The sequence below is a fragment of the Pseudomonas sp. NFACC43 genome (assembly GCF_900119645.1).
Classification (GTDB): Bacteria; Pseudomonadota; Gammaproteobacteria; order Pseudomonadales; family Pseudomonadaceae; genus Aquipseudomonas.
The window spans coordinates 167999-223848 of the sequence record NZ_FPKK01000003.1 but is presented as its reverse complement, the minus strand read 5'-3'; the positions used below and the strand labels follow the sequence as shown (position 1 = coordinate 223848).

Genomic DNA, 55850 nt, shown 5'->3' with positions numbered 1-55850 from the left:
CGCTGCTGACTTCGAGCAGTCCGCGCTCGATCATCAGGCCCCTGACCAGGGCCGGCCCCAGCGCCGCGCCAATAGTATTCGAACCCTGGATGCGCAGCGCCGGCCCGTGCTCGGGGATTGGCAATGCGCTGGCGCAGGCCGCAAGGGGCAGCCAGAGGCCCACGAGAAAACCAATCCACAGCCGCATGCCGGTACCTTCGGAACCTGGGAAGTGCTGGAAGATTAAGTCAATCAGGTTGCTGAAATATGACGAGCGTGCGACGCGGCGCGAGTGACAGAGGCGATCCAGTGGGAGCGAGCAGATTCGCTCCCACCCGGACGGGGTGCGGCCGGTGTCAGCTCAATTCCAGCCAGATCGGCGCGTGGTCCGAAGGTTTCTCCATGCCCCGCAGCTCATAATCCACACCGGCATCCTTGACTCGCGGCAACAGGCCGTGGGAGGCGAGGATCAGGTCGATGCGCAGGCCGCGCTTGGGCTCGTCCTCGAAGCCGCGGCTGCGGTAGTCGAACCAGCTGAAGCGGTCGGCGACGTCCGGGTTCAAATGGCGAAAACTATCCACCAGGCCCCAGTTCTTCAAGCGGGCCATCCATTCGCGTTCTTCCGGCAGGAAGCTGCATTTGCCGGTCTTCAACCAGCGTTTCATGTTGTCCGGGCCAATGCCGATGTCGCAGTCTTCCGGGGAAATGTTCACGTCGCCCATGACCACCAGCGGCTGTTCGTTGCTGAAGCGGCTTTCCAGCAATTGCTGCAGGTCGCTGTAGAAACGCTCCTTGGCCGGGAATTTGGTCGGGTGATCGCGGCTTTCACCTTGTGGGAAGTAACCGTTCATGATGGTCACCGGCACGCCGTTGGCATCGGCGAAGGTGCCCCAGATAAAGCGCCGCTGGGCGTCTTCATCGTCGCCTTCGAAGCCTTTGTACAGGCTCAATGGCGCCTGGCGGGAGAGCAGGGCGACACCGTAGTGGCCTTTTTGCCCGTGGTAGTGAACGTGGTAGCCCAGCGCTTGCACTTCGGCCACTGGAAACTGCTCGTCGTGGACCTTGGTTTCCTGCAGGCCGATCACGTCCGGCTGGTGCTTCTCGATCAGCGCCGCCAGCTGATGGGGGCGGGCGCGTAGCCCATTGATGTTGAAGGAGACGATCTTCATGGTCGGCTGTCCTGGCAAAACTGCGATGCTAGCTGACATGTCGGAACGGGGATAGTGGCCTGTGAGGCGAGCCACCGCGTGGCAGTGGGACAAATGCGCTGCTAATGTCCTTGGCGTGTAGGAACGATCGTAACCTTATCGGGTTCGTACTCAATAAGAGCAGGGCCTCACCGAGCCCCGCCCAGGAGATCCAACGCCATGCCTGAGACCGCCACCGCTGATGTCCATATGCTCGACAGCGGCTATTCCCGCGAAGCACGTTCCCTGCTGTACCAGGCCTACCGCCATGAGCCGACCTTCAGCTACCTGTTCGAATCCGAGCGCCCCGGTTATGAGCAGCGGGTACGGGCGACGGTGCGCGAACTGGTCAAGCAGCATTTTCTCCAGGAACTGCCGGCCATCGGCCTGCTGGTCAACGACAGGCTGGTGGGCATCGCCCTGATCGCCCCGCCGCAGCGGCGCCTGGGCATTACCGAAAGCTGGGCCTGGCGCTTGCGCATGGTCCTGAGCACCGGGTTCCGCTGCACCCGGCGCTATCTGGACTACCATGCGGCGGTGCTGGCGTGCCTGCCCTCGGATGCCGTCCATGTACTGCCGTTGCTGGGCGTTCACCCACAGTTCCAGGGCAAGCATCTGGGCGAGCAGTTGCTGGAGGCCGTGCACAATTGGTGCGCGGTGGACCCGAATTCCCAGGGAGTGGTGCTCGATACAGGCAACCCGCGTTACCTGGAATTCTATAAACGTCAGGGCTACGAGGAAATTGGCGAAATTGCTGTAGGACCGATCCGCGAGCATGTGTTTTTCCACGCCAGTCCTCAGGTCGTGCAAAGCGCCACGGGTTGAGTCGGCGAACTTTTGAGACATGTCCGGCTCTATCAGGCTCCCAACCCCGTGATAGCATCCGCGCCATGAAACTCCCAGGAAGAATGACCAGCGGCGCGCTCCTGCTGTCCCTCAGCTGCGCGGCGCTGGCACAAAGTGAATTGGATGTACGGATCAAACCCTCCAATGACGCGCTCAAGGCCAACGTAGAAGGTTATATCGGTGGGTTGGGCGATCGTGACGAGGAGGCATTGCTGCGCTTCAGTCGCGGTGCCGAAGAACAGGCCCGCAAGGCCGCCCAGGCGCTGGGTTACTACCAGCCGCAGATCGACAGCGAGGTCAAGGGCGGCGAGCGCCCGCGCCTGATCCTGACCATCGACCCCGGCGAGCCGGTGCACCTGCGCAATGTCACGGTGCGCATCGATGGGCCAGCGGCTTCCCTCAAGGCTTTCCGTGTACCGGACAACGATGCCCTCAAGCCCGGCGCGGTGCTCGATCATGGGCGCTATGAAGACGCCAAGCGCATGATTCAGAACCAGGCGTCGCGCTATGGTTTCTTCAGCGGGCATTTCGCCAGCCAGCGATTGCTGGTGGACCCCCAGGCCGGCGTCGCCGATATCGAGTTGATCTACGACAGCGGTCCGCGCTATGCCCTGGGGCCGGTGAGTTTCGAAGGCGACACACCGTTCGACGAAGACCTGTTGCGACGCATGGTACCGTTCAAGGCGGGCACGCCCTACGACTCCGAGTTGATCGCCGAGTTGAACCAGGCGTTGCAATCGAGCGGCTATTTCGAGGGGGTTCGTGTGGACGCGGCTCCCGCCGCGGCCACCGACAACGTGATCCCGGTGGCGGTCCGCCTCGACACCCGCAAGCCACGCACCATGGGCCTCGGCCTGGGGTTCTCCACCGATGTCGGGCCACGGGCCAAGGCTAACTGGACGCGCCATTGGGTCAACCCCCAGGGCCACAGTTACGGCTGGGAGGCGGAAGTGTCGGCGCCCCGGCAGAACGTCGGCCTGTGGTATGACGTGCCGCTGGATCCGCCGTTGACCGACAAGCTGCGCTACGCCGGGGGGTACCAGTACGAAGAGCTGGCCGGCACCGACAGCCTCAGCAAGCTGCTGACCGTGGGACCTGAGTGGCACAGCAAGTTGCCCAGCGGCTGGCAGCGGGTGGTGTCGCTCAAATGGCAGCGCGAGGAATATCGCCTCGGCGACGATGCGGGCCTGAGTACCTTGCTGATGCCCGGCGTCAGTTATTCCTACCTGCGCAGCGACAACCGCATCGACCCGCGCAACGGCTACCGCTTGCAGTTCGACACCAAGGTCGCCAAGGAAGGGTTGGGATCGGACAACAACCTGTTATACGGCACCGCGATGGTCAAGGGCCTGACCACCGTGTTCGACAAGCATCGCCTGCTGGCCCGGGCCCAGATCGGCGGCAGCGCCACCAATGGCTACAAATCCATACCGCCGTCCTTGCGCTTTTTTGCCGGCGGCGACCAGAGCGTGCGTGGCTACGACTACCAGAGCCTGTCGCCGGAAAACTCCGAGGGCGATCGCATCGGTGGCCGCTACATGGTGGCCGGCAGCCTCGAGTATCAATATTCCATCGCCGAAAAATGGCGGGTGGCGACGTTCGTCGACCAAGGCAATTCCTTCAACAGCCTTGAGCTGCCGAGCCTCAAGACCGGGGTCGGGGTCGGCGTGCGCTGGGTATCGCCGGTAGGCCCGATCCGCCTCGACCTGGCCCATGCCATGGACGACGATGGTGGCATTCGATTGCATTTTTCCATGGGGCCCGAGCTGTGAATCGTGGTTTGAAAATAACGCTGCTGGCGCTCGCTGCGTTGCTGGCGGTGTTGACGCTGGCGCTGGGTGTCATCCTCGGTACGCAATCGGGTAGCCGCTGGGCGCTGGCGCGGGTGCCGGGGCTGGCGACGGAAAATTTCCAGGGGCGCCTGGGCGGCCAATGGAGCGCCGATCATGTGTCGTGGCAACAGGACGGCAGCCGGCTCGAAGTCGATGGAGTGCTGTTGGCCTGGTCGCCCCTGTGCCTGATGCGCATGACCCTGTGTATCGAACGACTCAAGGCCGACAGGATCAGCCTGCAATTGCCGGCCTCCACCGATGCGCCAGAAAGCGGCCCGATCACCTTGCCCGACCTGGGCCTGCCGGTGGCCATCGAGCTGGGCGATGTGCAGGTCGGCAGCCTGCTGTTCAACGGCAGCGAACAGCTCAAGGGGTTGCAACTGACCGCCCATTGGACCGCCCAGGGTATGCGGATCGAGTCGCTGCGGTTGCAGCGCGACGAACTGAGCCTGCAACTGTCCGGCCTGCTGCAACCGGGGGGCGACTGGCCCCTTCAGGCCCAGGGCCGATTGATCCTGCCGGCGCCGGGCACTACGCCCTGGGCGCTGGATTTGCACGTCGACGGCGACCTGCTCAAGACCCTGCGACTCAACGCCGACAGCAGTGGCTACCTGCAAGGCCGACTGACTGGCGAGCTACAACCGCTGGCGGACAATCTGCCGGCCAAGGTGCGCATGACCGCCGACGGTTTCAGGGCCAGCGCCGATCTGCCGGACACGCTGTTGCTCAACCAGGTGGAGCTGACCGGCGAGGGAGATCTGGAGCATGGTTATCAATTGCTGGGCAGCGCCAAGTTGCCTGCCGAGCAGGGGCCCGTGGCGCTGCGGCTGCAAGGCAAGGTGGACGCCGACGGCGCGCAGATCGCCGGCCTGGACCTGAACGCCAGCGACCAGCAGCACCTGAAGCTGACCGGGCAGGTGGATTGGCGCGAAGGCCTGAGCGCCGAAGCGAAGATCGCCTGGCTGGATTTCCCCTGGCATCGCCTCTACCCGTTGGTCGAAGAGCCGCAGGTGGCATTGCGCAGCTTCAATGGCGAAATCTCCTATACAGATGGCCAATACCTGGGCAACTTCCAGGCTGCGCTGGACGGACCCGCCGGGGCTTTCAGCCTGGACAGCCCGTTCAGCGGCAACCTGACACAAATCCACTTGCCGCAGCTCAAGCTCGTCGCGGGGCAGGGCAAGGCCGAAGGGCACCTGAACCTGCAATTCGCCGACGGCATCGCCTGGGATACCGCACTGCAATTGTCGGCCATCGACCCGGCTTACTGGCTTGCCGAGCTGCCCGGCACCCTGGCCGGATCCTTGCACAGTCAAGGGGCGATGAAAAACGACAGCCTCGACCTCGACGCGAAGCTCGACCTCAAGGGCAGATTGCGTGGCCAGCCTGCGTTGCTCCAGGCCACGGCCCGCGGTGCCGGCGAGCATTGGGATCTCGGTGCACTGGACATGCGACTGGGGGATAACCGCATCAACGGCAGCGCCAGTCTGCAACAGCAGCTCACCGGGCGGATCGACGTCAAGCTTTCCCGCCTGGCCCAGCTCTGGCCGCAGCTGCGCGGCCAGGTCACGGGCCGAGTCGATGTCAACGGGACGCTCAAGGCGCCCCAAGGCAAGCTTGGCCTGCAGGGCACACAGCTGGCGTTTGAGGGCAATCACCTGCAAAGCCTGAACCTGGATGCGACCCTCGACAACGCGCAACGGGGCAAGATCGACCTCAAGGCCAGCGGCATCCGGGCAGGAGAGACTTCGCTGGGCGTCCTGACGGTGAGTGGGCAGGGGGATGTCAGACAGCAGAAACTGAACCTGGATTTGCAAGGCCCTCAGCTGGACACGACCCTGGCATTCGATGGCGCGCTCGACCAGGGCAACTGGCGCGGGCGCCTGGCCAGCGGCGTTGTCCAGGCCGGCGGCCAGGGCTGGCGCCTGCAGGCGCCGGCGAAGCTGGAACGCCTGGCCAACGGCACGCTCAATGTCGGCGCCCATTGCTGGCGTTCCGGGCAGGCCAGCCTGTGCGGCGAAGACCAGCGCCTGATGCCGGAGCCCAAGCTGCGTTATCACCTCAAGCAGTTCCCCATCGAAAGCCTGGCCCAGTGGATGCCCAAGGATTTCGCCTGGCAGGGCCGGCTCAATGCCGACCTGCAACTGGACCTGCCGGCCAGCGGCCCGAACGGTCGCATCCAGGTGGATGCCAGCGCAGGCACCCTGCGTATTCGCGACAAGGCCCGCGATACGGCGCCATGGCTGGACTTCCCCTATCAGACCTTGACCCTCGACAGTCGCCTGACGCCCAAGCGCATCGACACCCAGCTGAATTTCGTCGGTACAAGGCTGGGTGAGCTGATGCTCCAGGCCCAGATCAATCCCTTGCCCGCCAGCAAGCCCCTCAGCGGCTCGTTCCGCCTGACCGGCCTGGACCTGTCGGTAGCCCGGCCGTTCGTGCCGATGGTGGAAACCCTCACCGGGCACCTGAACGGCAGCGGCACGTTGGCAGGTAGCCTGTTGGCGCCCCAGGTCAACGGCAGCCTTGTGCTCAGCGACGGCCAGGTATCGGGCCCGGAGTTGCCGGTCAGCCTCGAAGCCTTGCAGATGCGGGCCATGATCGCAGGCGATACGGTGCGCCTGGACGGCGACTGGAAGAGCGGCAAGAACGGTCGGGGCAGCCTGGTGGGAAGCCTCGGCTGGGGCGAGGCCCTGAGCATGAACCTGGCCCTCAAGGGCTCGCAGTTGCCGGTGACCGTCGAGCCTTATGCACAACTGGACGTGGCTCCGGACCTGGACATCACCCTGCAGGGGGAGCGCCTGTCCATCGCCGGCAAGGTCCTGGTGCCCAAGGGCGACATCACCATCCGCGAATTGCCACCTTCCACCGTCAAGGTGTCGGATGACACGGTGATCGTCGGCCACCAGACCGAAGAGGGCAAGGTGCCCATCGCCATGGCGATGGACATCGATGTCATCGTCGGTCAGGAAAAACTGGCGTTCTCCGGGTTTGGGTTGACCGCCAACGTGCAGGGCCAGGTCCACATCGGCGACAACATGGATACCCGTGGCGAGCTCTGGCTCAACGATGGCCGCTACCGGGCCTATGGGCAGCGGCTGACGGTGCGTCGGGCGCGGTTGCTGTTCGCCGGGCCCATCGACCAGCCTTACCTGGACATCGAAGCAATCCGCCAGACCGATGACGTGATCGCCGGTATCCGCCTGAGCGGCAGCGCCGAGCAGCCGACCACGCAAATCTTTTCCGAGCCGGCCATGAGCCAGGAGCAGGCACTGTCCTACCTGGTGCTGGGGCGACCGCTCAGCACCACCGGCGAGGACAACAACATGCTCGCCCAGGCGGCATTGGGCCTGGGCCTGATGGGCAGTTCGGGGGTGACCACCAGCCTGGCCAATAACCTGGGCATCGACGACTTCCAGCTCGACACCCAGGGCAGCGGCAATACCACCAGCGTGGTGGCCAGCGGCAACCTGTCGGAAAAACTCAGCCTGCGCTACGGCGTCGGTGTGTTCGAGCCGGCCAACACCATCGCCCTGCGCTACAAGCTCAGCAAGAAGGTCTACCTCGAAGCCGCCAGCGGCGTCGCCAGCTCCCTGGACATCTTCTACAAGCGCGATTTCTAGCCTTTCTCCCAAACCCGTGTGGAGCCAATCCCTGTGGGAGCGAGCAAGCTCGCTCCCACAGGGATGTCTGCGTTTCGTCTGCTAGTTATTAGCTAGCTATCTATTTGTTTGACATTTGCTGCCTAAGCAGTAATATCTCGACATACATTCACTGCCTAGGCAGCAAACGGTGCCCAGATGAAGCATTTCACTCCAGATGAATTCCACAATTGCCACCTCGGCATGCTGCTCGGACGTGCCGCGCTGCTCAAGGATCGGATCATCGACACCCACATGGAACCCGTCGGCATCACCGCCGCACAGTTCAAGGTGCTGATCATCATGGCCCAGCATGGCATCGACACGCCGGCCGAGCTGTGCCGATACCTGTCCCTGGACAGCGGCTCGATGACACGCATGCTCGATCGCCTGGAACAGAAGGGCTTCCTGGTTCGCCATCGTTCGGCGCAGGACCGCCGCCAGGTGCAGCTGGTCCTGACCGACGCGGGCCAGGCCCTCGCCGATCGCTTGCCGTACATCGGCGCCGACGCCATGAACCAGCTGGCCGGTGCCATCAGCCGCGAGGAGCTGCAAACCCTCGAACAGATCCTCAAGAAAATTCTGCTCGCCGCCGGTGATCCCATCACGGTGCTGCGATTGGGGGACAAATGAAGCGTAGAACCTTGCGTACCCGTTTGAGCCTGGTGCTGCTGGCCATGAGCCTGGCCGGTTGCGCCAGTTACAGCGGCCTTGAAACCCAAGGCGTCAGCCTTGAAGCCCAGAGCCTGAAGGCAGGGCAATCCTTGAATGGCGTCACGCTGTCGCCGGCCTCATGGCCCAAGCGCGACTGGTGGAGCAGCCTCGGCGATCCGCAGCTCGATGGCCTGATCCGTGAAGCCTTGCGCGACAGTCCGGACATGCAGGTCGCCAGTGCCCGCGTCCATCAGGCCAGCGCCGCGGCGTATGCCGCCAATGCGGCGCGCATGCCCACCCTGGATGCCAGTGGCAGCGTCAGCCGTTCTCGGCTGGCCCGGGACCAGGACCCGGCGGGGCAGGGCAGGGCGTACAGCACGCTGCGTTCGCTGAGCGTCGACTTCAATTACAACTTCGACCTCTGGGGCGGCCAGCGTGCCGCCTGGGAAGCTGCTCTGGGCCAGGCCCGCGCGGCCGAGATCGACCGCCAGGCCGCACAGTTGACCCTGGCCGCCGACGTGGCCCGGGCCTATAGCGACCTGGGTCAGGCCCACATCATTTATGACCTGGCTGACGAAGACCTCAAGCGCACCCGACAGATGCTTGACCTGAGCAAGCGCCGCCTCAGCGCCGGGATTGACAGTGAGTACCAGTTCCAGCAGACCGAAAGCCTGGAAGCCAGTGCCGATGCCTCTCGCATCGACGCGGAAAAACGCCTGCAAAGTGCCCGGATCGCCCTGGCGGTGCTGTTGGGCAAGGGCCCGGACCGTGGCAATGAAATCGCTCGGCCCAACGTGCTGAAAGCCAGCGCGGTCGCCTTGCCATCGAACCTGCCGGCTGAGCTGCTGGGCCGTCGTCCGGACCTGGTGGCGGCGCGCTGGCGGGTCGAGGCGGCGGGCAAGAACATCGAGGCCGGCAAGACCAACTTCTATCCCAACCTCAACCTGAGCGCGGCGGCGGGAGTGCAGTCGCTGTTGGGTGATGCGATGTTCGGCTCGCCCAGCCGCTTCTTCAACGTTGCGCCCACCGTATCGCTGCCGATTTTCGACGGCGGGCGGCTGCGGGCGGACCTGGATGCCCGCGACGCCGATTACGACCTGGCGGTGGCGCAATACAACCAGAGCCTGGTCAGGGCCCTTGGGGATGTCAGCGACACCATCAACCAACTGCGCGACATCGCACGGCAGATCGGTGCCCAACAGCATGCGACCGATATCGCGCAGAGCTCCTACGACACCGTGGTCCAGCGTTACGGCTCCGGTATCGGGAATTACCTGGACGTGCTGAGCGTCGAGCAGCAACTGCTCCAGGCCCAGCGCCAACTGGCGACCCTCAATGCCGAGCAGATCGATCTGTCGATCCAACTGATGCAGGCCCTGGGCGGTGGTTTCGAGACCGACACACTGGCCTCGGCCACGCCGGTCTCCACCACGCCGAATAACTGATTCGAGGTATATGTCATGGCGACTGCCGAAACGACCCCATCCGAAAATGTCCAGGACAACAATCCTCGCAAGCGCAAGGTGATGTTGCTGGCCCTGGCGCTGGTGGTGATCCTGGGCGGCCTGGGTGTCTGGGCCTGGCACGAATTGTACGGGCGCTGGAACGAAAGCACCGACGATGCCTATGTGAACGGCAACGTGGTGGAAATCACACCGCAGGTCAGCGGCACCGTAGTGAGCATTGGCGCCGATGATGGCGACCTGGTTCGCGAGGGCCAGGTGCTGGTGCAATTCGACCCGAACGACGCCGAAGTGGGGCTGCAAAGTGCCCAGGCCAACCTGGCGCGTACCGTGCGCCAGGTGCGGGGGCTGTACAGCAACGTCGACGGCATGCGAGCGCAGGTCAATGCGCAGGAAGCCGAAGTGCAGAAGGCCCAGGAAAACTACAACCGCCGCAAGAACCTGGCGGCGGGCGGCGCGATCTCCCAGGAAGAGCTGTCCCATGCCCGGGACGACCTGACCTCGGCCCAGAACGCCCTCGCCAATGCCCGGCAACAACTCAAGACCACCAGCGCCCTGGTGGACGATACGGTGGTGTCGTCCCATCCCGACGTGCAGTCCGCCGCTGCGCAACTGCGCCAGGCTTACCTGGCCAATGCCCGCAGCACCCTGATCGCGCCGGTCACAGGTTACGTCGCCAAGCGCACCGTGCAACTGGGGCAGCGGGTGCAGCCGGGCACCGCACTGATGGCGGTGATTCCCCTGGACCAGTTGTGGATCGACGCCAACTTCAAGGAAACCCAGTTGCGTGACATGCGCATCGGCCAGCCGGTGGAGATCGAAACCGACCTCTATGGCAGCGATGTGAAGTACAGCGGCACGGTCGACAGCCTCGGTGCGGGAACCGGCAGCGCGTTCGCCCTGCTGCCGGCGCAGAACGCCACCGGCAACTGGATCAAGATCGTCCAGCGGGTGCCGGTGCGGATCCATGTCAACGCCGAGGAACTGGCCAGGCATCCGTTGCGGGTCGGCCTGTCCACCGAAGTCAACGTCAACCTGAGGGACCAGAGCGGCCCTGTGCTGGCCCAGCAGCCCCCGCAGAAGGCCACGTTCAGCACCCAGGTCTACGAACGGCAACTGGCTGACGCCGACGCGATGATCACCCGCCTGATCCATGACAACAGTGCGGCTGCCAGCAAGACGGTGCAACGCTGACGAATCTGTGGCGAGGGATTTATCCCCTATGGGCTGCGAAGCAGTCCCATCTGATTGAAGCGTTGACCCTGACACTCCGAGCCGCAGGTTCAGGGGCGGCTTCGCAGCCCAGCGGGGATAAATCCCCTCGCCACAGAGGTTGACCATGTTCCTGGTCCAAACAGGGCTGAGTCCGGTCCACTTTGCCCGCGATTTCGCCACCTTCGCTTCATAGGATTTCGTAATGAGCAATAACGCGTCCTTCACGCCGCCCAGCCTGTTGCTCAGCACCATCGGGCTGTCGCTGGCGACGTTCATGCAGGTGCTCGATACCACCATCGCCAACGTCGCCCTGCCGACGATATCCGGCAACCTGGGGGTAAGCTCCGAGCAGGGCACCTGGGTCATCACTTCGTTCGCCGTGAGCAATGCCATCGCCTTGCCGTTGACCGGCTGGCTCAGTCGTCGGTTTGGCGAGGTCAAGCTGTTCTTGTGGGCGACGATGCTGTTCGTGCTCGCTTCATTCTTGTGTGGCGTTTCCACTTCGATGCCGGAGCTGATCGGCTTCCGTGTGCTTCAAGGGCTGGTGGCAGGGCCGTTGTACCCGATGACCCAGACCTTGCTGATCGCGGTGTATCCGCCCGCCAGGCGGGGGATGGCCCTGGCATTGCTGGCGATGGTCACCGTGGTGGCGCCGATTGCCGGGCCGATCCTGGGGGGCTGGATCACCGACAGCTACAGCTGGCCGTGGATCTTCTTCATCAACGTGCCCATCGGGATTTTCGCGGTGATGGTGGTGCGCCAGCAGCTCAAGGCGCGACCGGTGGTCACCAGTCGCCAACCGATGGATTACGTCGGGTTGATCACGTTGGTCATCGGTGTCGGCGCGCTCCAGGTGATTCTCGACAAGGGCAACGACCTGGACTGGTTCGAATCGAATTTCATCATCATCGGCGCCCTGGTCTCGGTGATCGCCCTGGCGGTGTTCGTGATCTGGGAAATGACTGACCGGCATCCGGTGGTCAATCTGCGGTTGTTCGCCTATCGCAACTTTCGCATCGGCACCATCGTGCTGGTGGGCGGTTATGCCGGTTTCTTCGGCATCAACCTGATCCTGCCGCAATGGCTGCAGACGCAGATGGGCTATACCGCCACCTGGGCCGGGCTGGCCGTGGCGCCCATTGGTATCCTGCCGGTGCTGATGTCGCCCTTCGTCGGCAAGTACGCCCACAAGTTCGACCTGCGCCTGTTGGCCGGGCTGGCGTTCCTGGCCATCGGCCTGAGCTGCTTCATGCGCGCCGGGTTCACCAATGAGGTGGATTTCCAGCACATCGCCCTGGTGCAGTTGTTCATGGGCATCGGCGTGGCGCTGTTCTTCATGCCGACGCTGAGCATCCTGATGTCCGACCTGCCGCCCCAACAGATCGCCGACGGCGCGGGCCTGGCGACATTCCTGCGGACCCTGGGCGGCAGCTTCGCCGCGTCCCTGACCACCTGGATCTGGATCCGTCGGGCCGACCAGCACCATGCCTACCTGAGCGAAAGTATCAGCACGTTCGACCCCGCCACCCGCGAGGCGCTCAACCAGCTCGGCGGCGCCAGCACACCGGCCTATGCCCAGCTCGACCAGATTCTCAACAGCCAGGCGTACATGCTCTCCACCGTGGATTACTTCACGCTGCTGGGCTGGGCATTCATGGGGTTGATCATGCTGGTATGGCTGGCCAGGCCGCCGTTCGCGGCTAAGGCGGGGCCGGCGTCGGCGGGGCATTGATCCAACGATTCAATAATCCAGTGTGGGAGCGAGCTTGCTCGCGATGGCGGCATGACAGTCAACTTTTATGCTGACTGAAAACACCGCTATCGCGAGCAATCCCGCCCCCCACAGGGGAATTCAGGTTTGGCTGGGAGGTGTCTCGGGTGCCGATAGCAGCGGCGGTGGGGCGAACCCAAACGAGGCCAGCGCGAAACCCTGTTCATCCACCTGCAATGCCCAGCCTTGCTTGTCCCAGTCCCCTAGCACGATGCGCCGGGCGGCCTGTTCGCCCAGTTGCAGCTTGTGGATGGCGGGGCGGTGGGTATGGCCGTGGACCAGGGTTTTCACGCCGTATTGCTGCATGACCCGCGGGACTTCCTCGGGCGTGACGTCGATGATGTCGTTGGCTTTCATCCGGGTCTGCGTGCGACTTTCGCTGCGCAGCTTGCGCGCCAGTTTCCGGCGGCTGCCCAGGGGCAGGTGGCGCAGGATGAACAGCGTGAGCGGATTGCGCAGCCAGCGTCGCAACTTCATATAGCCTTCGTCGCGGGTGCAGAGACTGTCGCCGTGCATCAGCAGCACCGGCTCGCCGTTGAGCTGCACGACAGTCGGGTCCTTGATCAGGGTGCAGCCGGCCGCTTTGCAGAAGGCCTGTCCCAGCATGAAGTCGCGATTGCCGTGCATCAGGAAAATGGCCGTGCCGCTGTCGCTCAAGGTGCGCAGGGCCTGGCAGATGGAGCGCTGGAAGGGTGTCATGGCATCGTCGCCGATCCAGGCTTCGAAGAAGTCCCCCAGAATGTAAAGCGCTTGCGCCGAACGGGCGCGTGTGGCGAGTAAATCCAGAAACGCCCGGGTAATGTCCGGGCGCTCCTCTTCCAGATGCAGATCTGAAATCAGCAGTATCACTCAATGATCTCGGCTTTCTCGATGATCACGTCGTCTGCCGGGACGTCCTGGTGGCCGGCCTTGGACGTGGTGGAGACGCCTTTGATGCTGTCGACCACATCGGTGCCCTCGATCACTTCACCGAACACGGCGTAGCCCCAGCCCTGGACGGTCTTGGCGCTGTGGTTCAGGAAGCTGTTGTCGGCCACGTTGATGAAGAACTGCGCGGAGGCCGAATGCGGCTCCATGGTACGGGCCATGGCGACGCTGTACTTCTTGTTCGGCAGGCCGTTGTCGGCTTCGTTCTGGATGCTTGGGCGCTTGTCTTTCTTTTCTTTCATGCCCGGTTCGAAACCGCCGCCCTGGATCATGAAGTTGCCGATGACGCGGTGGAAAATGGTGTTGGTGTAGTGACCGGCCTTCACATACTCGAGGAAGTTGGCGACGGTCACGGGGGCTTTTTCGGCGTTCAGTTGCAGAACGATGTCGCCGTGGTTGGTGGTCAGTTTGACTTTGCTCATGATGACTACTCTTTCATGGAATTCGTGGGTTCTTGGGCGCGAACGCCGGCAACCGATCTGGCTTCAATCGGCCAGGCTGGGCAGTTTAGCGTGCCAGGCACGAATTTCGAGGCTGTTTTTCGTCTGGCAGCCGAATAAATTCAATCGTTTGCCGGGCCTGGCGCTGTCAGCGGCTTGACAGCATCGGCTATGATACGGGTTTTGATTTATCAGGCCGCACCCGGCCGCGCACTTGTCTGTTCAAGGATCCTATGAGCAAGCCCACTGTCGACCCTACCTCGAATTCCAAGACCGGCCCGGCCGTTCCGGTCAATTTCCTGCGCCCGATCATCCAGGCGGACCTGGATTCGGGTAAGCACACGCAGATCGTCACCCGTTTTCCGCCTGAGCCCAACGGCTACCTGCACATCGGCCACGCCAAGTCGATCTGCGTGAACTTCGGCCTAGCCCAGGAGTTCGGTGGCGTCACGCACCTGCGTTTCGACGACACCAACCCGGCCAAGGAAGACCAGGAATACATCGACGCGATCGAAAGCGACGTCAAGTGGCTGGGTTTCGAATGGTCCGGTGAGGTGCGCTATGCCTCGCAATATTTCGACCAATTGCACGACTGGGCGGTGGAACTGATCAAGGCCGGCAAGGCCTATGTGTGCGACCTGACCCCGGAGCAGGCCCGGGAATATCGCGGCAGCCTGACCGAGCCCGGCCGCAACAGCCCGTTCCGCGAGCGCAGCGTCGAGGAGAACCTGGACCTGTTCGCCCGCATGCGCGCCGGTGAGTTCCCGGATGGTGCGCGGGTGCTGCGGGCCAAGATCGACATGGCCTCGCCGAACATGAACCTGCGTGACCCGATCATGTACCGCATCCGTCACGCCCATCACCACCAGACCGGCGACAAATGGTGCATCTACCCCAACTATGACTTCACCCACGGTCAGTCGGACGCCATCGAAGGCATCACCCATTCGATCTGCACCCTGGAGTTCGAAAGCCACCGTCCGTTGTACGAGTGGTTCCTCGAGCACCTGCCCGTGCCGGCCAAGCCGCGCCAGTACGAGTTCAGCCGCCTGAACCTGAACTACACCATCACCAGCAAGCGCAAGCTCAAGCAGTTGGTGGACGAGCAACACGTCAACGGCTGGGACGACCCGCGCATGTCGACGCTGTCGGGCTTTCGTCGGCGTGGCTATACGCCGAAATCGATCCGCAACTTCTGCGAGATGGTCGGCACCAACCGTTCCGACGGCGTGGTGGACTTCGGCATGCTGGAATTCAGCATCCGCGAGGACCTGGACCAGAGCGCCCCGCGTGCCATGTGCGTGCTGCGCCCGCTGAAAGTCGTGATCACCAACTACCCGGAAGGCCAGGTCGAGAACCTCGAGCTGCCTTGCCATCCGAAGGAAGACATGGGCGTGCGCGTCCTGCCGTTCGCCCGGGAAATCTACATCGACCGTGAAGACTTCATGGAAGAGCCGCCCAAGGGCTACAAGCGCCTGGAGCCGGCCGGTGAAGTACGGCTGCGCGGCAGTTATGTGATCCGCGCCGACGAAGCCATCAAGGATGCCGACGGCAACATCATCGAGTTGCGTTGCTCCTACGACCCCGACACCCTCGGCAAGAACCCTGAAGGGCGCAAGGTCAAGGGCGTGATCCACTGGGTGCCGGCGGCCGCCAGCGTCGAGTGCGAAGTGCGCCTGTACGATCGCCTGTTCCGTTCGCCGAACCCGGAGAAGGCCGAAGACAGCGCCAGCTTCCTGGACAACATCAACCCTGACTCCCTGCATGTACTCACTGGTTGTCGTGCCGAACCTTCGCTGGGCAACGCACAGCCGGAGGACCGCTTTCAGTTCGAGCGCGAAGGTTACTTCTGCGCGGATATCAAGGACTCGAAACCCGGTGCCCCGGTGTTCAACCGTACCGTGACCTTGCGCGATTCCTGGGGTCAGTGATCAAGTCTTAAGGGAAACCCTGTGCTTACGATCTACAACACGCTCACCAAGAGCAAAGAAGTCTTCAAGCCGCTGGATGGCAACAAGGTCCGCATGTATGTCTGCGGCATGACCGTGTACGACTACTGCCACCTGGGCCACGGTCGCAGCATGGTTGCCTTCGACCTGGTGACCCGCTGGTTGCGTTTCAGCGGCTATGACCTGACTTACGTGCGCAACATCACCGACATCGACGACAAGATCATCAACCGCGCCAACGAGAACGGCGAGTCGTTCGAGGCGCTGACCGAACGCATGATCGCGGCGATGCACGAGGACGAGGCACGTCTCAACATCCTCAAGCCGGACATGGAGCCGCGGGCCACCGACCATATTCCCGGCATGCACGCGATGATCCAGACGCTGATCGACAAGGGCTACGCCTACGCACCGGGCAATGGCGACGTGTACTACCGCGTCGGCAAGTTCATGGGCTATGGCAAGCTGTCGCGCAAGAAGATCGAAGACCTGCGCATCGGCGCGCGTATCGAAGTGGGCGAGTCGAAGCAGGACCCGCTGGACTTCGTGCTGTGGAAAGCCGCCAAGCCGGGCGAGCCGAGCTGGGATTCGCCGTGGGGCAAGGGGCGTCCAGGCTGGCACATCGAGTGCTCGGTGATGTCCACCTGCTGCCTGGGCGAGACCTTCGACATCCATGGCGGCGGCAGCGACCTGGAGTTCCCGCACCACGAGAACGAAATCGCCCAGAGCGAAGCGGCCACCGGCAAGACCTACGCCAATGCGTGGATGCATTGCGGCATGATCCGGATCAACGGCGAGAAGATGTCCAAGTCCTTGAACAACTTCTTCACCATCCGCGACGTGCTCGACAAATACCATCCCGAGGTGGTGCGTTATCTGCTGGTGTCGAGCCACTACCGCAGCGCCATCAACTATTCGGAAGACAACCTCAAGGACGCCAAGGGCGCCCTGGAGCGGTTCTACCATGCGTTGAAGGGCTTGCCCGCCGTGCCGGCCGCCGGTGGCGAAGCGTTCGTGGCGCGATTCACCGAGGTCATGAACGATGACTTCGGCACGCCGGAAGCCTGCGCGGTGCTGTTCGAGATGGTGCGTGAGATCAACCGCCTGCGTGAGAGCGACATCAACGCCGCGGCAGGTTTGGCCGCGCGCCTGAAGGAGCTGGCCAGCGTACTGGGTGTGTTGCAGCTCGAGGCTGACGACTTCCTCCAGGCCGGTGCCGAAGGTCGCGTGGACGCCGCCGAAGTCGACGCGCTGATCCAGGCGCGGCTGACGGCGCGGGCCAACAAGGACTGGGCCGAATCCGACCGTATCCGTGACCAGCTCACCGCCATGGGCGTGGTACTGGAGGACGGCAAGGGCGGCACGACCTGGCGCCTGGCGGACTAAGATCTTCTAAAGCTCGCCGTACCCCTGTGGGAGCGAGCTTGCTCGCGATAGCGGAATGTCAGGCAACATTGTTGTCGATTGATACACCGCCATCGCGAGCAAGCTCGCTCCCACTTTTTTTGTGTCCGGCCTGGCAATCATTTTCTTATGAGCTAGTACTGTCAGGTCGATTCGACGTTCCCTGACAGGATTTTTCCATGTGGGCTCATTGGTCTCTGGCGGCAATTCATCTCCTGGCCTTCGCCCTCGGGCTCTGGGCAGTGCTCACGCGCGGTACGGCCCTGCGGCGCCTGGCCGGTGGCGTGGATGCGGTACGCAATGTGCTGGTGGCCGATAGCGTGTGGGGAATGTCGGCACTGGTCCTGCTGGTGACCGGTGGGATGCGTGCTTTCGGCGGATTCGAAAAAGGCTCGGACTATTACCTGCACCAGCCTCTGTTCCATCTGAAGATGACCCTGCTTCTGCTGATCCTGCTGCTTGAACTCGTTCCTATGATCACATTGATCAAATGGCGGATGGCCCTGGGCAAGGGGTTGGCCATCGATGCATCCAGGGCAGGCCGACTGGCCCGGATCAGTCACGTCGAAGCGTTGCTGATGATGCTGATGGTGGTCGCTGCCACAGGCATGGCCCGTGGCGTGAGCTTGAGCTGACCGGCACTGATACCCGCTTCGTCGCCATTAAAACGAAATGTCCGACAGCCACGCCAGGGTCATGGCACTAATATCGGTTTCGAGGGTGTGGCGGAAAATCAGAAGCCGGATGGAGCAGGGATGGCGTGGGTGCGCCTGAATCTTTAGCCAGCCATTGCGGCGATGCAAACGGGCTGGCTGCGGACTGCTGCAGGGCTCAGGGAGTTTGCGGCTTGTCGGGGGCGGTAAGGCCGGCCTGAATGCGCTGATAAATCTCTTCGCGATGCACCGCAACGTTTTTCGGGGCATTGATGCCGATCCGGACCTGCTGGCCGCTAACGCCCAGAATGGTGATCGTGATGTCGTCACCAATGTTTATGCTTTCACCGACTTTGCGGGTGAGTATCAGCATGGTGTTCTCCTTGATTGCTTTATAGGGCACCTGATTCAGACAGTGCAGATGTCGGTACTGCTTATAGATTAGTGCTAAGTGTCACAATGTGGGTGCCTCTTTGTGACGCGCAGACGTAGCATTAATTCCCAGGGTGCGACTATACAGAGACGTCGTGCAGGATTCTCGTGTTTTGAGCATTGTTTGCGGGGTTCTTGGTGGGCGCGGGTGCTAAAATCGCCTCCTCATGTCTTCCAGAGGAAATGTTGTGCGCACATTGGCTTGGGTAATCGCGGTATTGATGCTGGCAGGATGTGGCGAGGGACGTGAGGTGGAAGCACCGAAACCGAAGCCATCCGTGGCTTCCTCTCCGGCAGCCGCTGCCGCGCCGCAGTGGGGTGTCGAGGTTCGGGGCGAAACACCTCAAGCGGTCAGTGACCTGACCGGATGGCTCATCGAACACAGCTTCATGTCGACCGTGGTCAAGGAGAACGGCAAGGACCGGGTCCTGGTAGGACCGTTCAACTCCCGGCCCGAAGCCGAAGCCGGGCAGGAGAAAATCAACGCCGCCCTGGTTCGGGCGAAAAAGCGCAACATCGAGACATTGGTGGTGGATTTTCCGGTCACCCGATAACCGGACGCATACCAAAAGGCCCCGGACGCTGGACGTCCGGGGCCTTTTCATTCTCATCAGCCGCAGGCTTTCAGATCCACCGGGCCGACAAACTCGTTCCCGCGACCCATGACACACGCCACGCTCTGGTTTCGTTGGCGCTCCCAGCTTTCCACCGGGTAGGTCTTGTCCCAGGCTTCGTACAGGCGTCGGTCCTGTTTCGAAAGACGCAAGCCGTACTGTTTGCTCATGTAGAAATAGGTCCGGGCGATCATGCCGCGAATGGACGGACGAGGCATGACCTTCTTGGCCTTGAAGTCCACCTGGGTCAGGCAGGAACCATACTGGCCTTTCTGCACCGGCAACCAGCCGAAGCTGAAATTGCTGCGATCACCATTCACTTCCCCGATGCTTGGCACCAGATTGTGAAGGTCGGCTTCGGCCCGCTGGTAGACCGGGTCGTAACGCGTGCAATTCTTGCGGCCGCCTTGCTGCCAGCACTGACGCTGATGACCGATCTGCCACGCCGGGACGATATGTTCCCACTCGATGCGGGCGGCACGGCTGGCGTTCTTGCGCGGTACGTAGCCGCAAGCCGCCAGGTTCACGCGATTGCCGGTGTACTTGCAACCGCAATAGAACTCGGTGGATTGAGGTGCGTAGAGTTTCCAGGCGATTTTCTTGGCTTCGTTGAAAGTCCGGGGCGCCGCGGCCTGGGCGCCCGTGGCGATGAATACGAGCAATAACGCAAAACAGCGAACGATCATCAGGTTCAATCTTCCTTCGGCACTACCCAGAAAACCTGTACGCCACCGTCATCGCGATAGGCGAGGGTGACGTTGTCGTTCTCATCGATCTCTTCCAGCAGGCGTTCCCATTCTTCCACTGGCTCGTCGGGAAGCCGGAAGATCAGCGCGGCCTTGGCTTTCTGGGCGATGGGAGAGTTGATGATTTTCGAGACCCGCAGGCCGATTCGTGTATAGGCGTCCAAGGGGGTCGTTGCAGTGGAGGGCGTGGCCACAGGATTATCCTTATTTAGGCTGTACGTGCATACAGTATTTAACCGTAGGCATTTACGCAACTGCTTAAAATTCAAGAAAATCGTCTGACAGCGCTTTTTTGGTTTTGATGTAGGAAGTGGGATCTTTTTTTGCCAGTCAGGCAACCAGGCGAGATACTCGATGACCTCGAGCGTTGACAAATGACCGAAGCGTTACCATAGTTCACTTCACGCAAACGTTTGCGCGGCATCCGCACGATGCTTTTGCCCACAATAATCATAAGATCGGAGTGAACCCATGAAGCTGCCATTCGCTGGACGCCTTCTCGCCGTCGCCATGCTCGCGACCGCATCCGCCACGCTGCCTTTCTCCTCGGCATTCGCCCAGACCACTGAAAAACCCAAGGTCGCCCTGGTCATGAAATCCCTGGCCAATGAATTCTTCCTGACCATGGAAGACGGCGCCAAGGCCTATCAGAAGGAACACTCCGCCGAATTCGACCTGATCTCCAACGGGATCAAGGATGAAACCGACACCGCCAACCAGATTCGTATCGTCGAGCAGATGATCGTGTCCAAGGTCGATGCCCTCATCATCGCGCCCGCCGACTCCAAGGCGATGGTGCCGGTAATCAAGAAAGCCGTCGACGCCGGCATCACGGTGGTCAACATCGACAACCAGCTCGACCCGGACGTGGTCAAGAGCAAGAACATCACCGTGCCGTTCGTAGGTCCCGACAACCGCAAGGGCGCGCGCCTGGTGGGCGAGTACCTGGCCAAGCAACTCAAGGCCGGCGACGAGGTGGGGATCATCGAGGGCGTGTCCACCACCACCAATGCCCAGGCACGTACCGCAGGCTTCAAGGATGCAATGGAGGCGGCGCAGATCAAGGTCGTGTCCCTGCAGTCCGGTGACTGGGAAATCAACAAGGGCAACCAGGTCGCGGCGTCGATGCTCAGCGAATACCCGAACATCAAGGCGCTGCTGGCCGGTAACGACAGCATGGCGGTCGGCGCAGTGTCGGCGGTGCGTGCAGCGGGCAAGGCGGGCAAGGTGCAGGTGGTCGGCTACGACAACATCAATGCCATCAAGCCCATGCTCAAGGACGGTCGTGTCCTGGCCACGGCTGATCAATTCGCAGCCCGGCAAGCGGTATTCGGTATCGAGACCGCGCTGAAAATCCTCAAGAAAGAAAAAGTCGAAAGCGGCGCCAACGGCGTTATCGAAACTCCAGTCGAGCTGGTTACCAAGTAGCTGTCCTGGCGACACAACGGCGCTCGCTCATCCGGGCGGGCGCATGGAGAGTCTTTTTATGTCCGTTTGCGATCCGAACGCTGTCCTGACCGTCAGCGGTATCGGCAAGACCTATGCCCAACCGGTGTTGACCAACATCGACCTGACGTTGATGCGCGGCGAGGTGCTGGCGCTGACCGGCGAGAATGGTGCCGGTAAAAGCACCCTGTCCAAGATCATCGGCGGGCTGGTGACGCCCACTACCGGGCAGATGCAGTTCCAGGGGCAGGCCTATCGTCCCGGCAGTCGTAGCCAGGCTGAGGAACTGGGCGTGCGCATGGTCATGCAGGAACTCAACCTGCTGCCCACCCTTTCGGTGGCAGAAAACCTGTTTCTCGACAATCTGCCCAATAGTGGCGGCTGGATCAGCCGCAAGCAGTTGCGCAAGGCAGCGATCGAGGCGATGGCCCAGGTCGGGCTCGATGCGATTGACCCCGATACCCTCGTGGGCGAGCTGGGTATCGGCCACCAGCAGATGGTCGAGATCGCGCGCAACCTGATCGGCGATTGCCACGTGCTGATTCTCGACGAACCGACCGCGATGCTGACGGCCCGGGAAGTCGAGATGCTTTTCGAACAGATCACCCGCCTGCAGGCCCGGGGCGTGTCGATCATCTACATTTCCCATCGTCTCGAAGAACTGGCGCGGGTGGCCCAGCGCATCGCAGTGCTGCGCGACGGAAACCTGGTCTGCGTCGAACCGATGGCCAACTACAACAGCGAGCAACTGGTGACGCTGATGGTGGGCCGCGAGTTGGGCGAACACATCGACCTGGGGCCGCGCAAGATCGGCGCGCCAGCCTTGACGGTGACTGGCCTGACCCGCTCCGACAAGGTTCGCGACGTTTCCTTCGAAGTGCGCAGCGGCGAGATATTCGGCATCTCCGGACTGATCGGGGCAGGGCGCACCGAGTTGATGCGCTTGATCTTCGGTGCCGATGCGGCCGACAGCGGTACCGTGGCACTGGGTTCACCGGCCCGGGTCGTCGATATCCGGTCCCCGGCCGATGCGGTGGCCCATGGCATCGCATTGATCACCGAAGATCGCAAGGGCGAAGGGCTGCTGCTGACCCAGTCGATCGCCGCCAACATCGCCTTGGGCAACATGCCGGAAATCTCCAGCGCCGGCATCGTCAATGGCGGCGAGGAACTCTCCTTGGCCCAGCGGCAGATCGACGCCATGCGCATCCGCAGTTCCAGCCCGACACAGTTGGTGTCCGAACTCTCGGGTGGCAATCAACAGAAAGTCGTGATCGGCCGCTGGCTGGAGCGCGACTGCTCGGTGCTGCTGTTCGACGAGCCGACCCGGGGCATCGACGTCGGCGCCAAATTCGATATCTACGCCTTGCTCGGCGAACTGACCCGCCAGGGCAAGGCGCTGGTGGTGGTTTCCAGCGACCTGCGCGAGCTGATGCTGATCTGTGACCGGATCGGTGTGTTGTCCGCCGGGCGCCTGATCGACACCTTCGAGCGCGACAGCTGGACCCAGGATGACTTGCTTGCCGCCGCATTCGCCGGCTATCAGAAACGTGATGCGTTGCTCAACGAAGCAGCGCCTAGGGAAATTTCATGAAAACCGCATCTGCCGTCGGTAAACCGAGTGGTAACTTCTATGGCCTCGGCACCTACCTGGGGCTGGCCGGCGCTCTGTTGGCCATGGTTGCGCTGTTCTCGGTCCTGAGCAGCCATTTCCTGTCCTACGACACCTTCAGCACGTTGGCCAACCAGATCCCGGACCTCATGGTGCTGGCGGTGGGCATGACGTTCATCCTGATCATCGGCGGCATCGACCTGTCGGTAGGGTCGGTGCTGGCGCTGGCGGCATCCACAGTGAGCGTGGCGGTGCTGGGCTGGGGCTGGAGCGTCTGGCCTTCGGCGCTGCTGGGCATGGCCGTGGCTGCTCTGGCGGGGACCGTCACCGGTTCGATCACCGTGGCGTGGCGGATTCCCTCGTTCATCGTGTCCCTGGGTGTGCTGGAGATGGCCCGCGGCCTGGCGTACCAGATGACCGGCTCCCGGACCGCCTATATCGGCGACTCCTTCGCCTGGCTGTCCAATCCCATCGCATTCGGTATCTCGCCGTCATTCATCATTGCCCTGCTGGTGATTTTCATCGCCCAGGCGGTGTTGACCCGTACCGTGTTCGGCCGCTACCTGATCGGCATCGGCACCAATGAAGAGGCGGTGCGCCTGGCCGGTATCAACCCAAAGCCGTACAAGATCCTGGTATTCAGCCTGATGGGGCTGTTGGCCGGTGTCGCGGCGCTGTTCCAGATTTCGCGCCTGGAAGCGGCGGACCCGAACGCCGGTTCGGGCCTCGAATTGCAGGTCATCGCCGCAGTGGTGATCGGCGGCACCAGCCTGATGGGCGGGCGTGGTTCGGTCATCAGCACGTTCTTCGGCGTGCTGATCATTTCCGTGTTGGCGGCGGGCCTGGCGCAGATCGGTGCCACCGAACCCACCAAGCGCATCATTACCGGTGCGGTGATCGTGATCGCGGTGGTGCTCGACACCTATCGCAGCCAACGCGCCAATCGGCGGGCCTGAGCCATGGCGACGATCAAGGATGTAGCGGCGCTCGCGGGGATTTCCTATACCACGGTGTCCCATGTGGTGAACAAGACGCGACCGGTCAGCAAGGAAGTACGGCTCAAGGTCGAGGAGGCCATCGCGCGCCTCGACTACGTGCCCAGTGCGGTAGCCCGTTCGCTCAAGGCCAAGACCACGGCCACCATCGGCCTGCTGGTGCCCAACAGCCTGAACCCATACTTCGCTGAACTGGCCCGGGGCATCGAGGATTATTGCGAGCGAAACGGTTACTGCGTGATCCTGTGCAATTCCGACGACAACCCGGACAAACAGCGCAGTTACCTGCGAGTGCTCCTGGAGAAACGCATCGATGGCCTGATCGTCGCTTCCGCTGGCGGCGATGTCGGCCTGGCCGAGGGACTGGCCAGCGTGCGTACGCCCATGGTCATCGTCGACCGTGGCCTGGACGGCCTCGAGGCGGACCTGGTGCGCATCGACCACGAGTCTGGCGCTTACCTGGCCACCCGGCACTTGCTGGAGTTGGGCCACCGTGACATCGCGTTCATCGGTGGCCCGGCGGACACCAGCGTGGCTCAGATGCGCCAGGCCGGATACTGCCGGGCCCTGGAGGAGGCGGGGATCGAGCTGGCGACCGGGCGCATGCTCGATAGCGATTTCACCAGCACCGGCGGCTATCGCGCGGCGGCCAGCCTGCTCGAACACCAGCCGCCCAGTGCGATCTTCGCGGCCAACGACATGATCGGCATCGGTGTGCTGCGGGCCGCCGCCGAACGCAATGTGCGGGTGCCCAGCGAACTGTCGGTCATCGGGTTCGATGACATCCAGATGAGCCGGTATGTCTATCCGGCATTGACCACGGTAGGGCAGTCGATCCTGCAGTTGGGCGAGATGGCGGCCGAGGTGCTGCTGCGGCGTATCGCTACGCCCGCGCTCGCCACCGAGCAACGGATCGTCACGCCCAGCATTGTCTTGCGAGAGTCGACCGCGCCGTTGTCCGGTGCGTTCGCCCAATACCGCTGAACCGAATTGATGAGTGATGATGTATGCCAGCAAAAGTAGTGGTGATAGGCAGCCTGAACATGGACCTGGTGACCCGGGCGCCGCGTCTGCCCCGGGGAGGGGAGACGCTGATCGGTGAATCGTTTTCCACCATTGCAGGCGGTAAGGGTGCGAACCAGGCCGTGGCCGCAGCGCGCCTGGGGGCGCAGGTCGCCATGGTCGGTTGCGTGGGCAGCGACGCCTATGGCCAGCAGTTGCGCGGCGCGTTGGTGAACGAAGGCATCGATTGCCAGGCGGTCAGCGTCGTGGAAGGTTCCAGTGGCGTGGCGCTGATCGTGGTCGATGACAACAGCCAGAATGCGATCGTGATCGTCGCCGGAGCCAACGGCGCGCTCACTCCAGCGGTCCTGGACGGTTTCGACGAGGTGCTGCAAAGCGCCGACGTCATCGTCTGCCAGCTGGAAGTCCCGGATGCCACCGTCGCCCATGCGCTCAAGCGCGGCCGTGAGCTGGGCAAGATCGTCATCCTCAACCCGGCACCGGCCTCCCACGCATTGCCGGCCGACTGGTACGCCTGTGTCGACTACCTGATTCCCAACGAAAGCGAAGCCGCCATGCTGAGCGGTTTGGCGGTGGACTCCCTGGAAACCGCTGAAGCCGCCGCGGCGCAATTGATCGGTGCCGGGGCGGGCAAGGTGATCGTGACGCTGGGCGGCCAAGGGTTGATGTTCGCCAACGGTTCGAGTTTCGAGCACTTCCCGGCGCCGCGGGTCAAGGCCGTGGACACCACGGCGGCGGGGGATACCTTTGTCGGCGGGTTCGCTGCCGCCCTGGCCAATGGGAAAAGCGAGGTGGAGGCCATTCGTCTCGGTCAGGTGGCCGCCGCGTTGTCGGTCACTCGCATCGGGGCACAGCCCTCCATTCCCACGTTGCAGGAAGTACAGGCTTTCGAATCATGAAAAAGACTCCGTTATTGAATGTGGCCCTCTCTCGGTTGATCGCTTCCCTCGGTCATGGCGACAAGGTGGTCATTGGTGATGCCGGCCTGCCCGTACCGCCGCAGGTCGAGTTGATCGACCTGGCCCTGACGCCTGGAATTCCCGATTTCATCAGCACGCTGAAGGTAGTGCTCAGCGAAATGCAGGTGCAAAGCCATGTGCTGGCCGAGGAGATCTACGATAAGCAGCCGTCGGCCCTGGCGGCGCTCGAGACGCTTCATGCCCAGAATGCGCTGGGGACGCGGGAATTGGTCAGCCATGAGCAATTCAAAGCCCTTAGCCGACAAGCTCGGGCGATCATTCGCACAGGAGAATGCTCTCCGTACTGCAACATCGTGCTGATCGCCGGAGTAACGTTCTAACTGCCGAGTTCTGTCAAACCCTGCACAAGGAGTGCGCCATGCACCGCTATGCTCAGAAAATGCGCCAACTGTTTCGGAGTCTGCTGCTGTTGTCACTGATCACTGCTACAAGCGCCCAGGCGGCGGAAAAGATCGATCTGATCATCGACACCGATCCCGGTGCCGACGATGTGGTTGCCCTGCTGTTCGCCCTGGCCTCTCCCGAAGAGCTGCATATCCGTGCCCTGACCACCGTTGCGGGCAACGTGCGCCTGGACAAGACCTCCCGCAATGCTCGCCTGGCCCGGGAGTGGGCTGGCCGCGAAGACGTTCCGGTCTATGCCGGCGCGCCCAAGCCGATGATGCGTACCCCCATCTATGCGGAAAACATCCACGGCAAGGAAGGCCTGTCGGGAGTCACCGTGCATGAGCCCAGGAAAGGGCTGGCCAAGGGCAATGCGGTCAACTACCTGATCGATACCCTCAAGGCGGCCAAGCCCCACAGCATCACCATCGCCATGCTCGGGCCGCAGACCAACCTGGCCCTGGCGTTGATCCAGGAGCCAGACATCGTTCAGGGCATCAAGGAAGTCGTGATCATGGGGGGTGCCCATTTCAACGGCGGCAACATCACGCCGGTGGCTGAATTCAACCTGTTCGCCGACCCGCAGGCGGCCGAAGTGGTAGCCAAAAGCGGGGTGAAACTGACCTACCTGCCACTGGACGTTACCCACAAGATCCTCACCAGCGAAGCGCGCCTGAAACAGATCGCCGCAGTGAACAACAATGCCAGCAAACTCGTAGGCGATATTCTCAATGAGTACGTCAAGGGCGACATGGAGCACTACGGCATGAGCGGTGGCCCGGTGCATGACGCCACGGTGATTGCCTACCTGCTCAAGCCTGGGCTGTTTACCGGCCGTGCGGTCAATGTGGTGGTGGACAGTCGCGAAGGCCCGACATTCGGGCAGACCATCGTCGACTGGTACGACGGCCTGAAGGCACCCAAGAACGCATTCTGGGTGGAAAACGGCGATGCCCAGGGTTTCTTTGACCTGTTGACCGAGCGTCTGGCGCGCCTCAAGTAAAGCGTCCTGGCCTACCCGCAGGCTTGTCCCGCGGGAAAGGCCTGCGTCTCAGTCCGTGGCCAGGCTGGCGTCGATGAGAGTCGGGTAGCGTTCGAATGCCTGTTGGATGAAATTTCGCGCGACCTCCGTCCCCAGTTCCCTCACCAGCAGCTCGATGCCGATAATCGCCAGCTCCTCGGGACTGCCCGGGCTGTAGGAACTATGGCCCTCCAACCATTTGGCGTTGATGGTGGCTTCGATGCTGACGATGCTCATGATGGCGGCCCGTGACGTGGGAGGTGTGTAGGCTGAGTTAACCATTTTTGCCCCAGCTTTTGCACTGCGACTTAGGCATCAGGATGGGGCTGTGCGACACTTTTTTTTTGATTGCTCAAGGACCTTTTCCGTGCAGATCGATTTGAACGCACCTGACGGGCTGACCCTCGAGGCGGTTCGTCGGTTGCTGGCGTCGGCCAGCGACGACGAGCACACCCAGTTGCGCGTGACCAAGGCCGGGATTGCCTATCTGTCCTCGGGCGTGGTGGGTGGCACCGACATCGACGGCTTGCTGTTTCGGCTCGAGACGTGGGCGAAAGGCTCGGGATACGTCGGGCGGGTCGCGGCCAGTGATGAGGTCTGGGTCATGCAAATCTACAATGCCCTGAAGGAAAACTGGCCGAGTCCGCCCTTCGACTATATCGATGTCTACTGACGCTATTCATATTCAGTCACGATTCATCCCTGAACAGCGGCCCCGGCTCAGGCAAACTGCCGTTCTCCGATGAAGGCATGCTGATGGCTCCGGTGTGAAACCAAGTTTCGTTTGGGTTGTCGCACGCTCTCTCTAACATCAAGAAAAGGAGGCTTCATGCCTTGGAAGCTCGCGTCATTGAGCACTGTACTGGCTGCCGTCGTGTTGAGCGGTTGCAGCAGCACCGCTGAAACCACCGCTGACCCTGTGGCAGGTGAGGCGGGGAGTGGGCGCTGCGAAGCGAAGGCTGCCGAGTTCGCCATCGGTAAACAGGCTTCGCCGCAGTTGCTGGAGCAGGCCCGCAGCCGTTCCGGCGCGCAGGTCGCCCGGATTCTCAAGCCCAACGACATGATCACGCTCGAGTACCGCTCCGATCGGCTGAATCTCAATACCGATGCCAAGCTGGTAGTCAATCGGGTGAACTGCGGCTGAGCCACAGGTTTCGACCGCCCATAAAAAACCCCGTCACATGGACGGGGTTTTTTAGCGCGCCGAGAAATTACTCTGGGCGAACCTGTGCAGCTTGCATACCCTTTTGGCCTTTCTCAGCCACGAAGGAAACGGTCTGGCCTTCTTTCAGGCTTTTGAAACCGTCAGCTTCGATAGCTTTGAAGTGTACGAACAGGTCGTCACCGCCACCTTGAGGAGTGATGAAGCCGAAGCCTTTTTCATCGTTGAACCATTTAACGGTGCCGGTTTGGCGATTAGACATGGTGTATCTCCAAGAAACATATATTTTCAGTAGTGCTGTGCTGCTCAGGCCAACTGGGCACACCGGAGTATCATAGTCGAAATGTTCGATTTGGGAGCCCCCCGGACGTGCGGTTTGCCAATCAGTCGTGTTTTCCCTATCCCCTTGATTGGCTGGAGGCCCCGGTTTTAAAGGCTTTCAGTGGAATGTAAAGAGGATAAAAAAAGCTGTAAAAACAGCGAAAAAAGTACGGAAAAGCGATTTTTCGACGGGTTTTATCGCTCCCCATTCGCTGAAATAACCCAGCATTCAATTATTTTTTGGTGTTGCTGCCGGCCTTGCAGGAAGCGATCTGGCCCAGTGCCTTTTGCTGCAGGTCTTTGCTGGCCTTGTTGTCCATCAGCGCCTGGATATCCTTGGCCGGGTAGGATTTGATTGCATCGGCGCCACAGGCGCAGTGGGATTTCGCGGCGGCGGCTCCGATCTGTGGCGCGGCGGCTTCAATGCACTGGGCCATGTATTTTTCACGTTCGCCCTTGGGCCATTCGGCGTGGGCGGCCAGCGGGAGCAGCAGGGCGAGGGGGGCGACTACTGTCAATAGGGTATTCAGACGCATGCTGGGATGCTCCTTTTACGGTCAATGTCTTGTTATCTGAGGCGTCATGGGCGTTTCAGTTCAGCACTCTGGCATAAAATCCGGCACGAGGCTGCGAATAACCCTCGCATCAATCGGACGCGGCGATGACCGTTCATCTGTGCTAGCATGCCGGGCTCGGGTATTTTCAGGCGCCGGACTCCGACAGGTCTCGGTGGCGACAAATGTTCGAAACAACCCTGATTTGAATCCCAGTCACTCTGGTTTGGTTTCCCGGTTGGCCGAAAGGCTCCTGCCGCTGTAAGGCAGGCGTTCATCATTGAATGGCCTGGACTGGATCTTGTACTGGCTCATCCCAACCCACGTGACCTTTGGTAGGGGTCACCACTAGGAGAGGAGGCGCCATGCCAACTATTACTCTTCCCGACGGCAGTCAACGCTCATTCGATCATCCGGTCTCCGTTGCCGAGGTCGCCGCATCCATCGGCGCAGGCCTGGCGAAGGCCACCCTGGCCGGCAAGGTCAACGGCAAGCTCGTCGACGCCAGCGATGTCATCGACAGCGACGCCACGCTGCAAATCATCACGCCCAAGGACGAAGAGGGGCTGGAGATCATTCGCCACTCTTGCGCGCACCTGGTCGGTCACGCCGTCAAGCAGCTATACCCGACCGCGAAAATGGTTATCGGGCCGGTCATCGACGAAGGCTTCTATTACGACATCGCCTTCGAGCGTCCTTTCACGCCGGACGACATGGCGGCCATCGAACAGCGCATGCAACAGCTGATCGACAAGGATTACGACGTCATCAAGAAAGTCACCCCGCGTGCCGAAGTCATCGAAGTCTTCAAGTCCCGTGGCGAGGACTACAAGCTGCGTCTGGTGGAAGATATGCCGGACGAGCAGGCCATGGGCCTGTACTACCACGAAGAATATGTCGACATGTGCCGTGGTCCGCACGTGCCCAACACCCGTTTCCTGAAATCCTTCAAACTGACCAAGCTGTCCGGCGCCTACTGGCGTGGCGACGCGAAGAACGAGCAGTTGCAACGCGTCTATGGCACCGCCTGGGCCGACAAGAAGCAACTGGCGGCCTACATCCAGCGCATCGAGGAAGCCGAGAAGCGCGATCACCGCAAGATCGGCAAGCGCCTGGGCCTGTTCCACACCCAGGAAGAGTCGCCGGGCATGGTGTTCTGGCACCCGAACGGCTGGACGATGTACCAGGTGCTCGAGCAGTACATGCGTCAGGTCCAGCGTGAAAACGGCTACCTGGAAATCAAGACGCCGCAAGTAGTGGACCGCAGCCTGTGGGAGAAATCCGGGCACTGGGCCAACTACGCCGACAACATGTTCACCACCCAGTCGGAAAACCGCGACTACGCCATCAAGCCAATGAACTGCCCATGCCATGTGCAGGTGTTCAACCAGGGCTTGAAGAGCTACCGCGAACTGCCGATGCGTCTGGCCGAGTTCGGTGCCTGCCACCGGAACGAGCCGTCGGGTGCGCTGCACGGCATCATGCGGGTGCGTGCGTTCACCCAGGACGACGCGCACATTTTCTGCACCGAAGAGCAGATGCAGGCCGAATCCGCCGCCTTCATCAAGCTGACCATGGATGTCTACCGTGATTTCGGCTTCACCGAAGTCGAGATGAAGCTGTCCACTCGTCCGGAAAAGCGTGTCGGTTCCGATGAGCTGTGGGATCGCGCCGAAGCGGCACTGGCGGCTGCCCTCGACAGCGCGGGCCTGGCGTACGAAGTGCAGCCGGGCGAAGGGGCGTTCTACGGTCCGAAGATCGAATTCTCGCTTAAAGATTGTCTCGGTCGGGTCTGGCAGTGTGGTACCTTGCAGCTCGATTTCAACCTGCCGATCCGTCTGGGCGCCGAATACGTGTCCGAAGACAACAGCCGCAAGCACCCGGTCATGCTTCATCGCGCGATCCTGGGTTCCTTCGAGCGCTTCGTCGGGATTCTGATCGAACACTACGAGGGTGCGTTCCCCGCGTGGCTGGCGCCGACCCAGGCAGTGATCATGAATATCACTGATAAACAGGCAGATTTTGCCGCCGAGGTCGAAAAAACTCTCAACCAAAGCGGATTTCGTGCCAAGTCTGACTTGAGAAATGAAAAGATCGGCTTTAAAATCCGCGAGCATACCTTGCTCAAGGTTCCCTTTCTTCTGGTTATTGGAGATCGGGAAGTCGAGATGCAGACTGTCGCTGTGCGTACTCGCGAAGGTGCTGACCTGGGCTCTATGCCCGTCGCCGAATTCGCCGAGTTCCTCGCGCAAGCGGTTTCCCGGCGTGGTCGCCCAGATTCGGAGTAATTATTATTAAGCGTGAAATGAGACAAGATAAACGAGCTGCACCGAAAGCCCCGATCAACGAGAATATCTCGGCACGCGAGGTTCGGTTAATTGGCGCTGACGGCGAGCAGATTGGCATCGTCTCGATTGATGAAGCGCTTCGTATTGCTGAAGAAGCCAAGCTTGATCTGGTAGAAATTTCCGCCGATGCAGTCCCACCGGTTTGCCGGGTCATGGACTACGGCAAGTCGATCTTCGAGAAGAAGAAGCAGATTGCCGCGGCGAAGAAGAACCAGAAGCAGATTCAGGTAAAAGAAATCAAGTTTCGTCCAGGGACGGAGGAAGGGGATTACCAGGTAAAACTGCGCAACCTGGTACGTTTCCTGAGTGACGGGGACAGGGCCAAGGTATCCTTGCGATTCCGCGGCCGTGAGATGGCCCACCAGGAGCTGGGGATGGAACTCCTCAAGCGGGTCGAACAAGACCTGCTCGAGTACGGTTCGGTCGAACAGCATCCTAAGATGGAAGGACGCCAGCTGATCATGGTCATCGCCCCGAAAAAGAAGAAGTAATCACCAGGGCACGGCAGGCCTTGCGATTATGTTTATCAACTGAATGCGGAGTATCCGAACATGCCAAAGATGAAAACCAAAAGTGGTGCTGCCAAGCGGTTTCTGAAAACTGCTAACGGCATCAAGCACAAGCACGCTTTCAAGAGCCACATCCTGACCAAAATGTCGACCAAGCGTAAGCGTCAACTGCGCGGTAGCAGCTTGCTGCATCCGTCTGACGTGGCAAAAGTCGAGCGCATGCTGCGCCTTCGTTAATTTTTGGATCAAGAATAGAGGAAGTAACTCATGGCTCGTGTAAAGCGTGGCGTCATTGCCCGTAAGCGTCACAAGAAAATTATGAAACTTGCTAAAGGCTACTACGGTGCGCGTTCCCGCGTATTCCGTGTTGCCAAGCAAGCCGTAATCAAGGCAGGCCAATACGCCTACCGTGACCGTCGTCAGAAAAAACGTCAGTTCCGCGCTCTGTGGATCGCTCGTATCAACGCTGGTGCGCGTATCAACGGTCTGTCCTACAGCCGCCTGATCGCTGGCCTGAAAAAAGCGTCGATCGAAATCGACCGCAAGGTTCTGGCTGATCTGGCAGTGAACGAAAAAGCGGCGTTTGCTGCGATTGTCGAGAAAGCTAAAGCCATCCTGGCTTAAGTACCCCCGACAGTCACCGAGGCCCACCTCTGTGGGCCCAGGTGTCAAACGTCTTAAATAGGGGAAGAGCCTTAAAGCTCTTCCCCTATTTTGTATCTGGAGTCTGTACATGGAAAACCTGGATGCGCTGGTCTCTCAAGCACTAGAGGCTGTGCAAAGCGCTGAAGATATCAATGCCCTGGAGCAAATCCGGGTTCACTACCTTGGCAAGAAGGGCGAGTTGACCCAGGTGATGAAGACCCTGGGGAACCTGTCGGCTGAAGAGCGTCCGCAGGTCGGTGCGCTGATCAACGTTGCCAAGGAGCGTGTCACAGAGGTCCTCAATGCGCGCAAGGCGTTGTTCGAGGAGGCGGATCTGGCCGCCAAGCTCGCCGCCGAGTCCATTGACGTGACCCTGCCTGGCCGTGGCCAGACTTCCGGAGGCTTGCATCCGGTGACCCGGACCCTGGAACGCATCGAGCAGTTCTTCACTCGCATCGGCTACGGCATCGCCGAGGGGCCCGAGGTCGAAGACGATTATCACAACTTCGAAGCGCTCAACATCCCGGGCCATCACCCGGCCCGTTCGATGCACGATACCTTCTATTTCAATGCCAACATGCTGTTGCGCACCCATACCTCGCCGGTACAGGTCCGCACCATGGAGTCCAAGCGTCCGCCGATCCGCATCGTCTGCCCGGGGCGTGTGTACCGTAGCGACTCGGATATCACCCATTCGCCGATGTTCCACCAGGTCGAAGGCCTGCTGGTGGATCGCGATATCAATTTCGCCGACCTGAAAGGCACCATCGAAGAGTTTCTGCGGGTGTTCTTCGAAAAAGAGCTGGCCGTGCGTTTCCGCCCTTCGTACTTCCCGTTCACCGAGCCATCCGCTGAAGTCGACATGGAATGCGTGATGTGCAGCGGCAAGGGTTGCCGGGTGTGCAAGCAGACCGGCTGGCTGGAAGTCATGGGCTGCGGCATGGTTCATCCCAATGTGCTGCGCATGTCCGGGATCGATCCGGAAGAGTTCTCGGGCTTTGCCTTCGGTATGGGGGTCGAGCGCCTGGCCATGCTGCGTTACGGTGTGAATGACTTGCGCCTGTTCTTCGACAACGACTTGCGGTTCCTCGCGCAATTTCGCTAGGGCTTGTACGAAAAGTCGCCGAGCGGCGATCAGGCAAGGCGAAAACAGGCGAGGAGGATGAGTTTACTGGTTGTAAATGAGCATCCGAGCCTGTTTTAAACGCAGCATGGTCGTCGCGCAGACACTTTACGTACAACGCCTAGGTCGCGGTAACGAATCTATTAGGAGAACAGGATGAAATTCAGTGAACAATGGCTGCGTGGCTGGGTTAGCCCGCAGGTAAGCCGGGACGAGCTGGTCGCTCGTCTGTCGATGGCCGGCCTTGAGGTCGATAGCGTGACGCCGGCCGCCGGCGAATTCAGCGGTGTGGTGGTGGGTGAGGTGTTGAGCACCGAACAGCACCCGGACGCCGACAAATTGCGGGTTTGCCAGGTCAGCAATGGCGTGGAGACCTTCCAGGTGGTCTGCGGCGCGCCAAACGTGCGTCCAGGCCTGAAGATTCCGTTTGCGATGATCGGTGCCGAGCTGCCGGGCGACTTCAAGATCAAGAAGGCCAAGCTGCGTGGCGTCGAGTCCAACGGTATGTTGTGCTCTCAGGCCGAGCTGCAGATCGGCGAAGGGAATGATGGCCTGATGGAGCTGCCGGCCGATGCGCCGGTGGGCCAGGACATCCGCGAATACCTGGACCTGGACGATGCCAGCATCGAGGTCGACCTGACTCCGAACCGTGGTGACTGCCTGTCCCTGGCCGGCCTGGCCCGCGAGGTCGGTGCCCTGTATGACGCCCCGGTGACCCGTCCCGTGGTCGCCTCGGTCCCGGCCGTGCACGATGAAGTGCGTTCGGTCGAAGTACTGGCGCCAGCGGCCTGCCCACGTTACCTGGGTCGAGTGATCCGTAACGTCGACCTGTCGAAGCCGACGCCACTCTGGATGGTGGAGCGTCTGCGTCGCGCCGACGTGCGCAGCATCGATGCCGCGGTCGATATCACCAACTACGTGATGCTGGAGTTGGGGCAGCCACTGCACGCCTTCGATCTTGCCGAAATCAACGGCGGCATTCGCGTGCGCATGGCCGAAGAGGGTGAGAAGCTGGTCCTGCTGGACGGTCAGGAAGTCACCCTGCGTAGCGATACCCTGGTGATCGCCGATCATACCCGCGCGTTGGCGATTGCCGGCGTGATGGGCGGCGAACACAGCGGCGTTGGCGAATCGACTCGCGATGTGTTCCTTGAAAGTGCCTTCTTCGACCAGATCGCCGTGGCGGGCAAGGCCCGTTCGTACGGCCTGCATACCGATGCGTCGCACCGCTACGAGCGTGGCGTGGACTGGCAACTGGCCCGTGAAGCCATGGAGCGCGCCACTGGCCTGCTGCTGGATATCACGGGTGGCGAAGCCGGCCCGATCATCGAAACCGTCAGCGAACAGCATCTGCCTCGGATTGCGCCGGTCACCCTGCGCGCCCAGCGCATCTCCCAGATGCTCGGCATGGACATGGATCCGGCCGAAGTCGAACGCCTGCTGGGAGCCCTGGGCCTGAACATCAGCGCCGACGGGGCAGGGCAATGGCGCGTCGAGGTGCCAAGTCATCGCTTCGATATCAGTCTGGAAGTCGACCTGATCGAAGAGCTGGCCCGCCTGTACGGCTACAACCGCCTGCCGGTTCGTTACCCCCAGGCTCGCCTGGCTCCCCAAGCCAAGGCCGAGGCCCGTAGCGACCTGCCGGAGCTGCGTCGCCTGCTGGTGGCGCGCGGTTATCAGGAAGCGATCACCTACAGCTTCATCGATCCGCGCCAGTTCGAACTGTTCAACCCGGGCGTCGAGCCGCTGCTGTTGGCCAATCCGATCTCCAACGACATGGCGGCCATGCGCTCGTCCCTGTGGCCTGGCCTGGTCAAGGTGCTTCAGCACAACCTGAACCGCCAGCAGGATCGCGTGCGTCTGTTCGAAAGCGGCCTGCGCTTCGTCGGTCAGCTGGAAGGCTTGAAGCAGGAGCCGATGCTGGCCGGCGTCGTTTGTGGCAGTCGCCTGCCGGAAGGTTGGGCCCAAGGTCGCGATGGCGTGGACTTCTTCGACGTCAAGGCTGACGTTGAGGCCGTGCTGGGCTTCGCTGGCGCCCTCGACGCCTTTACTTTCGTACCTGGCAAGCATCCGGCGCTGCACCCTGGACAGACCGCGCGCATCGAGCGGGAAGGGCGCGAAGTCGGTCATATCGGTGCCATTCACCCAGAACTGTCGAAAGCGTTGGGGCTGGATCGCCCTGTCTTTGTCTTCGAACTGGTCCTGAGCGAAGTGGCCCTGGGTAAAATGCCTGAATTCCAGGAGTTATCGCGCTTTCCTGAAGTGCGTCGTGACCTTGCCTTGCTGGCTGATCGCGAGGTTGCCGCCAGTGCCGTACTGGACGTAATCCGTGAAAATGCAGGTGAATGGCTGACGGACCTCAGGCTATTTGACGTGTATCAGGGTAAAGGCATTGATCCGCATAGAAAAAGCCTTGCAGTCGGCTTGACCTGGCAGCATCCATCGCGCACTCTTAACGACGATGAGGTGAATACCGCAACGCAGAACATCCTCACCTCGCTCGAACAAAGGTTGAACGCCACGTTAAGGAAGTGACGTATGGGGGCTCTGACGAAAGCTGAGATGGCGGAACGTCTGTATGAGGAGCTGGGCTTGAACAAACGGGAGGCCAAAGAACTGGTCGAACTGTTTTTCGAGGAAATCCGGCACGCTCTCGAAGACAACGAGCAGGTCAAATTGTCCGGTTTCGGCAATTTCGACCTTCGGGACAAACGCCAGCGGCCTGGCCGCAATCCGAAAACGGGTGAAGAAATCCCGATCACCGCTCGCCGTGTGGTCACCTTTCGTCCAGGGCAGAAGTTGAAGGCCCGAGTTGAGGCTTATGCTGGAACCAAGTCATAACGACGAGCTACCCGTCATCCCGGGCAAACGCTACTTCACCATCGGTGAAGTCAGCGAGCTGTGTGCGGTAAAACCGCACGTGCTGCGCTATTGGGAGCAGGAGTTTCCTCAACTCAACCCGGTCAAGCGCCGCGGAAATCGCCGGTATTATCAGCGCCAGGATGTGCTGATGATCCGGCAGATCCGCGCGCTGCTGTATGACCAGGGTTTCACCATCGGCGGCGCACGCCTGCGTCTCTCCGGTGATGAGGCCAAAGACGATACAACCCAGTACAAACAGATGATCCGCCAGATGATCGCTGAGCTCGAAGATGTGCTTGTGGTGCTCAAGAAATAAAATTCTGCTTTAAATACTTCCAGTTTTCAAAAGCTTGCGTTATATTCCTGAGCGTTCCGCTGAGAAGCGAAACAAGATTCACGCCTAGTCGGGGCGTAGCGCAGTCCGGTAGCGCACTAGCATGGGGTGCTAGGGGTCGAGTGTTCGAATCACTCCGTCCCGACCATATTTTTCAATGACTTAGCCCAATCTGAAAAGGTTGGGCTTTTTCATGCCCGCAAGAAAGCGCTGCCGTTGAAGGGGCCCCAAGGGATCAATGCAGTGCCCAGGACCTCGGCACCGGAACATGATCAAACTTCGAAATAGTCTTGATCCAGTAACGGCGATAGTCGGTCTGATCGGGTGCCAGCGGTTTTTGGGTTGACCATAGATGCCCAGACTTCAGGCTGGCGCGATAGGCTTCCCATTCTTTCTGCTCGGCGACTTCCCTGGCTTTGTGTCGGTCGTCGAACCAGCCGAGGACGTAGGGTTCGCTTTGGTCTGTGCTGTGTGCTATCAGCAAATAAATTTCTGTCATGACTGCCCGCCTCAATGCTGTAGTCCAATCGCTGCTCTTGTCATGGTATCGGCAGGTGGTTTGAGTTTTTGAGATCAAGACCCTCAATCGTCTGGTCAGGGGCGGATTGCTGGAGCAGAGCCAACGCGATTCAATTTCAGTCCATTCGTTATTCGGCCACCAACAACAATGACTGCGGTACCGCACTTTGCGGATGTTGCGGTTCCTGCAGGCTCGCCAGGCGAAAGCCTGCCATGTCCAGGGCATTGATCCAGCTGGACAGGGTACGCAGATACCACGGCATGGGTTGCCACTGCCCTTTGAATCCCGCGAAGGTTTCCTGGCGCCAGCCATCCTGGTAGTCGCCCGCGGCGGCGACCCAGGGGTGCAAGGTCTGGATCACCAGGGCGCCGCCCGGGACAAGCAATGCTTTCATGGCCGCCAGCAGGGGGATGATGTCCTGGTGCAGCAGGGCGAAGTTGGCGCAGATCAGGTCGTAATCACGGCCGATGTCCACCTTCGCCTGTGCCAGAGTGTCATAGCTGGCCAGATGTACGGGCGACGAACCGGCCGTCCGTGCGGCTTCCACCAGCGTTGCATCGCCATCCACGCCGACGGCTTCGATGGCCCGTTTGGCCAGGGCCCGCAACAGCCAGCCTTCACCGCAACCCAGGTCGAGCACTCGCTCGGGTTGACGGCTGAGCACTGCCAGCAGGATGGCCTGGTCGGTGACCTCGCGACGGCTTTCGATGGCGCCGGTGCGGACGGCTTCGATCCAGGCGTGGGCGTTGTGGTGCCAGCTGTGCAGAAGCGTGGATTCGGAGGCAGGCATGTCGGTCTCCCGAGGGGGCTGAAGACAAGCATAGGACAAATCGCCGGCTATCTTGGCTTGGGCCACGGTTCCGGGGGGAGTACGGCGATCCACGGTGGGGATGGTGATGACTTGCGTCGAGAGTCGGATGTATCGACGCCTTCGCAGGCAAGCTCGCCCCCGTGGAGGGGAGGGGGAATGCCGCTGCTTGCTGTGGCGAGCCGTCCCTGGCCCTTGGGGAAGTGCTTAGAACTTGAAGCGTCCAACCAGGTTCTTGAGCTGGCTGGAGATGTCCGTCAGGCGGCCAGAGCCAGTCTGTGCGGTGTGGGCGAATTCCTCGACCAGTTGCGCATCGGCATGGATCTGCGCGATGTGCCGGTTAATGTCCTCGGCGACCTGGTGCTGTTGTTCGGCCGCAGTGGCGATCTGGGTGTTCTGGTCGCGGATGGAGTCCACCGAGTTGCGGATCTTGTCGAAGCTGTCCCGGGCCTGCTGGATGCGCTCGACGCTGGTTTGCGACACTTGCAGGCTGCTCTGCATCTGCTGGGTCACTTCCTGGGTGCGCCGGGCGAGGTTGCCGAGCAGGCTGTCGATCTCGCCAGTGGAGTCGGCGGTGCGTCGGGCAAGTGCTCGCACCTCGTCGGCCACCACGGCGAACCCGCGACCCTGGTCGCCGGCGCGCGCGGCTTCGATGGCGGCGTTGAGGGCCAACAGGTTGGTCTGCTCGGCAATGGAGCGGATGGTGTCGAGAATCGTGTTGATGTTCTTGCTGTCCTGCTCGAGGGCCTGCATGGTCTGGGTCGACTGTTGCAGGTCTTCGCTCAGTTTCATCACGCTGCCGGTGGCCTCGCCGATGTGGTGCTGGCCATCATGCACGTCCCGGTAGCCGGTGTCCGCGCTGGAGGCGGCCTGGCTGCAGGAACGGGCCACTTCGTTGGCGGTCGCGACCATTTCGTTGAAGGCGGTGCTGACCAGCTCCACGGCCTGGCGCTGGCGCCCGGCGGCTTCGTTCATGTTCGAGGCGACTTCGCTGGTGTCGGCGGCGGCGCTCTGCAGATCGGACGATGCGCTGCCGATGCGCTGGACCAGTTGCGCGATCATGCCCAGGAACTGGTTGAACCAGCTCGCCAGGGTGGCTGTTTCGTCCTTGCCTTGCACCTTCAACTGACGGGTGAGGTCGCCTTCGCCTTCGGCGATTTCCTGCAGGCCATCGGCGACGCCGCGAATCGGCCGCACGATCATGCGGGCGAAGCTGGCACCGACGAGGGCGAAGACCCCGGCCAGCACGGCGGCTATAAGCGCGATCAACCAGGTCAGGCTCGAAGCCTGGGCCATCACTTCATCACGCTTGATCAGGCCGATGAAGCGCCAGCCCAGGCTCTTGGATGTGATCATGTTGACCATGTACGGCACGCCATCGATTTCGATCCGTGCCGAGCCATCGCTGCTCTTGGCCAGCGCGGCATAGTTGGGGCCCAGGTCAGCCAGGGGCTTGAAGTTGTGCTTGGCGTCGCTGGCATCCACCAGGACGTTGCCATTGGCCTCTACCAGCATCAGGTAGCCGCTGTCCCCCAGCTTGATGTTCTTGACCAGTTCGGTCAGTTGCTTGAGCGATACGTCGAGCCCGATCACGCCGATCACATTGCCGGTGGCATCGGCCACGGTGTGAACGGTGCCGATCAACGACACATCGTCCGGCGCCCAGTAATAGGCGTCCGTACGCACGGTGGTCCCGGGCGCGGCCAGCGCCGCCTTGTACCAAGGGCGGGCCCGTGGGTCGTAATTCGAGATTTTCGGATCGTCAGGCCAACTGGCATAACCGCCATCGGCCATTCCCAGGGAGAGGTAGGCAGTGCTGGGGTGGGTCTTGGCGAATCCGTCGAAAATCTCCAGAAGCCTTTTATTGTCTTCGGTCAGCGGGATCTGGGCGGCATCGGCACCGGAGTAGTTCTTGAGACCCTTGGAGGCGACGATTCGTGGATCCTTGGCAATGTATTCGACGTTCTGGCTGATGCCGTCGAAGAAAGTCTTCATGCCATTGTCGATCTGCCGGATTTCGCGGCTGCTGCTTTCCAGGAAGTTGATTTGCGCCGCGTCGCGCAGGTTCAGCACCACCAGCACCGCTACCAGGATGACCGGGAGGCAGGCAATGGTCGCGAACGCCCATGTCAGCTTCTGTTTGATGTTCATGACTTCTCCCGCGGGTGTTATAGGTTTTTGAACGGCAGAGACAGTGGCGACGCGCGTTGGTGAGTCTTTATAGATAAAGCGCCCATGCCTACCTACAGCGTATCGACCAAAGTCGTAGGCACTTTAGATGCGCTGCTTTTTTTCGAGGGGTCGGGTTTGTCCCGTATTCTGGGGATATGTCGCGGGGAGCATCGGAAATGACGCACCCGGATTACCGGGTGATGCATTTTTGCGCATCATCGCGTGAACGTGGCGAGATGATTGCCGCCGGTGTCCCTGATCCGGAAGATAGCGGCGATCGTTTCGCCTGCCTTGCACTCGCCCAGGGCGCAAGAAAAAAGCCCAGCCAGATCGTCTTTCCTTAACGAGGCCCTATGCCAAGCGCATTCGAGAGCGTACTGAAAAACAAGAACATGGCTTATCGGCCTCTCGGTTCGCCGAGTGCCGATCAGGCGCCGATACGTGTCGCGTTCGTGCTGATGGACAATTTCTCGATGATGTCTTTCACCGGCGCGGTGGATGCCCTGGTGACAGCCAACCTGATGAGCGACAGGCCCCTCTACGAGGTACTGACAGTCGGTGTGTCGGGCGCTCAGGTGACCAGCGACCTGGGGATCGTCATTTCCACCGACATCGAACTGGCGCAACTGCCGGAGGACCAGGATATCCTGATCGTCGCCGGAGGCTTTCGCGTCAAACTGCAAGGCGTGCCCTTGTTACGGCGCAAGTTGCGCGCCAATGCCGCGTCCGGGGCGATCATGGGCGGGCTGTGGAATGGCGTTTTCTTCGTCGCCGACGCCAACCTGCTGGACGGTTTCGAGTGCGCGGTCCATCCGGAAAGCCGCGCCATGATGCTGGAGGTCTTTCCCCATGTGAAAGTCTCCAGCCGGGCGTACGTGGTCGATCGGGAGCGCGTCAGTTGTGCAGGCGCGAACAGTTCCCTGCGCATGATGCTTCAGTTGATTCGCCTGACGGGTGGGCAAGCGTTGGTGGGGGCTATCGAGGAGATCCTGCGCTGCGATGAGTCGGGCGATGAAACCGATTTGCCGCCGGTCTTCGTCGAAACGGATCCGACCCTGCCGGAAAGCCTCAAGCTGGCGCTGGAGCTGATGTGGCAGAACATCGAGGAGCCGTTGACCATCGATGAGCTGGCGGCCTGCGTGAAGATCTCCAAGCGCCAGCTCGAACGACGTTTCTGTCGTTTTCTCGGGGCGACCCCGACGCGTTACTATCTGGAACTGCGCCTGACCCGCGCGCGCCAGTTGATCCAGCAGACCAACCGATCCGTGACGGAAATCGCCGTTGCCACGGGCTTCGTCAGCTCTCCGCATTTCCAGCGGCGTTTTCGGGATTTCTTTGGCGTCCCGCCCGGCAGTTATCGTTCAACCTTCGAGCGGAAACAGGCGATGCGTTAAGCCCTGGGGGCCTGCGTATCTTCATTCGGTCGGAGCACCGGCCTTGCGGCCGGATGATCCCTGGGCGTTCAGGCCTTGCGAGTCTTCTGAACGAGATACAGGGCAATGCAACCTGTGGCGCACATCCAGATGATCGAACCCGTTGCAGCCACGATCAATGAAGTATCGGAATCATATTCGATCATCCCCGGGACCGCGTAACCGAACCAAAGCAATGAAACAAGAATGTAAGCCAACAGCGCCATCAGGATTTCGAAAATCTTTCCTGCATGCATGAGTGTTCCCCGCCCGTCCAGACAAGGACAGGCAATTCAGGTGTCTGGTTGGGTCTTTTTCCTGTCTGCGCAGGAATAAAGGGTCTTTGAGCAGGGGCGAGTTGCCGCAAGGCCTCGCCGTCTGCTTTCAGACATCCATGTCAGGGAGCTTCGCTCTGTATCGACCTTGCAATGGATGCAAGGGCTGGCGCCGCAAGCTAGCGGCGTTGGGATCAGGTCTTGTCGTCCGGTTGCTCGTCAGCGGGCAGTTCGTCCGTTTGCGAGGCTGTGGTGATCTGCTGCATATCCGCTGTCGCGTGACATGCTACGACCATGGTAACGAGGACATACCCTTTTGCCCTGCGGCTTATGGCAGCTGCGGCAGTTCCCTCGGTTGCAGGTCGAACACCAGCACTTCGGCATCTTCGCCGTTGTTGAACGTCAGCACCTGCTCTTCACGAACCCGAACGCCATCGCCTTCCTGCAGTTGCACGCCGTTCAGCTCGACCTTGCCACGAGCCACGTGCACGTAGGCGTAGCGATCGGGCGCCAGTGTCAGGGTGGCGCTTTGCTTGCCATCGAACAGCCCGGCGTACACCCGCGCATCCTGGCGAATCTGCAGCGAGCCGTCGGTTCCTTCCGGTGAAATGATCAATTGGAGCCGGCCGCGTTTCTGCTCGGGGCTGAAATGTTGTTGCTGATAACGCGGCGTGGCGCCAGCGACGTTGGGCACGATCCAGATCTGCAGAAAATGCACCGGCTCGCTATCGCTGTGGTTGAACTCGCTGTGGGCCACGCCACTGCCCGCACTCATCAGTTGCACATCGCCTGGGCGAATGACCGAGCCCGTACCCAGGGTGTCCTTGTGCTCCAGCGCACCTTCGAGCACGTAGGAAAAGATTTCCATGTCCCGGTGTGGATGCTGGCCAAAGCCTTTGGCCGCGGCTACGCGATCGTCATTGATGACAAGCAGGTCAGAGAAGCCCTGTTCGTCGAGGTTGCGGTAGTTGGCGAAGGAAAAGGTGTGGAACGAGTTCAGCCAGCCGTGACGGGCGATACCGCGGTCCGAAGCTTTGCGAAGGGTCAGCATGGTGGTTCTCCTGATTCAGTGGGCGGGGCGGTCGTGGCCGTTCGCCGGGTTCAGGGAAAGATTAATGGTTAGTCGGTGATTCAATAAGTAGATGAAAAACGAAAGACTGTCGCCTTGGAGTGGACAATTGTTCAGGCTCGCCAACGGGCGCTTCGCTTGGCCATAATGCGCAGGGTCTGTTGTTCCTGCTACTGCTGCCGGACGATGGAACCTATTGTTTCTTTTGATTTTTTTGGCGTCTTTCTGATGAAAACCGTTGCAATGGTGCTGTTCCCGGACTTTCTGCTGCTCGATATGGCCGGGCCGCTTGAAGTGTTTTCCATCGCCAACCGTTATCTTGAACCAGACCAGCGTTACCAATTGCTCACCCTGGGAACCGAGCGCGGTGCGCTGCGGGCGTCAAACGGGGTGACAGTTCAGGCCGATATCCACATCGACCAGGCCTGGGCGGCGTATGACGTGTTGCTGGTACCCGGTGGGCCGGGCGCCTACAACCAGCAGCATCCGGGGTTGCAGACCTGGTTGAAAGCCGCGGCGCAACGGGCCACCCGCTATGGCTCCATTTGCACCGGGGCCTTTGTGCTGGGCGAGGCGGGATTGCTCGACGGCTATCGCGTCACCACCCACTGGCACTACACCGAGCGCCTGGTCCAGCGTTTCCCCAAGGCCCTGGTGGAAACCGACAGGATTTTCCTGCAGGACCGGCGCTTGATGACGTCCGGTGGGGTCACCGCGGGTATCGACCTGGCGTTGTTCATCGTCGCCCAGGACTACGGGCGCAAAGTGGCGCTGGATGTGGCCAAGGTCTTGCTGGTGGTGATGAAGCGACAGGGCGGGCAAGCGCAGTTCAGCCCGTTGGTGGCGGCAGTGGCGACACAGGAGTCGGCCATTACCCGGGTGCAGAACCATGTGATCGAGCACCTGGACGAGCCTTTTACCGTTGAGCGCATGGCCGAGCTGGCCGCCATGAGTCCCCGGCATTTCGCCCGGGTGTTTGCCCGGGACGTGAAGATGACCCCCATGGAGTTCCTGCAGGGCGCGCGCATCGACCGGGCGCGCCAGTTGCTGGAAACCAGCGACTTGCCCCTCAAGACCGTGGCTTTTCGCAGCGGTTTCGGCAGTGTGCGACACATGCGCTCCCAGTTCAGCGAAAAGCTCGGCCTGACCCCGGTGCAGTATCGCCAGCAATTCAGTTGAGCCTGCGGTGTCCGTCCAGGGCATCGTGATGTCCGTGATGCGTCCTGTGCCAGCATTGTCCTGTCGCCCACGGCTGCCAAGATAACCGGCGAACCCTTGGTAAAGGATGCGCTTGAGCCGGGGCAGACGTGTTGTCGAGTCGTAACGCCTGCCTGCACCGGTTGTCTGGCGCTGGATCGCCCATGAACAACTTCGTCAAACCGGATACCGAACCGACGGTGAGCTTCGGCCCGTTCACCTTCCACCCGCAGCAGCGACTGGTCACCTGCGAGGGCAGGTCCCTGGCGCTGGGGGGGCGAGCCTTGGACATCCTCCAGGTCCTGGTGGAGCATGCCGGCACCTATGTCGACAAACAGACCCTCATTGCACGGGTCTGGCCAGACAGTGTCGTGGAAGACATCAACCTGCGGGTGCATATCGCGGCGCTGCGCCGGGCCTTTCGCGATGGGACGGGCGCGTGTCGGTACATCCGCAACGATCCCGGGCAAGGCTATTGCTTTGCTCCCTCGCCGGTTTCAGCGTCACGGATAGAACGGCACAACCTGCCTGCGCGCCTGAGCCCGGTGCTCGGTCGAGACAGGGTGCTGGGGCAGTTGTTGGCCGAAATACCACGCCACGGCCTGACCACCGTGACCGGGCCGGGCGGCGTCGGCAAGACCACCGTGGCATTGCGGGTGGCAGAGCTGTTGCTGGGGCATCTCCATGACGGCGTCTGGTTCGTGGACCTGGACGCGCTTACGGATCCGGGCCAGGTACGAGGGTGTGTCGCCCGAACCCTGGGCCTGGCGCCCGAATCCCTTGAATGGCAATTGAAGCCCTGTCGGATGCTGTTGGTGCTCGACGGCTGCGATCGATTGCTCGATGGCTGCCGGGAACTGGTCTTGAAACTGCGCGCGGTTGCCCCCGATGTGTCGGTGCTGGTGAGCAGTCGCGAATGCCTGGACCTCGCCGATGAACATGTCGTGCAGCTGTCGGGCCTGGCGGTGACCGATGACCGCGAGGTCGAACAGGCGCTATTGGCCTGTCCGGCGGTGCAATTGCTGGTTGACCGGATTGGCGCCCGCCTGCAAGGGTTCAGGCCGAATGACCGGGAACGGAGGAGCCTCGCACGGATAGGCCAACGTCTCGATGGCTTGCCCCTGGCCCTGGAGTTGGCTGCGGCCCAGGTGGGCGTATTGGGCGTAGCGGGGGTGCTGGAACAACTGGACGACGGGCTGGCGCTGCTGAGCCATGGCCGGCGCACCGCGCTGGCTCGCCACCGCAGCCTGGAAGCCTCGCTGGATTGGAGTTTTGAGCACCTGGGAGCGGCTGGGCAGGCAGTGCTTCTGCGCTTGGCGGTGTTCGAAGGCCCCTTCACCCTGGAGGCGGCGCTGGCGGTGATCAGTTGTCCGGAGCTGGAGGCGGCGCAAGTGGTATCACTGTTGTCGCAGTTGGTGAAACAGTCCCTGGTGATGCGCGATCGGTGTGGCGAAGAGGGTCGTTTCTTCCTGCTTCACACCACCCGCGCCTATGCCCTGGAAAAACTGCAGCGCGGCGGGCAGTGGCATCACTACCACCGGCGGTACGTGTTGCAGGAGGCCTGGGCCCCCCATTCAAGGCCCATGCCGCCGAGACATGGCTTTGAGCAACGCATCGGCCTGCACTAGATCCGGTGTCTCGAAACCCTCGCTGAAACGGCGATAAACCGGTTCGAGCAGGTTGCGCGCCGCCTGCTCCTGACCCTGGCGCAGCCATAGCCGGGCCAGGGACATGGCGCTGCGCAGCTCCCAGGCCAGGGCATGCTGCTCGCGAGCCACCTTCAAAGCTGCTTGCAGTTGTACTTCGGCCCGTTTTTCCATCGCAGGGTCCTCCTGCGCCAGCAAGGCCTGCGCGCCGGCCCGCAGGATTTCCGCCGTGCACCAGCCTGCGGTACCGTCATGGGCCCGTTCGACCTGGTCCGGGCATACCTGGTCGGCCCGCAGGGTGACGACGATATCCTGGATCAGACCGGTCGCGGCCAGGCCCGCCTGTACGGGAACACCCTCGAAGGCGTCGGCGTAGCGGTCCGCCCAGCCGTGAAACAGCATCACCGAATGCTTCTTGGCCTGGTGCCGCAACATCTGGAGCCGCTCCCGGGCGCTTGCCGGATCGCCGTTGTAGTGCTCGATCACGCAACCGGCCAGGGCCAGGGTGTAGCAGATCGAGGTGCCATGGTTGATCTGCAAGGCGATTTGCAACGCGAGGCTGGCGGTGCGCCGGGCTTTCTCGGCGAAACCTTGCAACCAGAGAATCCGCGCAAGCATGGTCAACGCGGCGACGCTCTGGTCGTATTGCACGCCGAAGCCGTGGGTGAAGCGGCTGAGGTGGCCGCTCTGGGCCAGGCGCTGGAGCACCTGCTCGGCGTCGTGCCGGGCGGCATCCTGGTTTCCGTCGAAATGCAGCGCCAGCACCCGCAGGCGCTGGGTGCTCAGGGACAGGATAGGGTCATGCATGCCCAGCCGGTCGAAATCCTCGCTCTGCTCCAGGGCTTGCCGATAGTGACCACAGCTGAGGTTGACGGCCATGTGGCCCGACACCGCCCGCAGCTCGCTGGTCAGGTCCTGGCACTGCTGTGCCAGCTGTCGGGCGGTGATGAATGCGTCGATGGTCGCGGGTGTGCCGCCTTCGGTGTGATAGCTGAAACTGCCGCGGGCCAGTTCCAGGGCGAGGGTGAGCCTTGGGCAGGGCATTGGGCTCGCCCGGAGCAATGCCAAGGCCTTGTTGACGTAAAGGCCATGTTCCTTGAGCAGCGACAATTCCTGCCAGAGGGGCAGCGTCCGGGCGGTCAGGCGAATGGCGACCGCGTGTGCGCCCTGGGGGGCCAGGCCACGGTCAAGCGCGGCGCGGATGTCGTCGCGATAGTCGGCGTAGCGGGCGATCCAGAGGCGGGTGGGGGTGTTTTCCCAATCCTTCTCGGCCTGCTCCATCAACGCCAGGCAGCGCTCCGCATGGCGAGCCTGGCTGGCGGAGAGCTCCGCGGCCTCGGCCAGTTTTTCCAAGGCATAACTGCGGGTCGTGTCCAACAGGCGATAGCGCACTTCTTCGTCGCCAAGCTCGACGTTGAGCAGCGACTTGGCGACCAACTGGCTGATGGACACCAGCACCTGATCCGGCGCGACATGGGGGCCAATGATCACGGCGGCAGCCGACGCCAGGTTGAAACTGCCCATGAACACCGCCAGCCGTCGCAGGCAGGTCTGCTCGCAGGGCGTCAGCAGTGCGAAGCTCCAGTCCAGCGTGGCGCGCAGGGTCTGCTGGCGGGGGGCGCCGCTCTCGCGGTCCTGATGGAGGAGGGCGACACTGTCCTGGAGTTGCCTGTGCAGGGCGTCGAGCCCGAAGCGGCCGATCTGGGCGGCGGCCAGCTCGATGGCCAGGGGAATGCCGTCCAGTCGCTGGCAGATATCGACGACGAGGGGAACCTCCCGGTCGGTCAGCTCGAAACTCTCCAGGCTGGCCATCGCTCGCTCGGCGAACAGTTGCAACGCCGGGTATTGCAAGGCGGGGTAGCCCTCGATGGGCATCTCCCGGGGCGGGAAGGCCAGGGCGTCCAGGCGTTGCACATATTCACCTTCGGCACGCAGGTCTTCGCGACTGGTGGCCAGGATATGCAGATGCGGCGCACCGCGCAGCAGGGTTTCGCAGAACTGCGCGACGGCGTCGATCAGGTGCTCGCAATTGTCGATCACCAGCAGCAGGTGCCGCTCCTTGAACTGGCGCACGATGACATCCAGCGCCTCCCCCCCGTAAGGCGGTAGCTCCAGCAGTGCGCACAGGTTCGGCGCGATCATGGCCGGGTCGTTGAGGGACGCCAGGTCGAGCAGGTACGTGCCGTCGCGGTAGTGACCGATCAACCGTTCGGCGACGCGCAGGGCGACGGTGGTCTTGCCGATGCCCCCCGTGCCCACCAGGGTGATGAAGCGTTTGCGCGGCAGTTGGGCCACCAGGTTTTCCAGGATCGCCTGGCGTCCGATCATCCGGTTGCGCGGCAGTGGCAGGTTATGGGTCGATGACGGATGGGGAATGGGCACCTGGCGCTCGAACGGTTCGAAGGAGATCGGTGCCACGAAACTGTAGCCACGTTGCGCCACGGTGACGATGTAGCGCTGGCCGGCCTGGCCGTCGCCCAGGGCCTTGCGCAATGCCGCGACGTGCACCCGCAGGTTGGTGTCTTCCACCACGCTCCTGGGCCAGACACGGGCGATCAGCTGTTGTTTGCTGACCACTTGGCCGGCGTGTTCGAGCAACACCAGCAGGATCTCCACCGCCCGCCGCCCCAGGCGCAGCGGCTGGCCAGCCTCCAGCACCAGGCGCTGGCGGGGATGGACGTGGTAGGGGCCGAAATGCACGGTCTGTTCGACGGGCAGGTCGAGGTCGTGGCTCATGTTGCGCTCAATAGGGTGTCTCGGTGCATGGATTTACCCGAGCATATTCCTCAGGTTTGGTTGCAAGTGCAACGGCCAAGAGGCTCTGGCTCCAGCTTTCCAACAGCGGGACCCTTGGCGCGAGAGCGCTCTGGGCGCACCACCAGGCATCGCCATTCGGGCTTTCAACACGCCGTCTTCGGAAAAATTAACAACGTTTAACTCACGCCCATGACGCCGATGGCTGGACCATCTGTCCATCTATCCACCTCAAGGAAGCATGTCATGAGCACCTTCATCACCCGCGATGGCACCGAGATCTACTACAAGGATTGGGGCAGTGGGCAGCCGGTAGTCTTCAGCCACGGCTGGCCGTTGAACTCCGACAGTTGGGAGGCGCAGATGGTGTTCCTGGCGTCCAACGGCTATCGGGTGATTGCCCATGACCGCCGTGGACACGGACGCTCCAGCCAGCCCTGGGACGGCAACGACATGGACACCTATGCCGACGACCTGGCCGAGCTGATCGAGCGTCTGGACCTCAAGCAAGCCGTGCTGCTCGGTTTCTCCACGGGCGGTGGCGAAGTGGCGCGCTACATCGGCCGTCATGGCGCCGCCCGCGTTGCCAAGGCCGGGCTGATCTCGGCCGTGCCGCCGTTGATGCTCCGTACCCCGGCCAACCCGGGTGGCTTGCCGGTCGAGGTGTTCGACGGTTTCCGCCAGGCCTCCCTGGCCGACCGTTCTCAGCTCTACAAGGATGTGGCCAGCGCATTCTTCGGCGCCAACCGGCCGGGTGCCAAGGTATCCCAGGGCATGATCGACTGGTTCTGGATGCAGGGCATGCTCGCCGGGCACAAGAATGCCTATGACTGCATCAAGGCCTTCTCCGAGACGGATTTCACCGAGGACCTGCTCAAGATCGATGTACCGACGCTGGTGGTCCATGGCGATGACGACCAGGTGGTGCCGATCGAAACCGCCGGTATCGCGGCCGCGAAACTGCTCGCCAACGCCCAACTGCTGGTCTACCCCGGCGCGCCCCACGGCCTGACCGATACCCACAAGGACCGACTGAACGCGGACTTGCTGGCGTTCATCCAGGGCTGATCAAGCCACACACCTGTGGGAGCGAGCTTGCTCCGGGCGGCGTTCCGACGATGGCGGCGCAACAGTCAACATCGCCGCCGACTGACATTCGCCTATCGCGAGCAGGATCGCTCTCACAGGATCGGTATTCGACAGGACTGATACCCATGAACCGCAACGATTTACGCCGCCTCGACATGAACCTGTTGGTGATCTTCGAGGCGTTGATGTTCGAGAAGAACCTGACCCGCGTCGCCGAAAAGCTGTTCATGGGCCAGCCGGCGGTGAGCGCGGCGCTTGGGCGGCTGCGGGATCTGTTCGACGATCCGCTGTTGATCCGCAACGGTCGCGGCATGGAGCCGACACCCCGGGCCCTGGCCATCCTCAAGGAACTGCAACCGGCCATGGACACCATTTCCGGCGCGGTCAGCCGGGCCAAGGCCTTCGATCCTTCCACCAGTTGCGACGTGTTCCGCATCGGTTTGTCGGACGACGCCGAGTTCGGCCTGTTTCCGCCGCTGCTCAGCCAGCTCCGGGAGGAGGCGCCGGGCATCATCGTGGTGGTCCGGCGCGCCAATTTCCTGTTGATGTCGTCGCTGCTGGCCAGCGGTGAAATCAGCGTCGGTGTCAGCTACACCACCGACCTGCCGGCCAATGCCAAGCGCAAGAAACTGCGGGACATTCCCTGCAAGGTCTTGCGCGGTGACAAGCGCCCCGGGCCGCTGACCCTGGACGAATACTGCTCGCGGCCCCACGCGATGGTGTCGTTCTCGGGGGACCTGAGCGGCAACATCGACCTGGACCTGGCCCGCATCGGCCGGACGCGCAAGGTCGTGCTGGCTGTGCCGCAGTTCAGCGGTCTGCGGGCGTTGCTGGCCGGCACCGAACTGATCGCCACCGTGCCCGACTACGCGGCCTGCGCCTTGGTGGAAGGCTGCGGGCTGCGGGCCGAGGATCCGCCGTTCCAGATCAATGCCGCCGAGCTGTCCATGGTCTGGAGCGGCGTGCATGACAACGATCCGGCCGAGCGCTGGCTGCGCTCGCGCATCGCCACGCACATGTCCCAGTCGCTGCCGGTGGATGCGCCGGCGACCGCACAAGGAACCCAGCGATGAACCTGGCCGACGAACGCTCGCTGCAGGACTGGGGATTGCTGTTCCTGCGCCTGAGCGGGGCGCTGTTCCTGCTGTGGGTCCATGGGCTGCCGAAGCTGCTGCACTACAGCGCCGAGTTGACCCGCATCGAAGACCCGTTCCACCTGGGCGCGGCGCCGACCCTGGTGTTGGCGATCCTGGCCGAAGTGCTGTGTCCGCTGCTGATCGCCATCGGTGTGCTGGTGCGCCTGGCCTGTCTGCCGATCCTGTTTTTGCTGGCTGTTGCGCTGCTGTTGGTGCATCCCCAATGGAGCCTCGAAGAAGGGCAATTCGGCTGGCTCCTGCTGATCATCTTTACCAGCGTGTTCATTGCCGGGCCTGGGCGCCTGGCGCTGAACGCGCGCTTTGCCGGAGTGTTTCGTCATGTCTGAATCCCAAACCGTCGAACCCGTCGCCAGCCACGCCCGGCCCGGCTTCGATGAAATCGTGACCCTGGTGGTCAAGCACCGGATCAAGGCCGGCCAGGAGGCTGCCTATGAGACCTGGCTCAGGCGCATCGTGCGGGTGGCCGGTGGATGGCCGGGGCACCTGGGCGTCGATGTGGTCCGGGGCCGGCAGGGCGGGTTGTCGCTGTTCACCTGCGTGCTGCGTTTCTGCTCCACCGAGGCCATGCAGCGCTGGCTGGAATCGTCCGAGCGCAGTGAGCTGGTGGCGCAAGCCAAGCCCTTGCTGGCCGACGGTGACCAGACCGAAGTGGCGCCTCACAAGGAGTTCTGGTTCGCCCCGTTGGCGGATGCCGCCGCGCCACCGCCCCGTTGGAAACAGGCCGTGGTGACGCTGCTGGTCATCCTGCCGCACACCTTGCTGGTGCCGCTGCTGTGGGGGCCGCTGCTGCAACTCCATGCATTTCTCTCCAACTATGTCGTCGCCACGTTCCTGATCACCCTGACCATCGTGCTCTCGGTGGTGTACGTATGCATGCCCATGGCGACCCGGTTGTTCGCGCCCTGGCTGGAGGCGTCCAACCTCGAACACCTGGAGCCCGACGATGGCCAATAACGACGATCCACAAGATCCACGCGATCCACTGCGCCGCCAGTTGCTGGCCGCCGGATCCCTACTCAGCGCCGCGGCGGCTTTCTGGCCGGGCCTGTCCTTCGCTTCTTCACATTCAAAAGGAAATCCGATGAGTGCCGATCTGATTCTGTTCAATGGCCAGTTCCATACCGTCGACCGTGAAAAGCCCCGCGCCAGTGCGGTCGCCATCAGCCAGGGCAAATTCGTCGCGGTGGGCACCGACGCCGAGGCCATGGCCCTGCGCGGCAGCGCTACCCAGGTCATCGACCTCAAGGGACGCACGGTCATTCCCGGGCTCAATGACTCGCACCTGCACCTGATCCGCGGTGGCCTGAACTACAACCTGGAACTGCGCTGGGAAGGCGTGCCGTCCCTGGCCGATGCCCTGCGCATGCTCAAGGACCAGGCCGACCGCACACCGACGCCGCAATGGGTGCGGGTCGTGGGGGGCTGGAACGAGTTCCAGTTCGCCGAAAAGCGCATGCCCACCCTGGAAGAGCTCAACCAGGCTGCGCCCGACACCCCGGTGTTCGTCCTGCACCTGTACGATCGTGCCTTGCTCAACCGCGCTGCGCTGCGGGTAGCCGGCTATACCCGTGACACGCCGAACCCCCCGGGCGGCGAGATCGTCCGCGACAGCAAGGGCGAACCCACCGGCATGCTGGTGGCGCGCCCCAACGCGATGATCCTCTATTCGACCCTGGCCAAGGGTCCGAAGCTGCCCCTGGAGTACCAGGTCAACTCCACCCGCCAGTTCATGCGTGAACTCAATCGCCTGGGGCTGACCAGTGCCATCGACGCCGGCGGTGGCTTCCAGAACTACCCGGACGATTACGCGGTCATCGAACAGCTGGCCCGTGAGCAGCAGTTGACGGTGCGCATCGCCTACAACCTGTTCACCCAGAAACCCAAGGAAGAACTCACCGACTTCAAGAACTGGACCGGCAGCGTCAAGCTGCACCAGGGTGATGACTTCCTGCGGCATAACGGCGCCGGCGAAATGCTGGTGTTCTCGGCGGCGGACTTCGAAGACTTCCTGGAGCCGCGCCCGGACCTGCCGCCCGGCATGGAGCAGGACCTGGAACCGGTGGTGCGCCATCTGGTGGAGCAACGCTGGCCGTTCCGCCTGCATGCCACCTATGACGAATCCATCAGCCGCATGCTCGATGTGTTCGAGAAGGTCAACCGCGACATCCCGTTCAACGGCCTGCCGTGGTTCTTCGACCATGCCGAGACCATCACGCCGAAGAACATCGAGCGCGTCCGGGCGCTGGGTGGTGGCATTGCGATCCAGGACCGCATGGCGTTCCAGGGTGAATATTTCGTCGACCGCTACGGTGCCAAGGCCGCCGAAGCCACGCCGCCGATCAAGCGCATGCTGGCCGAAGGCGTGCCGGTAGGCGCAGGCACCGACGCCACGCGCGTCTCCAGCTACAACCCCTGGACCTCGCTGTACTGGATGGTCAGCGGTCGCACGGTGGGCGGCCTGGCCTTGCACGAGCAAGGGCTGCCGCGCCTGACCGCGCTGGAGCTGTTCACCCATGGCAGCGCCTGGTTCTCATCGGAGCAAGGCAAGAAAGGCCAGATCAAGGTCGGCCAACTGGCGGACCTGGCGGCATTGAGCGCGGACTTCTTCAGCGTCGAGGAAGAGGCCATCAAGTGGATCGAGTCGGTGTTGACGGTGGTCGACGGCAAGGTGGTGTATGCCGCCGGCGATTTCGAAAAACTCGGCCCTGCCAGCGTCCCGGTGCTGCCGGACTGGTCGCCGGTGGTCAAGGTGCCCGGCCACTGGCGGCCGACCTCGCCGCTGCAGGCGCAGGTCCACCAGTGCAGTGGCCCTTGCGCGGTGCATTCCCACAGCCATGAACGCGCGCGGCTGTCGAACGTCCCGGTCAGCGATTTCCAAGGCTTCTGGGGCGCGTTCGGCTGCTCCTGCTTCGCCTTTTGACTAACAACCACTTTCCCTGTGGGAGCGAGCCTGCTCGCGAAGACGTCGGATCCTCCGGCATCGCCGCAAGCTGATACACCGCTTTGGCGAGCAGGCTCGCTCCCACAGGTTTTCGTCATCATCCATCCAAAGGAGTCATCCCATGAGCAACGCCCCTGTCTACAACCGCCTGAACAAAGATGATGCAGTCGTCCTGCTGGTCGATCACCAGACCGGCCTGATTTCCCTGGTCCAGGACTTCTCGCCCAACGAGTTCAAGAACAACGTCCTGGCCCTGGGCGACCTAGCGAAGTTCTTCGGCCTGCCGACCATCCTGACCACCAGTTTCGAACAGGGCCCCAACGGTCCGCTGGTGCCGGAACTCAAGGAAATGTTCCCGGATGCGCCGTACATCCCGCGTCCAGGCCAGATCAATGCCTGGGACAACGAAGACTTCGTCAAGGCGATCAAGGCCACCGGTCGCAAGCAGTTGATCATTGCCGGCGTGGTGACCGACGTCTGCGTGGCGTTCCCGACACTGTCGGCCCTGGCCGAAGGCTTCGACGTGTTCGTCGTGACCGATGCTTCGGGCACCTTCAACGAAACCGTGCAGCAAGCCTCCTGGGCCCGCATGAGCGCCGCCGGTGCGCAGTTGATGAACTGGTTCTCGGTCGCCTGTGAGCTGCACCGCGACTGGCGCAACGACATCGAAGGCCTGGGCAACCTGCTGTCCCAGCGCATTCCGAACTACCGTAACCTGATGAACAGCTACGCGGCGCAGACCGCCAGGTAAGTCGTTTCCAGGCTGAACAGGTGCCCGCCAATGTGCGGGCATCTTTTTGTCTGGCTATCTGGCCTATATTGCCTGTGGCCAGGGGATTGATCCCCGTGGGGGTGCGCAGCTGCCCCAAAAGCCGGCCAACCGGTTGTGTCAGAATGTTCCTTGAACTAAATGCGGGGTCTGCTGCGCAGCCCAGCGGGGATAAATCCCCTCGCCACAGTTCGTGTTCGGCAAAAATCTTCCGTCTACTTGGAGAGCAATGAATCCTTTCGAAGAAATGCGCATCTTTGCCCAGGTCATGGAGTCAGGCAGTTTCACGGCAGCGGCGGACAAGCTGGGGCTGTCCAAGCAGTTCGTCAGCCGCAAGCTCATGGCCCTGGAACAGCGGCTCGGTGTCAGGCTGCTCAATCGCTCGACGCGGCGCCTGGATGTCACGCCCCTGGGCCAGCGTTATTACGAAGCGGCCCTGCGCCTGCTCGGTGAAATCGAACAGGTGGAGCAGGGCATCAGCGGCCAGACCAGCGAGCCTCGCGGCACCCTGCGCCTGAGCGCGCCGCTGTCGTTCGCCGTGGCGCACCTGGGCAGCCTGCTGCCGCTGTTTCTGCAGCGTTACGGGGAAGTCAGCGTGGAGGTGGACCTGAGCGATCGTTCCGTGGACCTGTTAGGGGAGGGCTATGACCTCGCGCTGCGGATCGGAGAGCTGGAAGACTCGACCCTGATCGCGCGGCGCATCGCTACCATCGAACGGGTCTATTGCGCCAGCCCGGCGTACCTGGCCCGGCGCGGCACACCCACGCGACCCGAAGACCTGCGCGGGCATGACTGCCTGCCATATGGCCACAGCCGGCAGGTCCAGTGGCGATTCGCGGCGGGCGGCAAGCCGCAGGTGCTGGAGGTGGCTGGGCGCATGCGGGCCAATAATGGCGATCTACTCAGGGACGCCGCTATCGCCGGCATGGGTATCACCTACCTGCCGACGTTCATTCTGGGGGATGCGCT

55 protein-coding genes, 1 tRNA gene and 1 pseudogene (2 of these 57 running past the window's edge) are annotated in these 55850 nt (G+C 61.9%); 40 read left to right on the top strand and 17 right to left on the bottom strand.

What is annotated here, in order from left to right; all coding sequences use genetic code 11:
* Both BT179_RS07905 and xthA read right to left on the bottom strand, forming a co-directional pair.
* A protein-coding gene (locus BT179_RS07905; protein ID WP_072392467.1) for a substrate-binding domain-containing protein crosses the window boundary here: on the bottom strand, window positions 1-187 show its beginning. The gene continues 1148 nt to the left of window position 1, outside the view; the window shows 187 of its 1335 coding nt (coding positions 1-187); its start codon is at window positions 185-187; the stop codon falls past the left edge of the window.
* 148 nt (window positions 188-335) lie between these two features.
* Entirely contained in the window at window positions 336-1148 is an 813-nt protein-coding gene (gene xthA / locus BT179_RS07900) for an exodeoxyribonuclease III (protein ID WP_072392470.1), read from the bottom strand.
* A 198-nt stretch (window positions 1149-1346) separates the two neighbouring features.
* Here xthA and BT179_RS07895 point away from each other — a divergent pair, with 198 nt between their 5' ends.
* The 7 genes from BT179_RS07895 to BT179_RS07865 all read left to right on the top strand — a co-directional run bounded on the left by BT179_RS07895 (window position 1347) and on the right by BT179_RS07865 (window position 12549).
* Entirely contained in the window at window positions 1347-1991 is a 645-nt protein-coding gene (locus BT179_RS07895; protein ID WP_072392473.1) for a GNAT family N-acetyltransferase, read from the top strand.
* Between the two features lie 65 nt (window positions 1992-2056).
* Window positions 2057-3784, top strand: coding sequence for an autotransporter assembly complex protein TamA (locus tag BT179_RS07890; protein ID WP_072392476.1), 1728 nt, complete (start codon window positions 2057-2059; stop codon window positions 3782-3784).
* A complete protein-coding gene (locus BT179_RS07885; RefSeq protein ID WP_072430662.1) occupies window positions 3781-7467 on the top strand; it encodes a translocation/assembly module TamB domain-containing protein in 3687 nt (1228 codons plus the stop codon). The genes BT179_RS07890 and BT179_RS07885 overlap by 4 nt, the downstream gene beginning before the upstream one ends.
* 177 nt (window positions 7468-7644) lie before the next feature.
* Window positions 7645-8118 (top strand): MarR family winged helix-turn-helix transcriptional regulator, encoded by a 474-nt coding sequence (locus BT179_RS07880; protein WP_072392482.1) that lies wholly within the window; start codon window positions 7645-7647, stop codon window positions 8116-8118.
* Window positions 8115-9584, top strand: coding sequence for an efflux transporter outer membrane subunit (locus BT179_RS07875; protein WP_072430661.1), 1470 nt, complete (start codon window positions 8115-8117; stop codon window positions 9582-9584). The genes BT179_RS07880 and BT179_RS07875 overlap by 4 nt, the downstream gene beginning before the upstream one ends.
* Window positions 9585-9599: 15 nt before the next feature.
* Window positions 9600-10796, top strand: coding sequence for an HlyD/EmrA/EmrK family protein (locus BT179_RS07870; RefSeq protein ID WP_072430660.1), 1197 nt, complete (start codon window positions 9600-9602; stop codon window positions 10794-10796).
* Window positions 10797-11019: 223 nt separating this feature from the next.
* Complete coding sequence (locus BT179_RS07865) at window positions 11020-12549, top strand: DHA2 family efflux MFS transporter permease subunit (protein ID WP_072430659.1); 1530 nt, start codon at window positions 11020-11022, stop codon at window positions 12547-12549.
* A 120-nt stretch (window positions 12550-12669) separates the two neighbouring features.
* On the opposite strand, the gene lpxH is transcribed toward BT179_RS07865, so the two are convergent.
* Both lpxH and BT179_RS07855 read right to left on the bottom strand, forming a co-directional pair.
* Window positions 12670-13437: a UDP-2,3-diacylglucosamine diphosphatase gene (gene lpxH, locus BT179_RS07860; protein WP_072392494.1), complete on the bottom strand. Its 768-nt coding sequence runs from the start codon at window positions 13435-13437 to the stop codon at window positions 12670-12672.
* The gene (locus BT179_RS07855; RefSeq protein WP_072392497.1) at window positions 13434-13937 is read right to left on the bottom strand and encodes a peptidylprolyl isomerase; all 504 of its coding nucleotides are present in this window, start codon (window positions 13935-13937) and stop codon (window positions 13434-13436) included. Before BT179_RS07855 ends, lpxH begins: the two co-directional genes overlap by 4 nt.
* Window positions 13938-14188: 251 nt before the next feature.
* Here BT179_RS07855 and BT179_RS07850 point away from each other — a divergent pair, with 251 nt between their 5' ends.
* From BT179_RS07850 to BT179_RS07840, 3 genes are all read left to right on the top strand, one after another.
* The gene (locus tag BT179_RS07850; protein WP_072392500.1) at window positions 14189-15886 is read left to right on the top strand and encodes a glutamine--tRNA ligase/YqeY domain fusion protein; all 1698 of its coding nucleotides are present in this window, start codon (window positions 14189-14191) and stop codon (window positions 15884-15886) included.
* A 21-nt stretch (window positions 15887-15907) separates the two neighbouring features.
* On the top strand, window positions 15908-17290 hold the full coding sequence (gene cysS / locus BT179_RS07845; protein WP_072392503.1) for a cysteine--tRNA ligase: 1383 nt from the start codon (window positions 15908-15910) through the stop codon (window positions 17288-17290).
* A 197-nt stretch (window positions 17291-17487) separates the two neighbouring features.
* The gene (locus tag BT179_RS07840) at window positions 17488-17943 is read left to right on the top strand and encodes a DUF2214 family protein (protein ID WP_072392507.1); all 456 of its coding nucleotides are present in this window, start codon (window positions 17488-17490) and stop codon (window positions 17941-17943) included.
* 196 nt (window positions 17944-18139) lie between these two features.
* Here the strand turns inward: BT179_RS07840 and csrA are convergent, their stop codons facing one another.
* Complete coding sequence (gene csrA / locus BT179_RS07835) at window positions 18140-18334, bottom strand: carbon storage regulator CsrA (RefSeq protein WP_003179932.1); 195 nt, start codon at window positions 18332-18334, stop codon at window positions 18140-18142.
* Between the two features lie 247 nt (window positions 18335-18581).
* Here csrA and BT179_RS07830 point away from each other — a divergent pair, with 247 nt between their 5' ends.
* Entirely contained in the window at window positions 18582-18947 is a 366-nt protein-coding gene (locus BT179_RS07830; RefSeq protein WP_072430658.1) for an SPOR domain-containing protein, read from the top strand.
* 56 nt (window positions 18948-19003) lie between these two features.
* Here the strand turns inward: BT179_RS07830 and BT179_RS07825 are convergent, their stop codons facing one another.
* Both BT179_RS07825 and BT179_RS07820 read right to left on the bottom strand, forming a co-directional pair.
* Window positions 19004-19693: an endonuclease gene (locus tag BT179_RS07825; RefSeq protein ID WP_072392513.1), complete on the bottom strand. Its 690-nt coding sequence runs from the start codon at window positions 19691-19693 to the stop codon at window positions 19004-19006.
* A 5-nt stretch (window positions 19694-19698) separates the two neighbouring features.
* A complete protein-coding gene (locus BT179_RS07820; protein ID WP_072392516.1) occupies window positions 19699-19947 on the bottom strand; it encodes a DUF1654 domain-containing protein in 249 nt (82 codons plus the stop codon).
* Between the two features lie 277 nt (window positions 19948-20224).
* On the opposite strand from BT179_RS07820, the gene BT179_RS07815 reads away from it, so the two are divergent.
* Genes BT179_RS07815 through BT179_RS07785 form a run of 7 tightly spaced genes read left to right on the top strand, consistent with a single transcriptional unit; the run spans window position 20225 to window position 27196 of the window.
* Window positions 20225-21181, top strand: a complete 957-nt coding sequence (locus BT179_RS07815) for a sugar ABC transporter substrate-binding protein (RefSeq protein WP_072392519.1) — start codon at window positions 20225-20227, stop codon at window positions 21179-21181.
* Window positions 21182-21239: 58 nt separating this feature from the next.
* Window positions 21240-22793 (top strand): sugar ABC transporter ATP-binding protein, encoded by a 1554-nt coding sequence (locus tag BT179_RS07810; protein WP_072430657.1) that lies wholly within the window; start codon window positions 21240-21242, stop codon window positions 22791-22793.
* Window positions 22790-23767 carry an ABC transporter permease gene (locus BT179_RS07805; protein ID WP_072392526.1) on the top strand — a complete coding sequence of 326 codons (978 nt, stop codon included), beginning with the start codon at window positions 22790-22792 and terminating at the stop codon, window positions 23765-23767. Before BT179_RS07810 ends, BT179_RS07805 begins: the two co-directional genes overlap by 4 nt.
* Before the next feature lie 3 nt (window positions 23768-23770).
* Entirely contained in the window at window positions 23771-24790 is a 1020-nt protein-coding gene (locus BT179_RS07800) for a LacI family DNA-binding transcriptional regulator (protein ID WP_072430656.1), read from the top strand.
* A gap of 23 nt (window positions 24791-24813) precedes the next feature.
* On the top strand, window positions 24814-25728 hold the full coding sequence (rbsK, locus tag BT179_RS07795; RefSeq protein ID WP_072392532.1) for a ribokinase: 915 nt from the start codon (window positions 24814-24816) through the stop codon (window positions 25726-25728).
* Window positions 25725-26129, top strand: coding sequence for a D-ribose pyranase (gene rbsD / locus BT179_RS07790; protein WP_072392535.1), 405 nt, complete (start codon window positions 25725-25727; stop codon window positions 26127-26129). Before rbsK ends, rbsD begins: the two co-directional genes overlap by 4 nt.
* A gap of 38 nt (window positions 26130-26167) precedes the next feature.
* Window positions 26168-27196 (top strand): nucleoside hydrolase, encoded by a 1029-nt coding sequence (locus tag BT179_RS07785; protein ID WP_072430655.1) that lies wholly within the window; start codon window positions 26168-26170, stop codon window positions 27194-27196.
* Window positions 27197-27244: 48 nt separating this feature from the next.
* Here the strand turns inward: BT179_RS07785 and BT179_RS07780 are convergent, their stop codons facing one another.
* Complete coding sequence (locus BT179_RS07780) at window positions 27245-27451, bottom strand: hypothetical protein (protein WP_072392541.1); 207 nt, start codon at window positions 27449-27451, stop codon at window positions 27245-27247.
* Window positions 27452-27581: 130 nt separating this feature from the next.
* Here BT179_RS07780 and BT179_RS07775 point away from each other — a divergent pair, with 130 nt between their 5' ends.
* Window positions 27582-27887, top strand: a complete 306-nt coding sequence (locus tag BT179_RS07775) for a hypothetical protein (protein WP_072392544.1) — start codon at window positions 27582-27584, stop codon at window positions 27885-27887.
* Window positions 27888-28043: 156 nt separating this feature from the next.
* Complete coding sequence (locus BT179_RS07770) at window positions 28044-28358, top strand: I78 family peptidase inhibitor (protein ID WP_072392547.1); 315 nt, start codon at window positions 28044-28046, stop codon at window positions 28356-28358.
* Between the two features lie 67 nt (window positions 28359-28425).
* Here the strand turns inward: BT179_RS07770 and BT179_RS07765 are convergent, their stop codons facing one another.
* Complete coding sequence (locus tag BT179_RS07765; RefSeq protein ID WP_017904083.1) at window positions 28426-28638, bottom strand: cold-shock protein; 213 nt, start codon at window positions 28636-28638, stop codon at window positions 28426-28428.
* 292 nt (window positions 28639-28930) lie between these two features.
* The gene (locus tag BT179_RS07760) at window positions 28931-29233 is read right to left on the bottom strand and encodes a hypothetical protein (protein WP_072392549.1); all 303 of its coding nucleotides are present in this window, start codon (window positions 29231-29233) and stop codon (window positions 28931-28933) included.
* Between the two features lie 383 nt (window positions 29234-29616).
* Between BT179_RS07760 and thrS the strand changes: the two genes are divergently transcribed.
* From thrS to BT179_RS07715, 9 genes are all read left to right on the top strand, one after another.
* Window positions 29617-31539: a threonine--tRNA ligase gene (gene thrS, locus BT179_RS07755; protein ID WP_072392551.1), complete on the top strand. Its 1923-nt coding sequence runs from the start codon at window positions 29617-29619 to the stop codon at window positions 31537-31539.
* Window positions 31539-32090 (top strand): translation initiation factor IF-3, encoded by a 552-nt coding sequence (infC, locus tag BT179_RS07750; RefSeq protein WP_169432615.1) that lies wholly within the window; start codon window positions 31539-31541, stop codon window positions 32088-32090. The genes thrS and infC overlap by 1 nt, the downstream gene beginning before the upstream one ends.
* Window positions 32091-32150: 60 nt before the next feature.
* Window positions 32151-32345 (top strand): 50S ribosomal protein L35, encoded by a 195-nt coding sequence (rpmI, locus tag BT179_RS07745; protein ID WP_002553160.1) that lies wholly within the window; start codon window positions 32151-32153, stop codon window positions 32343-32345.
* 30 nt (window positions 32346-32375) lie between these two features.
* Window positions 32376-32732 carry a 50S ribosomal protein L20 gene (gene rplT / locus BT179_RS07740; protein ID WP_072392553.1) on the top strand — a complete coding sequence of 119 codons (357 nt, stop codon included), beginning with the start codon at window positions 32376-32378 and terminating at the stop codon, window positions 32730-32732.
* 109 nt (window positions 32733-32841) lie between these two features.
* The gene (gene pheS, locus BT179_RS07735) at window positions 32842-33858 is read left to right on the top strand and encodes a phenylalanine--tRNA ligase subunit alpha (protein ID WP_072430654.1); all 1017 of its coding nucleotides are present in this window, start codon (window positions 32842-32844) and stop codon (window positions 33856-33858) included.
* 174 nt (window positions 33859-34032) lie between these two features.
* Window positions 34033-36411, top strand: coding sequence for a phenylalanine--tRNA ligase subunit beta (gene pheT, locus BT179_RS07730; RefSeq protein WP_072430653.1), 2379 nt, complete (start codon window positions 34033-34035; stop codon window positions 36409-36411).
* Between the two features lie 3 nt (window positions 36412-36414).
* Complete coding sequence (ihfA, locus tag BT179_RS07725) at window positions 36415-36717, top strand: integration host factor subunit alpha (protein WP_002553164.1); 303 nt, start codon at window positions 36415-36417, stop codon at window positions 36715-36717.
* Window positions 36698-37054, top strand: coding sequence for a MerR family transcriptional regulator (locus BT179_RS07720; protein ID WP_003179985.1), 357 nt, complete (start codon window positions 36698-36700; stop codon window positions 37052-37054). The genes ihfA and BT179_RS07720 overlap by 20 nt, the downstream gene beginning before the upstream one ends.
* An 89-nt stretch (window positions 37055-37143) precedes the next feature.
* Window positions 37144-37220 (top strand) — tRNA-Pro (locus BT179_RS07715).
* 87 nt (window positions 37221-37307) lie between these two features.
* On the opposite strand, the gene BT179_RS07710 is transcribed toward BT179_RS07715, so the two are convergent.
* From BT179_RS07710 to BT179_RS27170, 4 genes and pseudogenes are all read right to left on the bottom strand, one after another.
* Entirely contained in the window at window positions 37308-37571 is a 264-nt protein-coding gene (locus BT179_RS07710) for a hypothetical protein (protein WP_072430652.1), read from the bottom strand.
* Window positions 37572-37719: 148 nt separating this feature from the next.
* Entirely contained in the window at window positions 37720-38382 is a 663-nt protein-coding gene (locus BT179_RS07705) for a class I SAM-dependent methyltransferase (protein ID WP_072430651.1), read from the bottom strand.
* Window positions 38383-38607: 225 nt separating this feature from the next.
* Window positions 38608-39375 carry a methyl-accepting chemotaxis protein gene (locus BT179_RS27175; protein ID WP_371128589.1) on the bottom strand — a complete coding sequence of 256 codons (768 nt, stop codon included), beginning with the start codon at window positions 39373-39375 and terminating at the stop codon, window positions 38608-38610.
* A gap of 93 nt (window positions 39376-39468) precedes the next feature.
* Window positions 39469-40551 (bottom strand): annotated as a pseudogene (locus BT179_RS27170) (cache domain-containing protein); the annotation flags it as partial.
* A 197-nt stretch (window positions 40552-40748) separates the two neighbouring features.
* On the opposite strand from BT179_RS27170, the gene BT179_RS26725 reads away from it, so the two are divergent.
* Window positions 40749-40916: a hypothetical protein gene (locus BT179_RS26725; RefSeq protein ID WP_156682193.1), complete on the top strand. Its 168-nt coding sequence runs from the start codon at window positions 40749-40751 to the stop codon at window positions 40914-40916.
* 9 nt (window positions 40917-40925) lie between these two features.
* The gene (locus tag BT179_RS07695; RefSeq protein ID WP_072392749.1) at window positions 40926-41966 is read left to right on the top strand and encodes a GlxA family transcriptional regulator; all 1041 of its coding nucleotides are present in this window, start codon (window positions 40926-40928) and stop codon (window positions 41964-41966) included.
* Window positions 41967-42034: 68 nt separating this feature from the next.
* On the opposite strand, the gene BT179_RS07690 is transcribed toward BT179_RS07695, so the two are convergent.
* Both BT179_RS07690 and BT179_RS07685 read right to left on the bottom strand, forming a co-directional pair.
* Complete coding sequence (locus BT179_RS07690) at window positions 42035-42241, bottom strand: hypothetical protein (RefSeq protein ID WP_072430649.1); 207 nt, start codon at window positions 42239-42241, stop codon at window positions 42035-42037.
* A 346-nt stretch (window positions 42242-42587) separates the two neighbouring features.
* Window positions 42588-43310 (bottom strand): pirin family protein, encoded by a 723-nt coding sequence (locus tag BT179_RS07685; protein ID WP_072430648.1) that lies wholly within the window; start codon window positions 43308-43310, stop codon window positions 42588-42590.
* A 246-nt stretch (window positions 43311-43556) separates the two neighbouring features.
* Here BT179_RS07685 and BT179_RS07680 point away from each other — a divergent pair, with 246 nt between their 5' ends.
* Both BT179_RS07680 and BT179_RS07675 read left to right on the top strand, forming a co-directional pair.
* Window positions 43557-44507: a GlxA family transcriptional regulator gene (locus tag BT179_RS07680; RefSeq protein WP_072392763.1), complete on the top strand. Its 951-nt coding sequence runs from the start codon at window positions 43557-43559 to the stop codon at window positions 44505-44507.
* A gap of 182 nt (window positions 44508-44689) precedes the next feature.
* Window positions 44690-46153 carry an ATP-binding protein gene (locus tag BT179_RS07675; protein ID WP_072430647.1) on the top strand — a complete coding sequence of 488 codons (1464 nt, stop codon included), beginning with the start codon at window positions 44690-44692 and terminating at the stop codon, window positions 46151-46153.
* On the opposite strand, the gene BT179_RS07670 is transcribed toward BT179_RS07675, so the two are convergent.
* Entirely contained in the window at window positions 46100-48907 is a 2808-nt protein-coding gene (locus tag BT179_RS07670) for an ATP-binding protein (RefSeq protein WP_072430646.1), read from the bottom strand. The genes BT179_RS07675 and BT179_RS07670 overlap by 54 nt on opposite strands.
* Window positions 48908-49171: 264 nt before the next feature.
* Here BT179_RS07670 and BT179_RS07665 point away from each other — a divergent pair, with 264 nt between their 5' ends.
* The 7 genes from BT179_RS07665 to BT179_RS07635 all read left to right on the top strand — a co-directional run.
* A complete protein-coding gene (locus BT179_RS07665) occupies window positions 49172-49993 on the top strand; it encodes an alpha/beta fold hydrolase (RefSeq protein ID WP_072430645.1) in 822 nt (273 codons plus the stop codon).
* Window positions 49994-50139: 146 nt separating this feature from the next.
* Window positions 50140-51087 carry a LysR family transcriptional regulator gene (locus tag BT179_RS07660; RefSeq protein ID WP_072392775.1) on the top strand — a complete coding sequence of 316 codons (948 nt, stop codon included), beginning with the start codon at window positions 50140-50142 and terminating at the stop codon, window positions 51085-51087.
* Complete coding sequence (locus tag BT179_RS07655; RefSeq protein WP_072392778.1) at window positions 51084-51497, top strand: DoxX family protein; 414 nt, start codon at window positions 51084-51086, stop codon at window positions 51495-51497. Before BT179_RS07660 ends, BT179_RS07655 begins: the two co-directional genes overlap by 4 nt.
* Window positions 51490-52125 (top strand): antibiotic biosynthesis monooxygenase, encoded by a 636-nt coding sequence (locus BT179_RS07650; protein ID WP_072430644.1) that lies wholly within the window; start codon window positions 51490-51492, stop codon window positions 52123-52125. Before BT179_RS07655 ends, BT179_RS07650 begins: the two co-directional genes overlap by 8 nt.
* Before the next feature lie 127 nt (window positions 52126-52252).
* Entirely contained in the window at window positions 52253-54091 is a 1839-nt protein-coding gene (locus tag BT179_RS07645; protein ID WP_072393070.1) for an amidohydrolase, read from the top strand.
* A gap of 142 nt (window positions 54092-54233) precedes the next feature.
* A complete protein-coding gene (ycaC, locus tag BT179_RS07640) occupies window positions 54234-54863 on the top strand; it encodes an isochorismate family cysteine hydrolase YcaC (RefSeq protein ID WP_072392785.1) in 630 nt (209 codons plus the stop codon).
* Window positions 54864-55110: 247 nt separating this feature from the next.
* Window positions 55111-55850, top strand: the 5' portion of a protein-coding gene (locus tag BT179_RS07635; protein WP_072392788.1) for a LysR family transcriptional regulator. 139 nt of this gene lie beyond the right edge of the window; the window shows 740 of its 879 coding nt (coding positions 1-740); the start codon lies at window positions 55111-55113; the stop codon falls past the right edge of the window.

What these genes read in the sequence shown, in the direction of transcription:
- xthA (WP_072392470.1), bottom strand. Translation starts at nt 1,148, where the DNA reads ATGAAGATCGTCTCCTTCAACATCAATGGGCTACGCGCCCGCCCCCAT.
- BT179_RS07895 (WP_072392473.1), top strand. Translation starts at nt 1,347, where the DNA reads ATGCCTGAGACCGCCACCGCTGATGTCCATATGCTCGACAGCGGCTAT.
- BT179_RS07890 (WP_072392476.1), top strand. Translation starts at nt 2,057, where the DNA reads ATGAAACTCCCAGGAAGAATGACCAGCGGCGCGCTCCTGCTGTCCCTC.
- BT179_RS07880 (WP_072392482.1), top strand. Translation starts at nt 7,645, where the DNA reads ATGAAGCATTTCACTCCAGATGAATTCCACAATTGCCACCTCGGCATG.
- BT179_RS07875 (WP_072430661.1), top strand. Translation starts at nt 8,115, where the DNA reads ATGAAGCGTAGAACCTTGCGTACCCGTTTGAGCCTGGTGCTGCTGGCC.
- BT179_RS07870 (WP_072430660.1), top strand. Translation starts at nt 9,600, where the DNA reads ATGGCGACTGCCGAAACGACCCCATCCGAAAATGTCCAGGACAACAAT.
- BT179_RS07865 (WP_072430659.1), top strand. Translation starts at nt 11,020, where the DNA reads ATGAGCAATAACGCGTCCTTCACGCCGCCCAGCCTGTTGCTCAGCACC.
- BT179_RS07855 (WP_072392497.1), bottom strand. Translation starts at nt 13,937, where the DNA reads ATGAGCAAAGTCAAACTGACCACCAACCACGGCGACATCGTTCTGCAA.
- BT179_RS07850 (WP_072392500.1), top strand. Translation starts at nt 14,189, where the DNA reads ATGAGCAAGCCCACTGTCGACCCTACCTCGAATTCCAAGACCGGCCCG.
- BT179_RS07840 (WP_072392507.1), top strand. Translation starts at nt 17,488, where the DNA reads ATGTGGGCTCATTGGTCTCTGGCGGCAATTCATCTCCTGGCCTTCGCC.
- csrA (WP_003179932.1), bottom strand. Translation starts at nt 18,334, where the DNA reads ATGCTGATACTCACCCGCAAAGTCGGTGAAAGCATAAACATTGGTGAC.
- BT179_RS07825 (WP_072392513.1), bottom strand. Translation starts at nt 19,693, where the DNA reads ATGATCGTTCGCTGTTTTGCGTTATTGCTCGTATTCATCGCCACGGGC.
- BT179_RS07815 (WP_072392519.1), top strand. Translation starts at nt 20,225, where the DNA reads ATGAAGCTGCCATTCGCTGGACGCCTTCTCGCCGTCGCCATGCTCGCG.
- BT179_RS07810 (WP_072430657.1), top strand. Translation starts at nt 21,240, where the DNA reads ATGTCCGTTTGCGATCCGAACGCTGTCCTGACCGTCAGCGGTATCGGC.
- BT179_RS07805 (WP_072392526.1), top strand. Translation starts at nt 22,790, where the DNA reads ATGAAAACCGCATCTGCCGTCGGTAAACCGAGTGGTAACTTCTATGGC.
- BT179_RS07800 (WP_072430656.1), top strand. Translation starts at nt 23,771, where the DNA reads ATGGCGACGATCAAGGATGTAGCGGCGCTCGCGGGGATTTCCTATACC.
- rbsK (WP_072392532.1), top strand. Translation starts at nt 24,814, where the DNA reads ATGCCAGCAAAAGTAGTGGTGATAGGCAGCCTGAACATGGACCTGGTG.
- rbsD (WP_072392535.1), top strand. Translation starts at nt 25,725, where the DNA reads ATGAAAAAGACTCCGTTATTGAATGTGGCCCTCTCTCGGTTGATCGCT.
- BT179_RS07785 (WP_072430655.1), top strand. Translation starts at nt 26,168, where the DNA reads ATGCACCGCTATGCTCAGAAAATGCGCCAACTGTTTCGGAGTCTGCTG.
- BT179_RS07780 (WP_072392541.1), bottom strand. Translation starts at nt 27,451, where the DNA reads ATGAGCATCGTCAGCATCGAAGCCACCATCAACGCCAAATGGTTGGAG.
- BT179_RS07770 (WP_072392547.1), top strand. Translation starts at nt 28,044, where the DNA reads ATGCCTTGGAAGCTCGCGTCATTGAGCACTGTACTGGCTGCCGTCGTG.
- BT179_RS07765 (WP_017904083.1), bottom strand. Translation starts at nt 28,638, where the DNA reads ATGTCTAATCGCCAAACCGGCACCGTTAAATGGTTCAACGATGAAAAA.
- BT179_RS07760 (WP_072392549.1), bottom strand. Translation starts at nt 29,233, where the DNA reads ATGCGTCTGAATACCCTATTGACAGTAGTCGCCCCCCTCGCCCTGCTG.
- thrS (WP_072392551.1), top strand. Translation starts at nt 29,617, where the DNA reads ATGCCAACTATTACTCTTCCCGACGGCAGTCAACGCTCATTCGATCAT.
- rpmI (WP_002553160.1), top strand. Translation starts at nt 32,151, where the DNA reads ATGCCAAAGATGAAAACCAAAAGTGGTGCTGCCAAGCGGTTTCTGAAA.
- rplT (WP_072392553.1), top strand. Translation starts at nt 32,376, where the DNA reads ATGGCTCGTGTAAAGCGTGGCGTCATTGCCCGTAAGCGTCACAAGAAA.
- pheS (WP_072430654.1), top strand. Translation starts at nt 32,842, where the DNA reads ATGGAAAACCTGGATGCGCTGGTCTCTCAAGCACTAGAGGCTGTGCAA.
- pheT (WP_072430653.1), top strand. Translation starts at nt 34,033, where the DNA reads ATGAAATTCAGTGAACAATGGCTGCGTGGCTGGGTTAGCCCGCAGGTA.
- ihfA (WP_002553164.1), top strand. Translation starts at nt 36,415, where the DNA reads ATGGGGGCTCTGACGAAAGCTGAGATGGCGGAACGTCTGTATGAGGAG.
- BT179_RS07720 (WP_003179985.1), top strand. Translation starts at nt 36,698, where the DNA reads ATGCTGGAACCAAGTCATAACGACGAGCTACCCGTCATCCCGGGCAAA.
- BT179_RS07710 (WP_072430652.1), bottom strand. Translation starts at nt 37,571, where the DNA reads ATGACAGAAATTTATTTGCTGATAGCACACAGCACAGACCAAAGCGAA.
- BT179_RS07705 (WP_072430651.1), bottom strand. Translation starts at nt 38,382, where the DNA reads ATGCCTGCCTCCGAATCCACGCTTCTGCACAGCTGGCACCACAACGCC.
- BT179_RS27175 (WP_371128589.1), bottom strand. Translation starts at nt 39,375, where the DNA reads ATGAACGAAGCCGCCGGGCGCCAGCGCCAGGCCGTGGAGCTGGTCAGC.
- BT179_RS26725 (WP_156682193.1), top strand. Translation starts at nt 40,749, where the DNA reads ATGACGCACCCGGATTACCGGGTGATGCATTTTTGCGCATCATCGCGT.
- BT179_RS07695 (WP_072392749.1), top strand. Translation starts at nt 40,926, where the DNA reads ATGCCAAGCGCATTCGAGAGCGTACTGAAAAACAAGAACATGGCTTAT.
- BT179_RS07690 (WP_072430649.1), bottom strand. Translation starts at nt 42,241, where the DNA reads ATGCATGCAGGAAAGATTTTCGAAATCCTGATGGCGCTGTTGGCTTAC.
- BT179_RS07685 (WP_072430648.1), bottom strand. Translation starts at nt 43,310, where the DNA reads ATGCTGACCCTTCGCAAAGCTTCGGACCGCGGTATCGCCCGTCACGGC.
- BT179_RS07680 (WP_072392763.1), top strand. Translation starts at nt 43,557, where the DNA reads ATGAAAACCGTTGCAATGGTGCTGTTCCCGGACTTTCTGCTGCTCGAT.
- BT179_RS07675 (WP_072430647.1), top strand. Translation starts at nt 44,690, where the DNA reads ATGAACAACTTCGTCAAACCGGATACCGAACCGACGGTGAGCTTCGGC.
- BT179_RS07670 (WP_072430646.1), bottom strand. Translation starts at nt 48,907, where the DNA reads ATGAGCCACGACCTCGACCTGCCCGTCGAACAGACCGTGCATTTCGGC.
- BT179_RS07665 (WP_072430645.1), top strand. Translation starts at nt 49,172, where the DNA reads ATGAGCACCTTCATCACCCGCGATGGCACCGAGATCTACTACAAGGAT.
- BT179_RS07660 (WP_072392775.1), top strand. Translation starts at nt 50,140, where the DNA reads ATGAACCGCAACGATTTACGCCGCCTCGACATGAACCTGTTGGTGATC.
- BT179_RS07655 (WP_072392778.1), top strand. Translation starts at nt 51,084, where the DNA reads ATGAACCTGGCCGACGAACGCTCGCTGCAGGACTGGGGATTGCTGTTC.
- BT179_RS07650 (WP_072430644.1), top strand. Translation starts at nt 51,490, where the DNA reads ATGTCTGAATCCCAAACCGTCGAACCCGTCGCCAGCCACGCCCGGCCC.
- BT179_RS07645 (WP_072393070.1), top strand. Translation starts at nt 52,253, where the DNA reads ATGAGTGCCGATCTGATTCTGTTCAATGGCCAGTTCCATACCGTCGAC.
- ycaC (WP_072392785.1), top strand. Translation starts at nt 54,234, where the DNA reads ATGAGCAACGCCCCTGTCTACAACCGCCTGAACAAAGATGATGCAGTC.